The sequence below is a fragment of the Myxococcus sp. MH1 genome (assembly GCF_059738865.1).
The window spans coordinates 9,516,239-9,571,840 of sequence record NZ_AP026947.1; the positions used below are offsets into that span (position 1 = coordinate 9,516,239).

Sequence of the window (55,602 nt, forward strand, 5' to 3'; positions counted from 1 at the left end):
ACCATCGTCCCCATCATGTACCCCTCGGGCAGCGGCAGCTTCGCGCTGGAGCTGAACGACGCGGGGCAGGTGGTGGGCAACGTGCGCTCGACGGTCATCACCGGCACGCCGCCGCCGCTCATCGCCTACCGCTGGAGCGAGGAGAGCATCACCGAGCTCGGCATCCTCCCGGGCAGCAACAACTTCAGCCGTGCGTACGGCCTCAACGCGAGCGGCGTGGTGGTGGGCGAGAGCGACAACAACACGCCCCGCGCCTTCCGCTGGGAGAACGGCGTGATGACCGACCTGGGCACGCTCGGCGGCGCGTCCGCGGTGGCGACCGGCATCAACGACAGCGGCGTCATCGTCGGCGGCGCGTCCAACGGCACCACCAGCCGCGCGTTCCGCTGGGTGGACGGGACGATGACGGAGCTGGGCTCGCTGGATGGCCAGGGCAACACGCTGGCCCGCGCGTGGGACATCAACAACGCGGGTGACGTGGTGGGGTCCTCGAAGAACGCGCAGGGCGTCACGCGCGCCACGCTCTGGACGGCCCAGGGCCAGCTGGTCAACGTCGGCGCGCTGGACGTGAGCCTCGCGAGCCAGGCCTACGCGGTGAACGAGTCTCGGCAGGTGGTGGGCTCCGCCGTCATCGGCGCCACGTCGGGCGGCTCGCCCATCTACAACGCCTTCACCTGGAGCGACGGCACCGTCCGGAGCCTGGGCACCCTGTCGAGCCAGCCCACCGCCATCCACAGCGAGGCGAAGGCCATCAACGCGTCGGGCTGGATTGTCGGCTACGTGGGCCAGTACCACGGCAACGCGTCGCTGGGCACCGCCGCCGCCGTGCTCTGGGTCGACGAGCGCATCCACGACCTCAACACGCTGATTCCCGCGGACAGCGGCTGGACGCTCCTGTCCGCCGAGGGCATCAACACCCGCGGCGACATCGTCGGCTTCGGCCGCTTCAACGGCACCAGCACCGCCTTCAAGCTCGTGCGCCAGTAGCCCCCGACACAACACCGCGCCCCGTCCGACGACACACGCCGGGCGGGGCGCATGCGCGTCAGAGTTCCTCGGCCACCGGGGCGATGCGCGCGAGCACACCCGGCCAGCCGGGCTTCATCCCCTCGAAGGCGCGCCGTCCCATCGGCGAGTCCAGGTCGAAGCCCTCGTGCGTCAGCTCCAGCCGCGTCCCCGTGCCCTCCGACACCAGCGTCCAGGTGATGGTGGTGTTCAGCGCGAACTGGATGCGGAACAGCCGCTCGGGCTCCACGGCGAGCACCTCGCAGCGCTGCTTGCCCCACTGTCCCATGTCCATCTCGAAGCGGTGGCCCACCTCGGCGCGGATGTCTCCCGGGGCCCACCAGCGCGCCACGAGCGCGGGCTCGGTGAGCGCGCGCCACACCTTCGCCGGTGGCTGCGAATAGACATGGCTGACCCGAATCACTCCGGCGTCCTTCATGAAGCGTCCTCCTCGTCGAGAAGCTGTTCCAGGTCGCCGAGCCGCTGCTTCCAGTAGCGCTCGAACGTCTCCAGCCAGCCGCCGACCTCGGACAGCGGACGCGGGTCCAGGTGGTAGAAGCGCTCGCGCCCCCGAGGCTCCTCACGCACGAGGCTCGCCTTGCGCAAGACCTGAAGGTGCTCCGAGACCGCCGGCCGCCCCACGTCGAAGTGACTCGCCAGGTCCCCCACCTTGCGAGGCCCCTTGCGCAGCTGCACCAGAATCTCGCGCCTCACCGGATTGGCGAGCGCGGAGAAGACATCGACCTTCTGCATGCGCGAAGCAATACGTCGGAAACTTCCGACGCGTCAACTTCTTCCGACACATCGCCCTCGCAGGCCCGACGTGCGTCGGCTCAGGTCACCAGGGCGCGATTCGCCACAGGAGCGCCTCCTGGTTCCACGTCTCCCCTTCACCCTCGCGCAGCCAGCCCGAGGCGACCAGCCCCTGTCCCGGCATCGCCGCGAGCCCCGTCACCGCGAGCGTGCACTGGCCGCTCGGACACTCGCGCGCCCGCAGCACGCGCCGCGCCTGGTCCGAGCCGTCCATGGGATAGCGCGTGAGCACGTCGCCACAGGCCACGGAGACGGCGCCCGTCTCGTCCACCGCCGCGGCCACGCCCTCCTGGGCCTCCTCGCCGCACTCGGGCTGCTTCAGCCAGCGAACCTCGCCCTCCGCGCCCACGGCGAGCACGAACGGCCCCTGCGTCCCCAGCGACGTGCCGCCCCACACGAGCAGCCCCGCGAAGTCGCCCGCCACCGAGACGCCGCCCTGCGGCCCCACCGCCACCGCCGTCACCCGGCCCTTGGCCCCTGGCAGCTCTCGACCCCACACCAGCTTCCCCGCCTCATCGAACTCCAGCACCACGAAGCCGCGACGGCCCTTCGCGCCGAAGGACTCGCCGTCCACCTCCAGCGTGTCCTCGAGCTGCCCGGCGAGCACCACGCGCCCCGACGGCGCCAGCGCCACCGCGTGCAGCGCCGTCTCCTCGCCCGTCCCGGTGAAGCGCCGCGTCCAGCGCACCGAGCCGTCCGCCGCGTAGTGCGTCAGCACCGGGTCCTTCAGCGCCCCCACCCACTCCTCACCCGCCACCACCACGCCGCCGTCCGCGTCCGCCACCACCGACTGGGCCTTCTGCCCCACGCGCTGCTGCCACGTCGGCTCGCCGTCCTCGGAGAAGCGCACCAGGAAGCCGTCCTGCGCCGGGCCCAGCCCGAAGTTCGCCGGGTACAGGAACGCGTTGCCCGTGAGGAACACCGCGCCGTCCGGCCCCGGTGACGCCGCCACGCGCAAATCCGACAGGCGCTCGCGGGGGAACTCCCGCGTCCAGCGCGGCGTCCCATCCGCCGCGTACCGCCCCAGCACCACCCCCAGCCGCTCCCCGGCCACCGGCTCGCGGTCCGCGTCCTGCCGGGGCGTCTGCGACACCACCAGCACCACGTCCCCGTCGCGCCCCACGGCGACGCCGGTCCCCGAGTCGTCCTGGGGCCCACCCACCCGGGCCTCCCAGGGCACCTGCGCGCCCTCGCCCTCGGAGGGCGGCCGGGTGCCCGACTTCGGCGGCGTGCCCGAGCCCGAGTTGTCCCCGTCCGTGCCGGGCGCGGCCTCCTCCCCGGGGGGCTCCGGGCTGCCCGGCTCCGAGCCACACGCCAGCCCCACGCCCCACAGGAGGGCCAGCGGCGCGAGCCACCTCCAGCCCTGGAACCAACGCCCCGCTCGCTCTGACCGCATGCGTGCTCCCCGAGCCGCCGCCGTCCTTCGCGAGCCGGCTCTCCGGAGACGGTAAGCAGCGTGTCCGGGACGTGGCATTCCCCCTGCCCCTCGGGGGGAGACACCCGCCCGGGGGGCGTGCAGGCGACTGGGGGCCTCGGGGCCCCGTCCCCCGAGTGTGTGACAGCGGAATAGGCCCCCACTCCAACGGTTGCCACCGCACGACTCGGCCGCTCGGAAGGAGGAAACCGTTGGTCCGGGCGCCGCCCGCGAATTAAGAGACTCCTTCCATGGAAAGCGCCGCCCCCGCCCCACGTCCCGTGCCCGATGCCTCGAGCGACGACCTCCGCGCAGTCGAGGAGCTTGCCCAGGCCCGTAACGCCATCGTCGCTCAAATCGAGAAGCGCGTCGTCGGGCAGCGCGAGGTGGTGGAGCACCTGCTCATCTCGCTCTTCAGCCGGGGCCACTGCCTGTTCGTCGGCGTGCCGGGCCTGGCCAAGACGCTGCTCATCTCCACCCTGGCGGACGTGCTGAACCTGTCCTTCAACCGCATCCAGTTCACCCCGGACCTGATGCCCTCGGACATCACCGGCACGGACATCCTGGAGGAGGACCGCACCACCGGCCGGCGCAACTTCCGCTTCGTGCAGGGCCCCCTGTTCGCCAACATCATCCTGGCCGACGAGGTGAACCGCACGCCGCCCAAGACGCAGGCCGCGCTGCTGCAGGCCATGCAGGAGTACCGCATCACCGCCGGCGGCCGCACGTATCCGCTGGCCCCGCCCTTCCTCGTCTTCGCCACGCAGAACCCCATCGAGCAGGAGGGCACCTACCCCCTGCCCGAGGCGCAGCTGGATCGGTTCATGTTCCTGGTGGACGTGGGCTACCCCACCGCCGAGGAGGAGATTCAAATCGTCAAGAGCACCACCGGCGGCGAGCAGCCGACGCTCGAGAAGATTCTGTCGCCCGAGCGCATCGTCGCGCTCCAGGACCTGGTGCGGCGCGTGCCGGTGCCGGACCACGTGGTGCGCTTCGCGGTGGAGCTGGTGCGCAACACCCGGCCCAAGGAAGCAGGCGTGCCGGACTTCGTGGCGAAGAACGTGTCGTGGGGCGCGGGCCCTCGCGCCAGCCAGTACCTGGTGCTCGCGGCCAAGGCGCGCGCGATTCTCCACGGGCGCTTCGTGGCGACGGTGGAGGACGTGCGCGCGCTGGCGCGTCCCGTGCTGCGCCACCGCGTGCTGCCCAACTTCACCGCGGAGAGCGAGGGAATCACGTCCGTGAAGCTCGTGGACCAGCTCCTCACGGTGGTGAAGGGCTAGCGCCGCGTGCTGCTCGATGCCCAGACGCTGGCCCGCCTCAAGGGCGTGAAGCTGCGTGCCCGCGCGGTGATGGAGGGGGTGCTGTCCGGCCTCCACAAGAGCCCCCATCAGGGGCAGAGCGTGGAGTTCGCCGAGCACAAGGAGTACGCGCCCGGCGACGAGCTGCGCCACCTGGATTGGAAGGCGTACGGCAAGTTCGACAAGTACTACGTCAAGCGCTTCGAGCACGAGACGAACCTGCGCGCGGTGATGGTGGTGGATGCGTCCGCCTCCATGGGCTACCAGAGCGGCGCCCTGTCCAAGCTGGAGGTGGCGACGACGCTCGCGGGCGCGCTGTCGTACCTGCTGGTGCGTCAGCAGGACGCGGCGGGCCTGGCGCTGCTCACCGGCGGCAAGTGGAAGGACGTGCCCCCGCGCGCGTCCGCGGGCCACCTGAACGTGCTGCTCGACACGCTGGATGCGACGGCGGCCGGCGGCACCACGGATCTGGGCAGCGCGGCGGACCACCTGGCGGAGGTGCTGCCCCGGCGCTCCACCGTCATCGTCCTGTCGGATTTGCTCGACGAGAAGCAGGACGCGCTCAAGCGGGTGCTGGCGCTCAGGCAGCGCAAGAACGACGTGTCGCTGTTCCACGTCGTGGACCCGGCGGAGCTGACGTTCCCCTTCGATGACCCCACGCTCTTCATGGACATGGAGGGCGAGGGCCGCATCGAGGTGAACCCGCGTGAAATCAAGGAGAGCTACCTGGAGGAGTTCCACGCCTTCCTGGCGAACGTGAAGGCGTCGTGCGCGGAGGCGGACGTGGACTACGAGCTGGTGCGCACGGACGAGAAGCTGGACGACGTGCTGCTGCGGTACCTGGCGCGGCGCGGGAGGCGCGGGTGACGTTCGGCAATCCGTGGATGCTGCTGGGCGCGCTGGGCGCCCTCATCCCCCTGCTGGTGCACCTGTTCGACCGACGCAGGCCGCGTCCCCATCCGTTCGGTCCGCTGGCCTTCGTGTTGAGAAGCCAGAAGCGCACCGCCAGCCGCCTCAAGTTGAAGCGCCTGCTCCTGTACGTGCTGCGCACGCTCATCCTGCTGGCCATCCCCATCGCGCTCGCCAGGCCGGAGCTGACGCGCGACGCGCAGGCCGCGCAGGTGGTGAAGGGCCCGGCCGCGACGGCCATCATCCTGGACGCGTCCCTGTCCATGCGCTGGTCGGACGGCACGTCGCTCTTCGAGCGGGGCCGGGACGAGGCGCGCGACGCGCTGAGGGACCTGCTGCCCGAGGAGCCCGCCACGGTGGTGGTGTGCACGGGCTCGCCCGCGCCGCCGCCGCCTCCGGGGTTCGACCGGGCCCGGCTGCGCGCGCTCGTGGACGAGGCGAAGCCGACGTACGGCGGGGCGGACCTGTCGCGCTGCATGGACCTGGCGGCGCGCTCGCTGGAAGAGAACCCGATGCCGGCCAAGCGGCTGGTGGTGGTCTCCGACATGGCGGCCACGGCGTTCCGGCTGGAGGCCCCGCCGCCCACGGTGAAGGGGCCCACGGGCGCGCCGGTGAAGCCGGAGGTGGTGCTGCGCGACGTGGCCGAGGGCAAGGAGACGCTCGCCAACCACGCCATCGTCGACCTCAAGGTGGAGCCCGCGCTGCAGGCCGGCCCGCGCGCGTTCCAGTTCACCTTCACGGTGCGCAACTTCGGGACGGAGGCAGTCAAGGATTTGGAGGCCGCGGTGCGCACGGGCGAGACGACGCTGGCCAAGGGCTTCGTCGACGTGCCCGCCGGTGGCACCACGCAGAAGGCGCTCACGGTGCGCTTCCCGCAGGGCGGCACGGTGGTGGGCCAGGTGACGCTCGCGCCGGACGCGCTGGCGGAGGATGACCGACGGGCGTTCGTGCTGCCGGTGCCCCGCGCGCTCAAGGCGCTGGTGGTGAACGGCGCGCCGCACGCGACGCGCTACCGGGACGAAGCCTTCTTCGTGGACGCGGCGCTGACGGCGCCGGGCTCTCCGGTGGAGGTGGCCGTGCGCGACGCGGAGGTGGGGCTGCGCGAGGACTTCTCCACGTACGACCTGGTGCTGCTGCTCAACGTGGCGGCGCCGAACGCGGAGGAGGCGGCGCGGCTGTCCACCTTCGTGGAGAACGGCGGCGGCCTGTTCGTCAGCATGGGCGACCGGGTGAACACGGAGGACTACAACCAGAAGCTGGGCGCGGTGCTGCCCCGGCCGCTGCGCGTGCTGCGCACCAGCGCGGAGCGCGACACGGACCCGGAGGCGGAGACGAAGGCGGCGCGGCTGGCGCAGGTGAACCAGGAGCACGTGCTCTTCTCGCCCTTCACCGGGCGCGCCGAGGAGGGCCTCGTGGGCGCACGTTTCTACCGCTACATGCTGCTGGAGGCGGACAACCCCACGTCTCCTGGTGCGAGCCAGGTGCTGGCCACGTACGAGGACGGAGCTCCCGCGGTCGCGGTGATGCGCAAGGGCAAGGGCCGCGTGGCGCTGTTCACCAGCACGGTGGACCGCGACTGGAGCGACTTCGCCATCCGCACCAGCTTCCTGCCGCTGATGCAGCGCTTCGCGGCGTACCTCACCGGCTCGCTGGAGGAGCGCGAGGAGGTGCGCGTACGCGTGGGTGAGCTGGCGAGCTTGCGTCCGGAGGGCTCGCAGAAGGTGACGGCGGTGAAGGCGCCGGACGGCTCGGAGCTGCCGCTGAAGGAGCAGACGGAGGGCTCCGTCGTGGCGGGGCCGGTGCTGGAGCCGGGGGCGTACTCGGTGCTGGGCGCGGAGGGGAAGATGGTGCCCGCGCTGTCCTTCGCGGCGACGCTGGACCCGGCCGAGAGCGACTTGACGCGCGTGCCGCAGGAGACGCTCACCGCGTACTTCGGCGAGGAGACGGTGAAGGCGTCCAGCGGCGACGAGGACCGACCTTCGGTGCCGCTGTGGACGTGGCTCATCCTGGCCGCGTGCGTGGCGTTCTTCTTCGAGGGCACGCTGCTGCGCAAATAGACTTCGGGGCCATGATGCCCGGCCCCGACGTCGTCATCGCCTGTCCTCACTGTGGAGCGCCGCACCTGCTCCGCTCACTCGCCACCGGCAACACGCTGGGCATCGCGGGCTGGACGGATGGCTGGTGCGAGGAGCCGCCGATGGCGCTGCGCCCCCCGGTCTTCTCCCGCTGTGCTTCGTGTCACGCGCTGTTCCGGGCCGCCGGGTCACGTCGACTGGGAGAGCTCACGGAGCGCACCGTGCCTCACGAGGAGCCCGTCACCCGCGTCACGCTCGCCCACGCGGGCGGGCGCCGCGCCGAGGCGATGCACCTCTTGAGTCGTGAGCTGGGCAAGTCTCCGACCGAGGCCCGGCGGATGCTCGACAAGCTCCCAGCGCCGCTGGGGGCGTGGGCTGAGGACGTGGCGGGACGACTGGCCAGGCGCCTGGTGGAGCTGGGCGCGCGCGTCTCGCTGGAGTCCACGACAGCGCAGTCGACGCGCTCGTTGCTCCCGCGCGAGTGGAAGGAGGCGCCCAGGTTGGAGCACCCGTCCGAGGCGGAGCTCCAGTTCGTCCTGCGGGAGAACCTGCTGCGGCCCCCCGCGTGGGAGTGGGAGGCGCGCCAGCACCTGTGGTGGATGAGCAACGCGCCCCATCACCAGGGCGCATCCTGGCGAAGCCCCTGGAGGCGCACGCGGGCGGTGCTCAGCAACCTGCATGTACTGGCCCACCTCGTGACCTCGGACTCGGACGAGAATCGGCTGCTGCGGGTGGAGGCCTTTCGCGAGCTGGAGAAGCGGGACGAGGCCCTCGCGCTCCTGGACTCGGCGCCCTTCCCCGCGTACCTGGTGTACATCGCGGACTTCCTGCGGGGACAGCTGCGCGAGTTCGACTTCGAGGTGCGCAGGCTCCCGCCGCCTCCGGCTTGAGCGCCGTTACTTCACGCGCTCAATCTTGTGCTTGCGGCCCTTGATGCGGCCCTCGCTCAAGCGCTGGAAGGCGATGCGGGACACGCGCCGGGCGACGGCGACGTAGGCGATGTGGTCCTGGATCTCAATCTTGCCCACGTCCGTCGCGGCGAACCCGCCCGCCTCGCCCGTCAGCGCGCCGAGGATGTCGCCCGGCCGCATCTTGTCCTTGCGACCGGCAGAGATGTAGAGCGTCTCCCACTCGGAGCCGAGCGCGCCGGGCTTCATGAAGGTCTCCTCCAGCGCGGCCTGGTCGCCCGTCTCCAGCTTCACGCCGAGGGCCTGTTCGATCTCCTCCACCTTGCGCTCGTCGCGCGGCGTCACCAGCGCGATGGCGAGGCCCGTGCGGCCCGCGCGTCCGGTGCGGCCGATGCGGTGCACGTACGGCTCGGGCTGGAAGGGCATGTCGAAGTTGACGACGGCGTCGAGCGCCTCCACGTCGATGCCTCGCCCCGCCACGTCCGTGGCCACCAGCACGCGCGTGCTGAGGTTGCGGAACTTCGCCATGACGCGGTCTCTCTCGAACTGCTCCAGGTCGCCCTGCAGCCCGTCCACGCTGACGCCCGCGTCGGAGAGCGACTTCGTCAGCTCCACCACCGTCGCCTTGTGGTTGCAGAAGACGATGGCGGACGCCGGCATGTGGCGGTGGAGGACCTTGAGCAGCATCGCCGGCTTGTCCTCCGGCGCGGAGTTGTAGCGAAGCTGGCGGATGGGCGGCGCGGCCTCGGTGTCCTCCACCGTCACGCGCACCGGCTCCTTCTGGAACGCGCGGCTCAGGGCCGCGATGTCCGGCGGGAAGGTCGCGGAGAAGAGCACCGTCTGCCGGCGCGACGGCATGGCGCCGAGGATGCGCTCCATGTCCTCGCGGAAGCCCATGTCGAGCATCCGGTCCGCCTCGTCCAGCACCACCGTGGCCACCCCACGGGTGTCCAGCGCGTCGCGGTCCAGCACGTCGATGATTCGGCCAGGGGTGCCCACCGCGATGTGAGCGCCCTTCTCCAGCGCCTCCAGCTGCGGGCGGATGGGCTGGCCACCCGCGAGCACCAGCACCTGGAGCCCCGGGAGCCTGCGGCCCAGCTTGCGGATTTCGCCCGCCACCTGCGCGCACAGCTCGCGCGTGGGGCACAGCACCAGCGACTGGACCCGACGGTCCTGGAGCCGCACCTGACGCAAGAGGGGCAGCGCGAAGGCGGCGGTCTTGCCGCTGCCCGTGCGGGCCTGGCCGACCAGGTCCTTGCCCTGGAGCAGCACGGGGATGCTCTGCGCCTGGATGGGCGTGGCGGACTGGAAGCCGAGCTCCCCCAGGACCTGGAGCAGCGGAGGAGACAGCGCGAGCGTGGCGAAATCCATCAGGGCCTCGATTGAACGGAGGCGCGGAAGGTGCCTCGGAGCATCAGCGCGCCCTTGTAGCAGTCGCCCGGGGTGGAACAAGCCCCCCGCGTCAGTGCACCGTGGGACGACGGCGTGGGCGCCGCCTGGCCGGACGCCGCCGTTGCTTCTCCAGGTAGTCCTTCAGGACGACGGCGCTGTTGTGGTCCTCGTCGCGCGCGCTGTACAGCAGCGTCACGTCGCCCTGGCGGGCCGCCTCGAGGAGGGGCGCGAGCGCCTCGTCGTGAGAGGAGAGCTCCCGGGCATAGCGGCGCTGGAACTCCTTCCAGCGCGCCGGCTCATGGCCATACCACTTGCGCAGCTCCGTGCTCGGCGCCACGTCCTTGAGCCAGCCGTCGAGCTCGAGCCGGGTCTTCTTGATGCCCCGGGGCCACAGCCGCTCCACGAGGAAGCGAGCGCCGTCCGAGTCCCCGGGCTCCAGATGGTGATACACGCGCGCGAGCTGAATCATGGCCTGCCTGCCCCCTGGGTCGATGGGTGGCCCTGTCTCACGGGCCTCTTCGGGCAAGGTGGAGAGCCCGTGCGCGGACCGGTAGCGGAAGCCCTGGCGGCTCGCCCAGGGCATGACGTCCCATGTCATGGCCGTGGCCCCGAACGCACGCGCGTCCCCGGAGAACGCGCCAGACACCGGCTCGCGGTGCGGACACCGTGGCACACGAGCCGGGCAAGCCCTGGCTCGTCGCTTGCTCTGCCGTCCGGACAGGCCACGGCTCCACCTTCCGACCCGCACACCTCCGAGACCTTCCCCTTGGCTCCCCACATCCATGTCCGAGACCTTCGAGAAGATTCAGAGCGTGCACAGCCTCTACCAACTCGTCGACGAGGAGTCCGAGCAGGTACCCCTGGCCTGGGAGATCTACTCGGGAGCGAAGGCGGCCCTGGCGACACCGGACCAACTCGATGAGGGGGAGGCCGATACGCTGACGGATTGGCGTGGGCGCTACCTGAACATCCTCGCCCGGCTGCTGAATGACCGGAGCGTGCGCAGCATCTGCCAGACGATGCGGACGAAGGCGGGCCCGTTCCGGAAGATGCTGACGGTGAACCAGCCCTCGCGGGATATCGACAACGGGCTGGGGCCGAGCCGCCAGCGCACGCGGATGTTCGCCGAGTGGCAGGCGCGCCCCTTCCAGGTGTTCATCCGCGGAGGGCTCTTCTATCGACGTCACTCCAGCGGGAAGCTGTCCCTCTTCGACACGTCCCGCATGGAATCCCATGGCAAGGCGTGCTTCGGCGGATATGTGCTGGACCTGGAGCAGCGGCTGTATGTCTTCAACCACCTCGACAAGGAGGACCGTATCGCCCACTCGACCTTCGTTCGCGGCGCGCCGACACGGTCCGCCGGGGAGATTCGCGTCCTCAACGGCCGGTTGCAGATGCTCACCAACCACAGCGGCCACTATCGCCCCGACAAGAAGTCGCTCCACGACACGCTGGTGTACTTCCAGAGCCAGGGCGTCGTCCTGGCCGGAGCGCTGGTGGCCTTCGTCGTGGACCCCCAGCTCGCGTTGGTGCCGCTGACGCCCGAGCAGCTCCCCTGGGTGTTCCTGTCGGACGTCGGCACGCTCCAGGTCGTCAAGGAGCTCGTCGACGACGAGGTCTCGGGCATCCTGGACCTGCAGGCGAGGGAGCGCCGTCGCGTGGCGTTGCTCAAGCAGCGCAGCTTCGAGCAGAACATCTCCTCGCGGTTCGTCTACAAGGCCTCGGCCTTCGTGAACGCCGTGGCCCAGGAGGACGCGCTGGCCCAACAGGCCCTCGACGACCTCTTCCCCGACAGCTGAGTCGGCGGGCGGCGGGGAGGTGCTGGCCTCGAACGCCTCGGGAGTTGACGAGCAGACGACGCCCGGGGCGGCGCGTCGCATTCCGCTCCCCCAGCCCTCCCCGGGTAGTGCGACACTGCGCGGGTGACTGTCTCCGCCCTCTACCGCGACTGTGCCCGCCTGTTCATGGTGGGCTTTCCTGGAACCCGCGTCGACGCCGACCTGGCGTCGCTGATGGATGACGGCATCTACGGCGCCATCCTGTTCAAGCGCAACGTGGGCACGGCCCAGGAGACGGCGGCGCTGTGCCACGCGCTCAAGGTGCGCGCGGGCCGGCCGTTCATCCTCTCGGTGGACCAGGAGGGGGGACGCGTGGCCCGGCTGCGCGGCGCGCCGTTCACCACCCTGCCCCCGATGCGGGAGCTGGGCCAGCGCGGGGACGCGGACGTCGTGGAGCGCGTGGGACGGCTGCTCGCCCACGAGCTGCGCGCGGTGGGCTTCGACTGGGACTTCGCGCCGGTGCTGGACGTGGACACCAACCCGGCCAACCCCGTCATCGGCGACCGGAGCTTCAGCCGGGATGCGGAGGCGGTGGGGCGGCTGGGCGTGGCGCTCGCGCGCGGGCTCGAGGCGGGCGGCGTCGCGTCCTGCGGCAAGCACTTCCCCGGGCACGGCGACACGATGACGGACAGCCACCTGACGCTGCCCCGGCTGCCGCATGATCTGGAGCGGCTGCGGCGCGTGGAGCTGGTGCCCTTCCGGGCCTTCGCGCAGGCGCGGCTGGCGTCGTTGATGACGGCGCATGTCATGTTCGACGCGCTGGACAAGGAGATGCCCGCGACGATGAGCGAGCGCGTGCTGACGGGCGTGCTGCGCCAGGAGCTGGGGTTCGACGGGGTGCTCGTCAGCGACGATTTGGAGATGAAGGCCATCGCGGCGCACTACTCCGTGGAGGAGGCCGCCGTGCGCGGCACGCTCGCGGGGGTGGACCTGTTCCTCGTGTGCCATCAGGTGGACGTGCAGCGGCGCGCCATCGAGGCGGTGGTGAAGGCGGTGGAGTCCGGACGGATTCCGCGCGAGCGCATCACCGAGGCGCATCGCCGGCTGGATGTGCTCGCCGCGCGCTTCGCACACCCGGCGGAGGACCGGCTCGCCACGCTCGGCGGGGCCGAGCATCTGGCGCTCGCCCAGGGGCTCGACAGCGCCTTCGCGGGCAAGGACCCGACCGAGGTCATGCTCGCGTCGCGCTGAGGGCTCGCGGGTGGAGCCCGCTCGGCTCGCCCCCGCGGGCCGTCGCGCCACGCACGTGCCGACGAGGGCGCACGGGGAAGCCCCGTGAGGCCACGTCCAGCTCGTGCGGCCATTTCGCCCAGGGCGCTCGCGGACGAAGCCTTCTTGCGAGGCCACGCCCGAGGGGCGCTGTCCTTCGGATGAATGCTCACGGGCGGAGTGATGCGACCCTGCTCGCGCAGGGCGGCGACCGGGGGTGGACCCTGCTCCCGGATCCAGGGGGCGCCCGGGCCTGGAGGCAGCGGCTCAGTGTGTGTTGTCAGGAGGTGGAGTCTGGGCGGGCGCTCGCGCCGGAGCGGAGTCCTTCGCCTCCTCGCGGTCCTGCCGGGCCTCCTTCTCCTCCTCACGGCGGATGGCGTCCGGGTCGCCTTGGGCGATTCCGGGCTGCACGCGAGGCGGCACGTTGTTCACGGCGGTGGGCGGAAGATTCTCGCCCACGCGGTCCTGCACCGGGGCGATGTTCGGGCCCGAGCCCCCCGTACCGGGACCGAAGCTGCTCAAGGGCTGGGCCTCGTTGGAGTTGCCCTGGTACCAGGAGCCACCCCAATCCCCGCAGGCGGTGCCCAGCGAGGTGATGACGACCAGGGCCCCAGGCAGGAGCCAACGGCGCGCGGTTCGGTGGTTCATGTGCAATCCCTCCGGCGAGCCATCCCGAGGCTCCAGAGGGATGGATACGCATCCCCCAGCCCACGGCGGCGGGGGGATGGGCGAGGGCACGCCGGGCGCCTAGCGGCGCGAGTGGGCGTTGCGGTCCTGCCAGCCGAGCGGGCGGTAGCCCCAGGAGCGGTGGTGGTCCGTGACGGTCCCCGTCATGGCGCCGTCCTCGCCGCCCAGGCCCTGCGCCGTGGGGGAGTAGGTGGCGCTGCCGTAGCGGTCCTGCATCATCTTGCCCGAGTCATCCCAGAGGGACTTGTTCTGCTGACCGTCGAGCTTGGGCGTGCGCGGGTCGATGCTGGAGCCAATCTCCTTGATGGTGCCGTTGTGGCCCCGGTCCGCGGTCATCAACCACGGCGGAGACTTCTCGGGATGCACGTTGCCCTCCATGTCCAGCAGGGCGCTCGGCTGGATGCCACGCTGCGCGAACGCGCCGCCTCGCGGCTCGTCCGGCTGCTTGCCTCCCGTCTCGGGAAGCGCACCACAACCCACGGTCCACAGCGCGCCCATCGTCAGCGCCGCCACCTGGGTCCACCGTCGAAGATTCAGCTCGCGCATGTCCACTCCCTTTGAGGTTCCCGTTCATCGAAGGTGGACACTCGACGGCGTCCACCCACGAAACAGGTACATGGCGGCCCTCGGCCGCTTGCTCAATTAAACCCTCGTGAGCGCGTGCGAACAGTCCTCTTCATGACTTCGTCAGGCGAGGAGGTCCGCGTGACCATCCACGCTTCTTCCTGACAGAAGGTGTATTCGGGCGGATGCGAAGGGTTTGCGAGGGCGGGCCCGGAGCACGCAAGATTTGCGTGGATCGACGAGCCCGCCACTCAGCGAAGCGACTTCACTTCTTCTTCGCGCGAGCTGCCTTCTTCGCGGGAGCGCTCTTCTTCGCAGCCCCCTTCTTCACCGGAGCCGACTTCTTCGCGGCACCCTTCTTGGCGGGCACGGCCTTCTTCGCGGCCGACTTCTTCGCCGGAGCCCCCTTCTTCACGGGCGCGGTCTTCTTCGCCGGAGCCGCCTTCTTCGCGGCACTCTTCTTCACGGGCGCGGCCGACTTCTTCGCCGGAGCCGCCTTCTTCGCGGGCGCGGCCTTCGTCACGGGCGCGGCCTTCGCCGGGCGAGCCTCGGGAGCCTCCACCTGGGCCGTGGCACCCGTCCCCGTGTCACGCGGCGCCTTGCGCTTCGGCGCATCGAACCGCGTCACCGGCACTCGCGCCGGAGCGGGCACCGGAGCGCTCGCGACCGGAGCCTCGCGCGCGTCCTCGTCACCCGCGCTCGACTCCTCCACGCTCGGGCTCGAGCCCGGCGCCGGTAACTCCCCCGTGGGAAGGCTCGTGGGCTTCGCGCCCAGCGCGGCGAGCACCTCCACCACGTGCCCGGTCACCTTCACCTTCGGCCACACCTGCTTCACCTTGCCATCCGGCCCGATGAGGAACGTCGCGCGGGTGATGCCCAGGAACTTGCGCCCGTACAGCGACTTCTCTCCCCAGACGCCGTACGCCTCCGACATCTGGTGCTCGGTGTCCGCCAGCAGCGGGAAGGGCAGGCTGAACTTGGTCGCGAACTTCCGGTGGCTCGCGGTGCTGTCCGCGGACACGCCGAGCACCACGGCGCCCGCGGCCTCCAGCGTCGAGTGCTCGTCGCGGAAGCTGCACGCCTCCACGGTGCACCCGGGAGTGTCATCCTTCGGATAGAAATAGAGGACGACGTTCTTCCCCGCGAACCGCGAGAGCGTCACGGTGTTGCCGTCCTGGTCCTGCAGCTGGAAGTCGGGAGCCGCGTCACCTGCTTGGGGCATGGGCATGCGCGTTCCATAGCCACAAACAGGGCACGTTCTCAATCTCCCCCACGCGCGCTACTTCGTCGCGGGCGCCTCATGGCCGTGCTCGTGGCCATGCTCCCCCGGCGGGTGGCTGTGCGACTCGATGCGCACCAGCTCCTTCTGACACTGCGTCAACGCCGCCTGCAGCGGCTCGCGCGCGGCGTCATCCGCCACGCCCAGCTTCTTCGCCAGCGCCTCGCACGCGGCGCGCTTGGCGTCGGAGTCGTCGGTGCCGGGGCCCGTCGCGCCCGGGGTCGCCAGCGGACGCGGGGGCAGCTTGCCCCGCAGGCCCCGGATGGCCGCCAGCCGCTTGTCGGCTTCCGGACGGGAGCGCGAGTCCTTGGGCACCGCCTCCAGCGCCGCGACGACCTCGTCCCAGGCCGGGTCCGTGGGACGCACGCCCTGGTCCACCAGGGCCTGGTACTTCACGTCGGCCTCGCGCAGCTTCTCGGGGCCGGAGTCACACCCGGTGGAGAACACCAGGCACAGCAGGATTGAGAGCGCGGCGGCAGGCCGCTGGAAGGCAGTCCACATGCTGCGTAGGTACCTCCTGCTGGCCTCTGGAGGGAAGCGCGGCTAGGGTGACGGGCCGTGCCGCCCATCCTCCTCGCCTTCCTGCTCGGTCTGTTCCAGGGCCTGCTCCATGCCGTGGGGCCGGACCATTGCGCCGCCGTGGCGACGCTCGGAACCCTGAACGGCGGCCGGCGCAAGGCGGCCATCATCACCGCCTTCCGCTTCGCGCTGGGGCACGCGGCCATGCTGGGCGGCATCGCCGCGGTGTGCCTGCTGGCCGGCGTGGGCCTTTCGGAGACCTTCGAGCGCTGGGCCGAAATCTTCGGCGGCGCCGTGCTGGTGGCGCTCGCCGTCACCGCCCTGCTCTTCCCCAACAGCCTGGACCACGGCCACCCCCACCTGCCCGGCCACGCGAAGGAGCCCCACCAGCACGTGCACACCGTCAGCACCGCCGCCGGCGCGCTGATGGCCGTCAGCGGCGTGCGCTCGCTGCTGCTCGCCCTGCCCCCGCTGCTCGTCGGCGGCAGCATGAGCCTGGCCGCGTGGACCTACCTGCCCGGCTTCGCCCTGGGCATCCTCATCGGCATGGGCGCGGTGGGCCTGCTCTTCGCCGAGGGCCTCACCCGCCTCAACGCGCGCATCACCGCCTGGGTCCAGCGCGCGGTGGCGCTGGCCTCCGGCGCGCTCGGCCTGTTCTGGATCGGCTCCCGCCTGACGGGCGGCTGAGCACCTCCCGAAACTCCCTCGGGGCTCCACGGGCGTCCCCTCTCGTCGAGGACGACGCCCGGGCCCACGAGGCCTACGAGCGCTTCTCCAGGATGCCCAGCGACATCATCGCCACCAGGAACCCGTAGACGACGTGCTCGGGGCGGTTGGCGAACGCGAGCAGCTCCGCCACCGTGCGGATGCCGTCGATCTTCGGCAGCAGCTCCGCCTCCCACCGCTCCAGCTCCACCTCGTTGAACTGGTACGAGGGAGCCACCGCCGGGATGAGCCGGTCCTCGGGCTGCAACAGCCGACGCAGGCGCTCCGGCTTGTAGAGCTTCTTGATGCCGCGGACGATGAGGTTGCCGGGGTGCACGTCCAGCTTGATGGACTCCGCGCTGGCCTTCTCCCGGAAGCTCATCACGTACGTGGCTTCATCCCAGGCGAAGAGCGAGTAGATGACCGCCTTCACCTGCTGGCCCACGTAGTACAGCCGCTCGGTGTCCTTGAGCAGCCCGCGCTCCACCAGCACGTCGCCTGTGCGGCGGTTGGTCTGTCCCGCCACGGCGGAGGCGTCCTGGAGCTGCTCGGGCTTGATCTTCCCCACGCGGACCAGGAACTGGCCGAAGCGGTCCGCGAGCAGGTTGGAGAGGGCGAACACGGGCATGCCCTTCTCGAAGTAGACGACCTTCTTCACCTTGCCCTTCTGGATGCCCAGCTCGCCCGTCTCCCGGGACAGGTAGTAGGCGGTGAGCAGCGAGGGCAGGTTGTCCTTCAGCTCGCCCCGGCGGCTGCCCGGCGCGCCCGAGCCCGGGGGCGGCTGGTCCGGGGGACGGCCCGGCGTGGGCGGCCGCACCTGGGTGGCCGGCACCTTCTGCATGGGGCTGGCGGTGAGGTTGGCGCCGCGAATCTCCGCGGTGATGTTGCCGCCGCCCGTCACCTTGATGCGGCCCGTCAGCTCCATGACGTCCTGGGGGCCCTCCTCCTCCACGTCGATGTCCAGCTCCACCTCGAAGGCGTCCTGGAGCGAGCCCGCGGGTGGGGCCTTCTTCTCGGGGGCGAGGACCTTGGTGACGGCCTCCAGGAGCTTCTGCGCCTCGAAGGGTTTCTCGAAGTAGCCGGCCGCCTGGTACTTCTGGCGCGCCTCCAGCGCGTGCTTGCCGCCCTTGAAGACGCCGGTGATGAAGAGCAGCGGCAGCTGCGGGTTGTCCTTGCGCAGCGCGTCCGCCAGCGGATAGCCCATCATGTCCGGCAGCAGGATGTCCAAGACGGCCGCGCCGGGGGGATTCGCCTTGGCCACCTCGATGGCCTGCTTGCCGCGGCTGGCGCCGACGACCTCGTAGCCCGCGTCCTCGAAGAGCTGCGTGAGGAGGGAGAGAAGCTCCGGGTTGTCATCGACGACGAGGATTCTGGGGGCGGCCATCGCGGGCCGTACGCTACCAGATGCCAGCCAGGGGGTGGGACAATCTACCCCCGGCCTCCCCTTTCCACGGTGGATGCATCTGTGCCGCCGGGCGGTTAGGGTGACGACCCCGTCATGGCCTCTCTCCGTCACCTGTTCCGTGCCCGGACCCTCGGTCTGCTGGCGTGCCTGTCCCTCGTGTCCCCCGCGCTCGCGTGGGCCTGGTCCGCCGACGACGCGGGCGCCGACGGGGGCATCATCATCCCCCTGCCGGACGCCTCCTCCGGCGAGGGCGGGCCGGACCGCGACAACCCGGAGGGCGAGGACGGCACCGGGCGGGTGAACACCGTCTGCCGCCACAGCGGCGACTGTTCGGCGCGCTTCACCTGTGATGACGGGAAGTGCCGTTACACGGGTGTGCGCAAGGCGGAGCAGGTAGGCTGTCTGATGGGCGCGGAGGGTGCGCTGGTGCTGGTGGGTCTGGTCGGACTGGCCCGGCCCCGGCGCAACCGAGGATAGGGGACGCGTGCATGCGGCTGGGCCTCAAGGCGGACAACCTGCTGGAGCGCGTGGCGGACTGGCTCAACCTGGCCCCCAAGCCCCTGGCCCATGCCTTCTTCGGGATGATGGCCTCGCGCACGCTGATGGCGGGGGTGCGGCTGGGGGTGTACGGCGCGCTGGCGGACGGCGCGGCGACCTCCGAGGCGCTGGCCGCCCGGCTGAAGCTGTCCCCCGAGGGGATGCGCTCGCTGCTGGAGGCCCTCATCGCCTGTGAGGCGGTGGAGCGGCAGCGCGACGGCCGCTACCGGCTGGCGCCCCGCTCGAAGCGGTGGCTGGACCCGCGCTCGCCCCAGTACGTGGGGGCGTTCCTGGAGTTCAACTACGCGCAGTGGGACTGGTGGAGCCAGGTGGAGGGCGTGGTGCGCACGGGCGAGGCGGTGGACATCCACGGCTTCGCCCCCGAGGACCCGCGCTGGCGTGACTACATCCACGCCATGCACCAGCTCGCCCGGCTGGCGGCCCCCGAGGTGACGAGCGCCATCCCCCTGCCCCGGGGCGCGAAGACGCTCTTGGATTTGGGCGGGGCGCACGGCTGGTTCGCGGCGGAGATGTGCCGGCGCAACCGGGGCCTGAAGGCGACGGTGCTGGACCTGGAGGGCAGCGTGCGCGTGGGGCGGGACATCATCGCCTGCGCGGGGCTGAGCCACCTGGTCACCCACCAGGCCGGGGACATCCTCACCGCGGACCTGGGCGGCCCGTATGACGGGGTGCTGCTGTTCCAGGTGATGCACCACCTGACGCCCGCGCAGAACGTGGCGCTCCTGCGCCGCATCCGGGGGGCGCTGGCGCCGAAGGGGACGCTGGCGGTGCTCGAGTACCTGCGCGAGGACATCCAGGACCCCTCCAGCTCCGCGCCGCTCATCGGCCTGCACTACTTCGTGACGTCGGGCGCGGCGGCGTACACGCCCGCCGAGGTGGAGGGCTTCCTGGACGACGCGGGCTATCGCATCGAGAGCAGCCGGCCCATCCGCCACCTGCCCCTGCAGACGCTGCACGTGGCGCGGCTCGACTGAGTCTCGTCCGGGCGGGCACGTCCTTCCGCCCCCTGGAGACGGCGCCGATGGGCTACCCTGCGCCTCCCGTTGCCCATGGTTCCCGAGACTCCCCTCTCCGCTGATTCGCCAGACGTGGCGCTCGCCGTCGACCTCGACGGGACGCTGGTGCGTACCGACACGCTGCACGAGAACCTGCTCGTCCTCTTCAAGCGCGCGCCCTGGCTGGTGCTGCTCCTTCCCCTGTGGGTCCTCAAGGGCAAGGCGTACTTCAAGGCGGAGGTGGCCCGGCGCGCCGCGCTGGACGCCTCGCTGCTGCCCTATAACGAGGAGCTGCTCGGCTTCCTCCAGGAGGAGAAGGCGAAAGGGCGCAGGCTGGTGCTCGCCACCGCGGCGGACCAGCGCATCGCGCAGGCCGTGGCCTCGCACCTGGGGCTGTTCGCCGAGGTGCACGCGAGCGACGGCCGGGAGAACCTGTCCGGGGCGCGCAAGCTCGCGAAGCTGAAGGCGTCGCTCGGCACGTTCGACTACGCGGGCAACGACGCGGTGGACGTGCCCTTGTGGCGCGAGTCGCGGCAGGTGGTGGTGGTGCACGCGCCCTCGGGCGTGCTGAAGCAGGCGCACGGGCTGGGGCGCGCGGTGCACCGCGTCTTCGAGAAGCCGAGGACAAGCCCCCGCGTCTGGGTGAAGGCGCTGCGCGTGCACCAGTGGGCGAAGAACGCGCTGGTGTTCGTGCCGCTGCTCGCCGCGCACAAGGCCGCGTCGCCGGACCTGCTGCTCAAGGCGGTGTTGGGTTTCGTGGCGTTCAGCCTGTGCGCGTCCAGCGTGTACGTGCTCAATGACCTGTTGGACCTGGACTCCGACCGGCGGCACCCGACGAAGAAGAACCGTCCGTTCGCGGCGTGCACGCTGCCGGTGAGCGTGGGGGTGGTGATGGCGCCCCTCCTGCTGCTGGCGGGCGCGGCGGTGTGTCTGTTGTTGCCGCCCGCCTTCGCGGCGCTCCTGGCGACGTACTACGCGCTGACCCTGGCGTACTCGCTGAGGCTCAAGCAGGTGGTGATGCTGGACGTGCTGGTGCTGGCGGGCCTGTACACGGTGCGCATCTTCGGCGGCTCGCTGGCGGTGGGCGTGCCCACGTCGAGCTGGCTGTTGATGTTCAGCATGTTCCTGTTCCTGTCGCTGGCGCTGGTGAAGCGGCTTTCCGAGGTGCGCAGGCTCCGGCTGTCCAACGAGACCTCCGCGCACGGGCGAGGCTACCTGGCGCAGGACTACGAGCAGCTGGCCAGCCTGGGCGCGGCGGCGGGCCAGGTGTCGGTGCTGGTGCTGGCGCTGTACATCACCTCGAAGGAGGTGACGGTGTACTACGACCACCCCGAGCGGCTGTGGCTCTTGTGCCCGGTGATGCTGTACTGGGTGGGCCGCATCTGGGTGCTGGCGCATCGCGGGCAGGTGAACGAGGACCCGCTCGTCTTCGCGCTGAGGGACCGGGTGAGCTACGCGGTGGGGCTGGTCGCGGCCCTGGTGCTGTGGGCGGCCACGTGAGAGGGCTTGCGCGATGAAGGCACTGGAGTCCTGGGGACGCTATCCCCGAGTCGAGCAGCGCACGCACGCGCTGACGTGGCGCTCGGACGCGCTGCCCGAGGTGTCCGGCGCGGTGCTGCCGCACGGGCTGGGGCGCAGCTATGGCGACTCGTGTCTGAACGGGGGCGGCACGCTGCTGCTCACCTCCGGGCTGGACCGGCTCATCGCGTTCGACGCGGCGACGGGCGTGGTGCGCTGCGAGGCGGGCGTGTCGCTGGACACGCTGTTGCGTCTGGCGGTGCCGCGCGGCTGGTTCCTGCCGGTGACGCCGGGCACCAAGTACGTGACGGTGGGCGGCGCCATCGCCAACGACGTGCACGGCAAGAACCACCACCGTGGCGGGACGTTCGGCCGGTACGTGCGCCGCTTCGAGCTCTTGCGCTCGGATGGCAGCCGCCGGGTGTGCGCGCCGGACGAGAACCCGGATTGGTACGGGGCGACGATTGGGGGCCTGGGGCTCACCGGGCTCGTCACGTGGGCGGAGGTGCAGCTCAAGCCCATCAGCAACCCGTTCGTGTTGCAGGAGACGGTGCCCTTCGGGAACCTGGATGAGTTCCTGGTCGTGGCGCGCGAGTCCGAGGCGGACCACGAGTTCACCATGGCGTGGGTGGACTGCCTGGCGCGGGGCCGGAAGCTGGGGCGCGGGCTGCTCTACCGGGGCAACTTCGCGCCGCCGCAGTTCGACCGGCTGCCGTTGGCGAAGAGCCACCTGTCGCACGGCATGGGGCTGGCGGTGCCCATGGACATGCCGGCGTTCTGCCTCAACCGGCTGTCGGTGTCGGCGTTCAACTGGCTGTACTTCCACCGGCAGAACGGCAAGCCGAAGCAGCGGCTGACGCACTACGACCCGTTCTTCTATCCGCTGGATGCCATCTATGGCTGGAACCGCATCTACGGCCGGCGTGGCTTCCTCCAGTTCCAGTGCGTGGTGCCGTACGCGACGGCGCGCGACGCGCTGAAGGAAATCCTGGAGCGCAGCTCGCGCGGCGCGCTGCCCAGCTTCCTGTCGGTGTTGAAGACCTTCGGTGACATCCCCTCTCCAGGGTGGCTGTCCTTCCCGCGCCAGGGCGTGACGCTGGCCATGGACTTCGCCAACCGGGGGGAGAAGACGTACCGGTTGGTGGAGGACCTGGACAAGCTCACGCGCGAGGCGGGCGGCGCGGTGTATCCGGCGAAGGACGCGCGGATGAGCCCGGAGAGCTTCGCGGCGTACTTCCCGCTCCGCGCGCAGTTCGCGGGCTACATCGACCCGGCCTTCTCCTCGTCCTTCTGGCGGCGGATGAACCCGGTGGCCCTGCCCTTCTCGCTGGAGTCGGAGCGGAAGGGCGGAGCCGCCGCGCCGCAATCCCTGCTTGCGCTTCGCTGACCCCTCTTCGAGATTCCAAGCCCCATGAAGAAAGTGCTCGTCCTCGGCGCCACCAGCGCCATTGCCCAGGCGACGGTGAGACTGCTCGCCGCGCGCGGTGCCTCGCTGTACCTGGTGGGCCGCAACGTGGAGAACCTGGACGCGGTGGCGAAGGATGCCGCCACGCGGGGCGCCGCGAAGGTGGAGTCGAAGGCGCTCGACCTGAATGACTTCAGCGCGCACGAGGCGCTGGTGGACGGGGCGTTCCAGGCGCTGGGCGGGCTGGACGGCGTGGTGCTGGCGCACGGGGTGCTGGGAGACCAGACGGAGGCGCAGCGCTCGTGGGCGGCGACGGAGGCGGTGCTGCGCACCAACTTCCTGAGCGCGGTGTCGCTCCTGACGGCGCTGGCGAACCGCTTCGAGGCGCAGAAGGCGGGCACGCTGGTGGTGATTTCGTCGGTGGCGGGAGACCGCGGCCGGCAGAGCAACTACGTGTACGGCGCGTCGAAGGGCGCGCTGAACGTGTTCCTCCAGGGCCTGCGCAACCGGCTGGCGAAGTCCAACGTGGCGGTGGTGACGGTGAAGCCCGGCTTCGTGGACACGCCGATGACGGCGCACATCCCGAAGAACAAGCTGTTCGCCTCGCCGGAGAAGGTGGCGCGCGGACTCCTGAGCGCGGCGGACGGGCGCAAGAACGAGGTCTACGTCCCCGGCATCTGGGCGCTCATCATGCTCATCATCAAGAGCATCCCGGAATCCGTGTTCAAGAAGTTGAAGCTCTAGCTGTAAACGGACGCCGGGAGCGGCGCTGCTTGTCAGACGGCTTTGCTATCTCCACACTCGGGGCATGGCCTACGGCAAACGCGAAACAGAGGGTGTCGCGACCCTCGCCGACATCGAGGCTCTGCCCGAGGGCGTCGTGGGCGAGATCATCGAGGGAACGTTGTATGTGCATGCCCAGCCGCGTGCTGGGCATATGGACACGCTGGGCGGCCTGTTTGCCGCACTCCGAGGGCCCTTCCAGCAGGGGCGAGGTGGGCCTGGAGGTTGGTGGATTCAAGTGGAGCCCGGTATCCGACTGGAGGGCTCTCCTGAGTTCATTCCGGATGTCGCGGGGTGGAGGAAGGACCGGGTGGCGAGGATTCCGACGGGCTCGTGGCTCGTCGCGCCCGACTGGGCCTGTGAAGTCCTGTCGCCATCGACGCGCGCCTACGACCTGCGCATCAAGCGCCCCTTCTACGCGCGGATAGGCATCAAGCATCTGTGGTTCATCGACCTGGACGCACGCACCTTGCTGGTGAGCGAGCTGCGCGAGGGACAGTGGGTGGAGGTCGGGACCTACTGCGATGAGGACGTCATCCGAGTGCCTCCGTTCGAGGACCTCGAGTTGAGGCTCGGCGAGCTCTGGCCGCTCCTGGAGCCCACCTCCGGGACATAGCCTCCCACGTCGGCTTGTCAGACGACTCTGCTATCTCCACACTCGGGGCATGGCCTACGGCAAACGCGAAACAGAGGGGGTCGCGACCCTCGCCGACATTGAGGCTCTGCCCGAGGGCGTCGTGGGCGAGATCATCGATGGTGCGCTGTACACGCATGCCCGCCCCGGGGGCGGACATGTGTATCTGGGCTTGAGACTCTTCGGCGAGCTGGATGGTCCCTTCCAGCTCGGCAATCCCGGCCCGGGCGGCTGGTGGCTCATGGTCGAGCCCGGCATCCAGGCCGAGGGCTCTCCCGAGTTCATCCCCGACCTCGCCGGCTGGCGACGCGAGCGCGTCCCCACGCTCCCCGAGCGACAGTGGACCACCGTGCCCGACTGGGTCTGTGAAATCCTGTCGCTGTCCACCCGCTCGTACGACGTGCGCATCAAGCGTCCGTTCTACGCGAGGCTCGGAATCCGCCACCTGTGGCTCATCGACCTGGAGGCGCGCACGCTCACCGTGAGCGAGCTGCGCGAGGGCCACTGGAGCGAGGTGGCCGTCCATCACGAGCACGAGGACCTCATCCGCGTCCCGCCCTTCGAGGACCTGCCGCTGCGCTGGAGCTGGCTGTGGCGCTCGCTCCAGCGTCCCATGCCTTGAGGCTCAGCGCGCCGCCGGGCGGAACCACGTGGGCTCCGCTCGCACGGACGTGCCTCCCGTGAACATGCCGCTGGTGAAGAACTCGTTCTCGAAGAAGTGGTACGGGTGGACGAGCTCCGGACGGCTCGCCGCCTCCAGCTTCGCCGCCTGCGCCTCCGGAATCACCACGTCCAGCGCGCGCAGGTTCGCCTCCAGCTGCTCCGGCTTCGTCGCCCCGATGATGGTCGACGCCACGCCCGGCCGCCGCGTCACCCACGCCAGCGCCACCTGCGCCGGCGGCCTGTCCAGCTCCCGCGCCACCTCCAGCAGCGCCTCCACGATGCCCCAGTTGCGCTCCGTGAAGAGCTTCTCGAAGCCCGGGTTCCCTCCCCCCTGGATGGCCGCCACGCGCCCATCCCCCTTCACCACGCCGCGCTCCCGCGTGTACTTGCCCGACAACAACCCCGAGGCCAGCGGACTCCACGGCGTGATGCTCGCGCCCAGCTGCAACGCGGCCGGGATGTGCTCGCGCTCGATGTTGCGCTCCACCAGCGAGTACTCGAGCTGCAACGCGGCCACCCGCTCCCACCCCTCCTTCTCCGCCAGCGTCTGCGCCCGCGCGAAGTACCAGGCCGGCACGTCCGAGAGCCCGATGTAGCGGACCTTCCCCGAGCGCACGAGGTCCGTCATCGTGGACATCACCTCCTCGAGCGGCGTGATTCCGTCCCACGCGTGCAGCCAGTACAGGTCCACGTAGTCCGTCTTCAACCGACGCAGCGACGCCTCCAGCGAGCGCCGGAGGTTCTTGCGCCCATTGCCGCCCGCGTTCGGGTCCCCGGGAATCGTGTTCACCGTGAACTTCGTCGCGATGACGGCGCTGTCCCGTCCGCCGTGCTCCGCGAAGTAGTCCCCGATGAACGCCTCGCTCGTGCCGCCCGTGTACCCATCCGCCGTGTCGATGAAGTTGCCGCCCGCCTCCAGGTAGCGGGCCAGCAGCCGGTGCGCCGTGTCCTTGGGGCTGCCCCAACCCCACTCCGTGCCGAATGTCATGGCCCCCAGCGCGAGCGGGCTCACCCGCAGGCCCGAGCGGCCCAGCAGGTGGTACCTCGACAGCGTGTCGATGCGGTTCGTCGTCGTCATGCGTGCCTCCGTGGCTGACCTCAAACTGCCGCCCACGGGCTTTTTCGAGAAGAGACTGGAATCGCAAACACTGTTTAGGATGGCTTCACAATGGCCCTGACACCCCTGAACGAGCTCGCCGTGTTCGTCGCCGTCGCCCGGCACAAGAGCTTCACGCGCGCGGGCAAGGAGCTTCGCGTCTCCACGTCCGCGGTGAGCCAGACGGTGCGCATGCTGGAGGAGCGCGTGGGCGGCGCCCTGCTCTCCCGCACCACGCGCAGCGTGTCGCTCACGGACATGGGGCAGCGCCTGCTGGAGCGCGCGGGGCCAGGACTGGAGTCGGCGCTGGGCGCGCTGGAGCACCTGTCCGCGGACGTGTCCGAAATCAGCGGCACGCTCCGGCTCACGGTGCCCGTGATGGGGCTCGCCACCGTCATCGAGCCTGTCATCCCCCGCTTCATCCAGGAGCACCCCCATGTCCGCGTCGACGTCCGGGTCACGGACCGGTTCGTGAACATCGTGACGGAGGGGCTCGACGCGGGACTGCGGCTGACGGAGTCCGTGGAGCGCGACATGGTGCAGCTGCGCCTGTCGCCCTCCTTCCGCTTCCTCATCGTCGGCTCGCCGGCCTACCTGAAGAAGCATGGGACGCCGACGCGCCCCGCGGACCTGGCGCAGCACGAGTGCATCGGCTACCGCGCCCCCACCACGGGCCTGCCGTACCACTGGGAGCTGGAGCGCGGGCGCAAGCAGCTGCGCATCGCGGTGAAGGGGCCGCTCGTCACGGACGACTCGCAGTTCACGCGGCGCATGGCCGTGGCGGGCGTGGGCCTGGCGTACCTCGCCGAGCCGGAGCTCACCCCGGCGTTGCGCGAGGGGACGCTGCGGGCCGTGCTGGAAGACTGGGCACCCTCCGTCCCGGGCCTCTTCCTGTACTACCCCCACCGGGCTCGCGCCTCACCCGCGCTGAAGGCCTTCGTCGCGCTCGCGCGGAAGATGCTTCCCACGCCCACACGCGCCTGAGGCTCACCCCGTGGGCGTCGGCCCCGAAAGGAACGCCAGCGCCGTGCGGACGAAGACCTCACGCCACGCCCCGAAGAGCGGGACATGGCCTTCACCGGGGACGACCCACAAGCGGGACTCCGGAATGGAGCGGTGCAGCTCCACCGTCAGCTCCACCGGATAGAGCGGGTCCTGGTCTCCCTGGACGAGCAGCGTCGGCGCGCGCACCGTTCCCAGGTGCGGCGGCGTGAAGCTCATGTCATCGAAGCTGTCCGCGAAGCCTCGGACATGTCGCCACAGGGCTCGAATCTGCGCGTCTCCGTGTACGTGCTTCGAGCGCAGGTCCGCCCACTCCGCCTCCGAGCGCGACGCCTCCGTGTAGGTCGCCATGATGCGGCGGGCCGACGCGGGGTAGTACGGCGTGCTGGAGACCAGCACCATCCGCTCCACGCGCGCGGGTGCTCGCGTGGCGACGTGAAGCAGCGTGTTGCCACCCAGGCTCATCCCGATGGCTCGGCACCGCTCGATGCCCAGCGCGTCCAGGAGCGCGAGGACATCCGTCGCGCACTGGCGCGTGGTGAAGTCCTCCGAGGGATTGTGGCTCCGGCCGTGGCCTCGCAGGTCGGGGATGACGAGCCGGTACTCACGGGCCAGCGCGTCCAGGTCGAACACGTGGCCCCAGTCCTCGCCCGCACCGGTGAAGCCGTGAAGGAGGAGCAACGGAGGCCCCTCGCCCAGCAGCGTGCAGTGCAGCCGCAGGTCCTCCAGCGTGACTGTGCGCGTCTCTCGCGTCGCGTTCATCCCATGCCCCCGTGCGTGACCGGAGACATTCCGGTCGCGCGGGGACGTACGGGAACGCGGCGCGACTTGATAGCTTCGTTCTTTCGCGCAAAACTGCTTCACGGCATCACGGGCCGCGCACGGCCATGCTCAGTCGAGCGACCCGTCGATGATCTTCTTCGCAATCCCGAACGAGAAGCCCGCGCGCGCCAGGGAGGCCAAATCCCTCTGACGGTTCTCCTCGCGCGTCGCCAGGTTCTTGCGAAAGGGGCCCAGGCGCTTCTTCCGGGCCCAGATGCGCGCGGCGTCCTCGTCGGAGACCTCCGCGGTGGCCTGCGCCAGCTTGCGCTGCACCAGGTCCGCGGCCACGCCCTTCATCCGCAGCTTCTGCGCAATCACCCGCGTGCTGCGCCCGGCCGCGCGCAGCGACTGCGCCTTCATGCCCGCGTAGGCATCATCGTTGATGAGGCCGTTGCGGATGAGCTTCTGCGTGAGCGCGTCAATCCACCCGAGCGCCTCCGCGCGGTCCCCGCCGTGCTCCTTCACCGAGCGGTCCACGCGGCGCACCAGCACGCGCTTGAGCTGGCTCACCGTGGAGGCGTAGCGCTTCAAGTAGTGCAGCGCCGCGTTCTCCAGGTAGCGAGCGGACACCTTCCGGGGTCGCTTCTGCTTCCTCGGGGGCCTGCTGTCCTGTCCGGTTCGGTCGTCTTCCACGCCGCCCTATCTATCAGGGCGGTCCGACGAAGACGCCGCTCGGGTGATACCCCGACGAAACGAGGGCGGACGGACGAGCAGGCGCCTCGTCCGCCTCCCCCACTGCCGAGGACGCGCGGATGACAGCGCCGCCCGGACGACGGGGTCCACGCCCCAGCGAGCCATCGCCTCGCAGGGAGGTCGGGCCACCGAGCGGACCCGCGAAGTCACTGCCCCTCGCGCACCACCGCACGCCCTCTTTCCTTCACTTGCGCGGAGCATCAGCGGGAGAGCAGGACTGCGGGGTCACAGGGCCTGGAGCACTGCCGCGAACACTCCCCGCATCACGGTATGGCCGCGCGCTACGAACATGAAGCAGGCGTGCCGATTCGTGGGGGCAGCGCCTCACGGTGGCTTCAGCATCACCGCGAGCCCCTCGCATCACCGTGAAGCTGCGCGCTCCGAGCACGAGGCGTGCGTGCCTGTTCATAGGGCAGCACCTCACGGAGCCGCGAGCCCCTCGCATCACCGTGTAGCCGCAGGCTCCGAGCACGAAGCGGGCGTGCCTGCGCGTGGGGGCAGCGCCTCACAGAGCGGCAGCCCCGAGGCCTCCGGCAGCGTCACGCCCAGCCAGGAGGCCAGCGTGGGCGCCAGGTCCAGTGGCGTCACGGCGCGCCCATGTCGCACGGCGGGCAGCCCCTGGCCGTAGAGGATGAGCGGCACGTGCGTGTCGTACTCGTAGGGCGTCCCGTGCGTGCTCGCATGGTCGTCATCCGGCGCGAGCAGCACATGCGGGTCCGCGATGAGCACCAGCTCTCCCGAGCGCGCGGGCACGTACTCCTGCCGCACCCTCCGGGCAAAACCCTCCGCCCGGTCCGCGCTCACCTCCGCGGCGGACACCACCTCCGCGATTCCCGGCACGGCCCGCGCCGCCGTCTTCGCCACCTCGACCGCCTGCTCCAGCGACACACCCCGCGCCTTCAACCGCGCCTGTCGCAGATACAGGTGCGGCGCGATGAACGCCTCCACCCAGTCCTCCGCGCCGAAGGCCCCATCCATCGCCGCGTCCACCGCGCGCGTCACCGTCTCCGCCGGCAACCGCTGCTCGGCTCGCGCCGGCGCGGGTGCCATCCCGTGGTCCGCGCTCATCGCGACCAACACCTTCGACAACCCCACCTCGCGGTCCATCGCCTCCAGGAACACGGCCAGCGCCCGGTCCAACCGAAGGAGCATGTCCACCGTCTCGTGGCTCTCCGGCCCGAAGCTGTGGCTCACCACGTCCACGCTCGACATGCCGATGGCCAGCAAGTCCCTCGCACCGGGGCGCTTGCCCAGCTGCTCCGCCTTCACTCCCGCGAGCGCGAGCTCGAACAACGTCTCCGCCCCCCGCGGCGTGTACAGGAACGCCTCCTCCGTGGTCAGCGGATGGGGGAACGTCCGCCCCAGTCCCTCGGGCGGGCGCTCGCGCGCGTCATCATCCGGGCCCAGCGAGCCATACACGGACGCCTCCGCACTCCGTGCCCACGCGCCTCCCCTCCGCGAGCCCAGGGCCTGATTGAACTCGGACACCCAGGTCGGCAGCTCGCGCGCATGGTGACGGCTCGTGGTGAAGCCCTTCGCGCCCCACCAGTACGCCTGCCCGCGCTGCCCGCCCAGCATGATGGCCGCGCGGTCCTTCAGTGACACCGACACCACGCGCGAGGAGCCACCGTGCGTCTCCAGCAAGCGGTCTCCCAACGTCGCCACCCGCAGCCGCCAGGGCGACACCCCCTTCCCCTTCGGGTCATCGAGCGGCGGGCTGGCCGGGTCCCGAACACAGCTCACGTCCGCGCCCGTCTCCCGCTCGTACCACTCGTTCGAGATGATGCCGTGCGCTCCGGGGAGCGCCCCTGTCGCGAGCGTCGCGTGCCCCGGACACGTCTTCGTCGTCGCGTACGGATAGCGCGCGGCATCGAAGACGGTGCCACCCTCCAGGAGCCGACGGAAACCGCCCGGCCCCATGCGGTGACGCCAGCGCTCCAGGTCGTCGTAGCGAAGTCCATCGAACACCAGGAACACCACCAGCGACGGCCTCGCCCCCACCTCCTCGCCCGGCGACACCACCGGCCGCGAGCCACCCCGCGGCGGCGCCACCTGCCGCCTCCCCACCCTGCCCGAGGACAGCTCCGACTCCCGCGCCTGCCCCGCTCCGGAGCCCAGCGCCCCCAGCAGACAGCCGACCGACATGAGCACCCGACTCAACGAAGCCGCCATGGTTCCGCCTCCACCACCGCGAGCACCGCGGCGTGGAAGGCATCCTGCGAGCCACGGCCCTCATCCATCCAATGGATAGACTGGATGAATCCCATAGAATGGTTGGATGGACCTGGACCCTCGCTATCTCCAGACCTTCTTCGTCGTGAGCCGGGAGCGCGGCTTCAGTCGCGCGGCGACTGTGCTCCACCGTACCCAGCCCGCGGTGAGCTACCAGGTGCGTCAGCTCGAGGAGCAGCTCGGCACCGTGCTCTTCGACCGCACCACGCGCACGCTCACCCTCACCGACGCGGGCGCGAAGCTGCATGCCCTGTGCGAGCGCTTCTTCGACGAGTTCGGCCGACTCGCGCGCGGACTGCGGACCGGTGACGTACCCGCCGAGCCCCTGCGCATCGCCTCCGTGAGCGGCTTCGGTCGCTACGTGCTCTATCCCCTGCTCGCCCGTCAGCGACTCGCGGCCCCATACTCCCTGCGCTTCCCCACGGCCGAACAGGTCTTCGAGTCCCTGGAGGACGGCGCCTGTGACGTGGGTTTCGTCTACCTGCCCCATGTGTCCAGCCGCCTGCTCACCGCGCCCGTGTGGCGAGAACAGCTCGTGCTCGTCGGGCCCCCTGGCGCCAAGGGGAAGACCTTCCCGCGGCTCGAGGCCTTCGAGGACCTGACCTTCGTCACCTATGACGAGTGCGAGTACGTCTTCGGCAAGTGGTTCGAGGGACACTACGGACGACAGCCCCGCTCGATGCGCGGCACGTACCACTTCGAGGAGCTGGAGGAGGTGGTGGGCACGGTGGCCGCCGGCCACGGCTGGTCCATCCTCCCCGACCACTGCGTCGCCCAGGCCGCGCGCCAGGGCACTGTCGTCATCGCCCCCGCGCCCGGCCGCAAGCAGGTCACCAACCTCATCTACTCCGTGCAACGGGCGAACGCGCCCGAGAACCCCTCGGCGCTCCGGCTCATCGACGCCCTGCGCACCGAGGGCGAGAAGCCCCTGACCGCCGCGCCTCGAAGCCAGCCGCGTCGCCGCCCCACACGACGCTCCGCTCGCTGAAGGGGTCCGACCGAGCAGGGACGGCGGTCTCTGGCGAGACGCCCCGCCGCATCGCGCCAACGCACCGCTCGCTCTCGACGACGAAGCCTCACGCGCGGGGTTCACAAGGCACCTCGGACAAGCCGCGTCGATGCCACACCGTCGATGCAACCCCTCGTGAGCGCCGACGTCCTCCACCACTCCGAACCCACGTGACCGCCGACGCCCCAGCCCCCGCAACCGCTCGTTCACCACGCGTCGCGTCACCCCACCGGACAACCACCTTTTGAGTCCGCGCGACGCCCCTGGCTACGCTCGGCGGCCCGAGGCCGCCATGACCACCGCCGCCCCCGTCCCTTCCGCGCCCGAGCCCGTCGCGCCCGTGACGCCCACCGTCGCGCCCGAGCCGTCCCTTCCTCCGTGGAGCCTGGCGAAGCGGCTCGGCTTCCGCTTCGTCTGCGCCTACGTCCTCCTCTACGCCTTCCCCTTCCCGGTGTACGTCGTCCCCGTCATCGGCGAGCCCATCTCCGAGGCCATCTCCGACTTCTGGAACCTCGTGGTCCCCTGGGTCACCCGCAACGTGGCCGGCTACCAGGGCGAGCTCTCTCTCGCGCAGACGGGCAGCGGCGACAAGGCCATCGACTATGCCCAGACCGCCGTCTTCCTCGCGCTCGCCCTCGTCGCGACCGGCGTGTGGTCCCTCGTCGACCGGCGGCGTCCGCGCTACGAGAAGGCCCACGCCCTGCTGCACCTCTACGTGCGCTACCTGCTGGCCGTCCCCATGCTGGGCTACGGCTTCTCCAAGGTCTTCAAGTCGCAGTTCCCCATGGCGTCCGTCGAGCGGCTCACCCAGTCCCTCGGCGACTTCTCCCCCATGGGCCTGTTGTGGACCTTCATGGGCCACTCCCCCGGCTACAACCTCTTCACCGGAGGCGCCGAGGTGCTGGGCGGCCTGCTGCTGCTCGCCCGTCGCACCACCACGCTCGGAGCGCTGGTGGTCATCGGCGTCATGTCCAACGTCGTCGCGCTGAACTTCTTCTACGACGTCCCCGTCAAGCTCTACTCCACCCAGCTCCTGCTCTTCGCCGTCTTCCTCACGCTGCCGGACCTGCGCCGGCTCGCCAACGTCTTCGTCCTCAACCGCGCCACCCAGCCCGCGTCCCTCGAGCTCCCCTTCACCCTCTCCCCGCGCGTCCTCTGGGCCTCCCGAGCCGTGAAGGTCCTCTTCATCGGCTGGCTGCTCCACAACAACATCACCAGGGGCCACGAGCGCTACACCCAGTGGGGTGACGGCGCGCCCCCGCCACCCTTCGGAGGCCTCTACAAGGTCGAGTCCTTCACCCGGGACGGCCAGGAGCTCCCGCCCCTGCTGACGGACCCGCATCGCTGGCGCGCCGTGTCCGTCGGCCGCAATGTGGTGGCCGCCCGGCTGATGAATGACGTGCGCCGCTACTTCCCCGTGAAGGAGGGCGAGGCCGGCAAGTCCATCCTCCTCATGTCGGGACGGGGCGACGACGCCAAGCCCGTGGCCACCCTCCAGCGCGAGACGCCGGATGCGGAGCACTTCGTGCTCGAGGGCGAGGTCGACGGCGCGAAGGTCCACGTTCGACTCAAGCAGGTGGACATCTCGAACTTCGAGCTGCGCGGACGCGGCTTCCACTGGGTGCAGGAGAAGCCCTACAACCGCTGACGCCTACCGCTCCGCCGGGCACACGCTCGCCACCGCGGCGGGCGTCCGGGGCAGGGGCTCCACGAAGCGCCCCTCGCCGAAGCCCAGCGCCCAGAAGCGCGGGCGCACCTCCTCGCGCGCGAGCAGCCGCAACAGCAGGAACTTCGCCTCGTCCTGCCCGTCGAAGGCCATGGGGAAGGTGTTGTGGTGCATGGCCACGGACGTGGAGGAGCCGAGCACCTTGTGCGCATCCAGCGCCTCGCGCGGCCCCATGTGCACCGTGTGGAGCACGCGCGGCCGGTAGGCCCCGATCGGCAACACCGACAGCCGCATGGGCCCGAAGCGCGCGGCCATCATCGCGAAGTGCGGACCGAAGCCCGTGTCCCCCGCGAAGAACGCCGGCCCGCCCGTGGTCGACACCACGTACCCGGCCCACAGCGTCTCCGCCTGGTCCGTGAGCCCCCGGTTCGAGCGGTGCTGCGCGGGCACCGCCGTCACCGACACCTCCGGCGTCACCCGCGTGGCCTGCCACCAGTCCAGCTCCTCCACGTGCCGGAACCCCTCGTCATCCAGGAGCGCCTTGTTGCCCAGCCCGACGATGAAGCGCGGCTGGTGCGCCGCCTCCAGCCTGCGCAGCGTGGGCAGGTCCATGTGGTCGTAGTGGTTGTGGCTCACCACCACCACGTCGATGGGCGGCAGGTCCTCGAAGCGGATGCCCGGCGGGTGCACCCGCTTGGGCCCCACCCACGGCACCGGGCTGGGCCGCTCCGAGTAGATGGGGTCCGTCAGCACATTCACCCCGTCCGCCTGGATGAGCACGGTGGCGTGGTTGATGAGCGTGACCTTGAGCTTGCCCGGGCCCACGCGCTCGGGCGGGGGCCTGCCGGGGGGAAGGTCCTCGTACTCGCGCCACGCGCCGCGAGGCTCCTTCAGCGCCGCGCCAATCAGCTCGGACGCCGACAGCATCGGCGCGTCACCGATGTTCTGGAACTTCTCCCCGTCGAAATGCGCCATCGGCGGCCCCCGGTGGCTGGGGCCCGCGAAGAGGCAGCCGCCCACGAGCGGCGCGCAGGCGAGCAGGCCCCACAGGGCGGTCGACGAGGGAAACCAACGGGCCAGGGACGCCTGGGGCATGGGGGCGACGCTCCATCGAAGCCAACGGCCACGCCCTCCGGTCAGGGCGAGGGCGGGTCTCCATCGTAATGGCGGGCACGCGGCCGCGCAGGACTCTTCAGGAGGACGTGGCCACCCGAGGACGCTTCGCGGCGGACGCCATCTGGGGCTTGTGCTCACGCAGCCAGTCCACCGTGTCGCGCAGCGTCTGCTCCAGCGGGCGGAAGCGCACCCCCAGCTCCCGCTTCGCCTTGGACGAGTCCACCCGCAGCTTCGCGCGCATGACGCGCACCCCCTCCACCGTCAGCGCCGTCTCGCCCCCCGTCAGCCGGGCCCACGTCTGCCCCAGCGCGCCCAACATCAGCGCCAGCGCGTGGGGCAGCACCCTGCGCGGCGCGGGGATGCCCGACACCGCCTCAATCGTCCGTGTCAGCGTGCCCAGGTCCACGAACTCGCCGCCCACCAGGTAGCGCTCCCCCGAGCGTCCCTTCTGGGCCGCCACCACGGTGGCCTCGGCCACGTCGCGCGCGTCCACCAGGCACGAGCCCCCCTCGAGCAGGGCCGGCATCTTCCCCGCGGCCAGGTCCAGGATGAGCTGCCCCGCGGCGGTGGGCCCCGCGTCCCCGGGACCGAACATCCACCCCGGCAGGATGTAGACCACGTCCATGCCCGTGCGCGCGCTGAAGGCGTTGAGCTCCCGCTCCGACTCCACCTTGCTCTTGAAGTAGAGGTTGCCGGCGAGCAGCGCCGCGGGCGGCGTCGACTCGTCCCCGGGCGAGCCGTCCGCCTTGGCGCCCACCGTGCCCGAGGAGCTGATGTCCACGAAGCGCTTCACCCCGCGCTGCTGGGCCTCCTCCGCCAGCGCCACCGTGGCCGTCACGTTGATGGCATACAGCTTCGGCCAGTGGTCTCCCGCCGCGTAGTATTCGCGGAAGTACGCCGCCGTGTGGATGACCACGTCACAACCCTCCAGCGCGGCCGCGAAGCCCTTCACGTCCAACATGTCCCCTTCCACCACCTCCACACCGGACAGCCCACCGAGCACCTGGCGCGCCTTCGCCGGCGAGCGCGCCAGCGCCCGCACCGTGTGCCCCCCCGCCACCAACGCCCGCACCACGTTGTTGCCCAACAGCCCCGTGCTGCCCGTGACGAATGCGCGCATCCAGCGGCTCCCCGTTAATGTGAACGATGTTCAAATAAAGGCCGGTCTGAACACTGTCAAGATGAACGGGCGGGCAAGGAGGCTGGGGCGATGACGACCCGGACGAAGAAGGCGGCGGCGCCCAAGCGGCGCACGTACCACCACGGGGATTTGCGGCAGGCGCTGGTGGACGCGACGTTGAAGCTCATCGCGACGGAGGACGTGGGCGCGGTGTCGCTGCGGGAGGTGGCGCGGCGCGCGGGCGTCACGGCGGCGGCGCCGTATCACCACTTCCGGGACAAGGACGCGCTGCTGGCGGCGGTGGCGGAGGAGGGGTATCGGGCGCTCAACGCGCGGATGGACGAGGCGATGACGAAGGCCCGGGCGCCGCGCATCGACGGCCAGCTCAAGGCGCTCGCGCGGTGCTACGTGCGCTTCGCGGTGGAGCACCCGGCGCACTACCGGGTGATGTTCCGGCAGGAGTGGAGCGACGTGGAGAAGTACGCGGGCATCCACACCGAAGGCATGCGCGCCTACGCGCGGCTGCAGGAGCTGGCGCAGGAGGTCCGCGTGGCCTCGGGGGGCAAGGTGGAGATGGACATCCTGGCCTTCACCATCTGGTCCTGGGTGCACGGGCTCGCGGCGCTGTGGAACGAGGGGCCGCTGCGCAAGAAGAGCCAGAGTGACTCCATCGAGCCGCTGCTGGAGCGCTCGTCGGAGATGTTCGTCGGATGGGTGGTGGGCAAGGGGCCGTGAGGCTCGGCTCACCCGACGACGGAGTGGAGGATGCGCTCGAAGAGCCACGGGCTGTGGCCGAGCATCCGGACGATGGGGCGTCGCAGCCAGGGACGGCGCGCCAGCATCAGGAGTGAGCGCGTGGCCCAGGCGTACTTGCGGAACACCTGCTGGAAGCGCGCCTCGTAGGGCTGGAGCACGTCGCGCGTCGCTCCCCTCGCGAGCGCGTCCGGCAGGAGCTCGCCCAGTGACTCCGCGCAGGAGAAGGCGAGGGAGAGTCCTTCTCCGGTGAGCGCGTCCACGTAGCCCGCGGCGTCGCCCACCAGGGCGAAGCGGTCCGCCACGCGCACGCGGGCCACGCGCGCCAGCGGACCCGCGCCTCGCACCTGCGAGTCCGGTGTCGCGGTGGACAGTCTCGCCTCGAGCTTCGGGAAGCGCGACAGCAGCGTCTCGAAGCCCACGCGCCCCTCCACGCCTCCGTCCTCCCAGAGGAAGGCGAGCCCCACGCGCCGGGCGCCCGCGGGCGTGACGTAGGCCTCCACGCCGTTCGCGAAGTGCACCTCGACGTAGGGAGTCCAGGGTTCGAGCTGGAAGTGGCGGCGCAGGCCGAAGCGCCGAGGCCCCTCCGCGTCCAGCTCGAGTCCCTCCGCGCGCCGCAGGGGTGAGGCGAGCCCGTCCGCGGCCACCAGCATCCGCGCCTGGACCTCTCCGTCGACCAGCTCCAGCGTCACGCCGTCGCCGACGCGGCGATGCGACACCACGTGGGTGCGCTCGCGGAGCTCGGCGCCCGCTTCGCGCGCGCGGGTGACGAGCGCCTCGGCGAGCGCCACCCGACGCACGCCGAGCCCTCCTGGCGCGGGGAGGAGCCCCTCCGCCGTGCTGCCATCCTCCTGCACGTAGCGGATGCCCACGAACGGCGCGCTCTGCGAGCGGTCCAGGTGCGTGAGCGCGCCCAGCCGCTCCAGGGCCGCGAGCCCCGCGGGCATGAGCCCCTCGCCGCAGGCCTTGTCGGCCGGGAAGGAGGCGCGCTCCAGCACCACGGTGTTCAGCCCCCGCGTCGCGGCGTGGATGGCCACGGCGAGCCCGGCCGGGCCTCCTCCCACCACCGCGACGTCATACCGACTCATGGCGCGGACTCCGCCAGAGACCTCGCCTCCGCGCAATGGCGCCACATCCGGGAGCCGCGCGGTGCTCGGCCCCGCGTGGCGCTCGGCCCCTCGCCACCTGTCGCGCAGGGGACGTCTCCCGCCAGGACCCGCGCGGCGCGGCGTCTCACGAACGAAGCTCCTTGCCCACCCTCTCCGGAGTGTCGACGGCTCACGTGTCGTGCTCCACCCGCGCCATGGCGAGCACGCCGTGCGCCATCTCCGCCGCAATTCCCGCCTGCCTCGGCGGCGACGGCGCTCCGGAGAGTCGACGGCTCACGTGTCGTGCTCCGCCCGCGCCATGGCGAGCGCGCTGCGCGCCATCTCCACCGCCATGCCCACCATGCCCACCTTCTTCGGCGGCGACAGCTCTCCGGAGAGGTGCCGCCGCAGCGCCTCCATCCGACGCAGCTTCCCGCTCGACGTGCGCGGCAGCGTCCCCGGCTCCAGCAGCTTCACCGTGTGAGGACGCACGCCCGTGGCCTCCACCACCGCCGCGCGGATGCGCTCCTCCACGGCCTCGTCGGCGTCCGTCCCACCCCGCTCCGCGAGGATGAGCAGCGCCTCGTCCTGTCCACCCTCGGGCGTGAAGCCGAGCGCCACCGCGCACCCCGTGCGCACGCCCTCCACCGACTGGAGCGGCTCCTCGAAGGACTGCGGCGCGTGGTTCGCCCCGCGGATGATGACCACGTCCTTCGCGCGCCCCGTCAGGTACAGCTCCCCCTCCGCGATGAAGCCCAGGTCTCCCGTGTCCAGCCACCCGTCCAGCGTCAGCGCGCGCCGCGTGGACAGCGCATCCCCGAAGTAGCTGCTCATCAGCGACGGCCCACGCGTGAAGACCTTCCCCACGCGCTTGTCCGGCAACACCCCGCCCTGCTCGTCGCGAACCTCCACCTCGAAGCCCGCCACCGGCGAGCCCACGCTCACCAGCCTCCGCGCCCCCTCCTCCACCCGGCCCTCGCTCGCGAGCAGCCCCGGGTCCACGCCCAGCGAACGGGGACCCCGGCCCTCCGGAGGGAACGTCACTGCCAGCGACGCCTCGGACAGTCCGTACACCGGGCGCAGCGCGCGCGCGGAGAAGCCCCACCGCTCGAAGCGCTCCACGAAGCGCTGCAGCGTCTCCGCGGACACCGGCTCCGCGCCGTTGAGCGCGTGCTTCCACGACGACAGGTCCACGCCCTCCAGCTCCGCGTCCTTCACCCGCTTCAAACACAGGCCATACGCGAAGTTCGGCGCCGGCGAGATGAAGCCCCGGTGCCTGGACACCGCGCGAAGCCACAGCGCGGGGCGCGCCAGGAAGGCCTCGGGCGGAATCAGCACCAGGTTCCCCGGATAGTGCAGCGCCGAGAGCAGACAGCCGATGAGCCCCATGTCGTGGTACAGCGGCAGCCAGCTCACGCCCACCCGGGGACTGTCGGGCGGCACCGGCATCGCCACCTCCAGCGCCCTCAGCTGCGCCAGCAGCGCCCCATGCGTCAGCGCCACCGGCTTGGGGTCCACCGTGGAGCCGGAGGAGAACTGGACGAGGCCCAGCGCGTTGGCGCCCACCTCCACCTCGCGCCCCTCGTCGTCGCGCGAGACGTCCTCCACCGTGTGGCAGCCCAGGCGGGGACGGGACTTCTCCACGCTCGGGCCCAACAGCAGCCGCACCCGCGAGTCCGTCAGCACCAGGCACGCCTCCGTCACCTGGAGCATCCGCGCCGTCGTCCGGTGGTACTCCTCCAGTCGCCCCAGCCGCACCGGCGGATACAGGGGCACCGGCACCGCGCCCGCGAGCAACGCGCCGAAGTAGGCATCCATGAAGGCCGGCGAGGTGGGCAAGAGCAGCGCCACCCGCTCGCCCTCGCGCACGCCCAGGCGCGACAGCCCCGCCGCCGTGCGCCGCGCGCGTCGGTACACCTCCGCCCAGGACAGCGAGGTCTCCTTCTCGGCCGCGTCCACGAACGTCAGCCGGAAGTCCGTTTCGGCCGTCGACGCGAGCATCGCGTTCACCGTGGGGAACCGCACCGCGGGCAGCGTGGGTCCCCTCACGAACGGACCTCCGTCGCCACGCGCGCGGTGGACAGCACGCGCCGCTCCACCAGCTTCGTCAGGTCTCCCACCGTGCGTACCCCCTGCGCGTCCTCCTCCGACAAGCGGATGCGGAAGCGGTTCTCCAGCCCCACCGCCAGCACCGTCAGCCCCAGGCTGTCGAGCTGCAGGTCCTTGAGGAGGTCGAGCCCGGGCTCCACCTCGCCCTTCCACTCCAGCTCCTCGGCGGCGATGCGACGAATCTCCGCCAGGACCTCCAGTTCGAGCTCAGCCACGGGGCACCTCCGGAAGGAAACGGGGACGATGGGAGAACGCCTTCGCGTACACGTCCCCCAGGGCCGCCTCCTCCGCGCGGATGCGCACGAAGAGCAACCCCAGGTTCCCCACCGAGAAGCACACGGCCGTCCACCACGCGCCATGGATGAGCGGCACACACGCCAGCTCCAGCACCACCGCGACGTAGTTGGGGTGGCGCAGGAAGCGGTACGGCCCCCCCTCCACGGGGGGCAGGCCCGGCACGACGATGATGCGCGAGTTCCACCGCGAGCCCAGCGTGGAGATGGCCCAGTAGCGAAGCCCCTGCGCCACGAGCGCGCCGCCGAGCGCCGCCCAGCCCAGCACGCCCGGGAAGGACCGGTGCAGGAGGAACACCTCCGCCACGCACGCGACGAGGAACAGCGTGTGGAACACCACCATGAAGCGGTAGTGACGCTGCCCCGTCTCCACCCCTCCCCGCGCGAAGGCCCACGCCGCGTTGCGCTTGGAGAGCACCAGCTCCACGAGCCGCTCCAGCACGAGCGCGCCCATGTACCCCAAGAACACCCCTTGCGTGAGCGTCACCATCGCAAGAGCACCATCTCCGCGCAGAAGCCCGGCCCCATCGCCATCATCAGGCCCCAGTCCCCCGGCTTCGCGTCCGCCTTCTCCAGCGTCTCACCCAGCACGAAGAGCACCGACGAGGAGGACAGGTTGCCCACCTCGCGCAGCGACGCCCACGAGCGCGTGAGCGCCTCCTGCGGCAGCTCCAGCGCCTGCTCGAAGGACTCGAGCACCTTGGGCCCGCCGGTATGCGCCACCCAGTGACGGATGTCATCGCGCTTCAAGCCGTGGCTCGCGAGGAAGGCGTCCACGTTGCCGCGGATGTGGTCCTTGACCAGGTGGGGCACCTTCGCGGACAGCACGACCTTGAAGCCCGAGTCCACCACGTCCCAGCCCATGGTGCGCTCGGTGTCCGGGTAGAAGACGGAGCGCGAGGCCACCACGCGGGGACCTCGGGCGCCGGGGGCCTGGGCACCCCGGAGCACCGCGCACGCGGCGCCGTCGCCGAAGAGGCCGGAGGCGATGATGTTGGGGATGGACAGGTCCTCGCGCTGCAGCGTCAGCGAGCACAGCTCCGCGGACACCAGCAGGGCGGTGTGCGTGGGGAAGGCGCGCAGGTAGTCGGCGGCGCGTGCCATGCCGGCCGCGCCCGCGACGCAGCCGAGCCCGAAGATGGGCGTGCGCTTGAAGTCCTCGCGGAAGCGCAGCCGGTTGGCGAGCCGCGCCTCGACGCTGGGGGTGGAGATGCCCGTCACGGTGACGAAGAAGACGTGGTCCACGTCCGTGGGCGTCAGCTCCGCCTGCTCGAGTGTCTTGCGCACCACCGACTCGCTGAGGGCGGTGGCCTCGCGAATCCAGGCGTCGTTGCGTTGCTGGAAGGTGACGAGCTCGCGGTACGCGTCGATGGGGAGCGCCAGGTAGCGGCCTCCGACCTGGACGGCGCGGTGCAGGTCCTCCAGGCGCTCCAGGTTGAAGTGGCGCGTGGCCCACAGCTCGCGGAAGGCGGCGATGAGCTGTTCCTGCGAGGCGTAGTGAGGCGGAAGTGCTCTTCCCACGGAGCGGATGAAGGGCGAGCTGCTGTCCTGGCCGGTTGCGCTGTGCATGAAGGTCTCGGGTCCGTGCGGCGCTCAGGGGTACGCTTAGTCGGAAACGCGTGGAGGACGCGACACCTGTCCCCCCGACTGAACGAGTCCCGACGCCGCGGCGCCTTTCAGTGTCACACGGTAGACGGCGGGCTCGCGCGCGTGAAGGCACCGGGCTCCCCGTGTCTCGCGGAGGACAGCGGACCGCGTGTGCCGGGACGACCTTCGACACGCCTTGGGCACACCTTCCTGCGTGAGGGCGGGACACGCTAGCGTGCGGCGCGATGAGATTCGCAACCGTCGTCCTGGGCGCCGTGCTGTCGGGGCTCTGCGCGTGCAGTCACTCCCGGCTGGGTCCCACTCTGCCCGCGAGCCACGGCCATCTGTCCCGGACCATGGCCCAGTACCTGGATCCGAAGACGGAAGGCCTGGAGGTCCAGGCCGCGCTGGGGGTTCCCTCGCACAGCGTCGAGACGAGCGTCGTGGTGGAGCCCGCCGAGGCACCGGCCATCTTCGCCGAGGCCATGCAGGTGCTTTCGGGCAAGCCCACGGAGGAGCATGTGCGGCAGGCCTCCGCGGACCTGTCCGCTGCGTGCGACGCGGCGCTGACACAAGCGTGTGACTACCTGCGCACGAACTTCCAGCCGCCCAGGCGAATCGCGGGTGAGCCGCCAGGGTTCCCCGAGGAGGCGATGCGGGAGCGGGCCATGGCGGTGGTCATTGTCACCTTCCAGCTGGGCGTGGACGGCCTCCCCCGCCATGTGCAGGTGCTGGAGTCGGCGCCGTATGGGCTCACCGAGGCGATGCTGACGTCGGTGAAGGGGATGCGGTTCCAGCCCGCGATGCTGGCGGGGCATCCCATCGAGATTCCGTATCAACTCCAGATGAACACGCGGTTCCCCGGGGCGAAGCTCACGCCCCAGGAGGAGCTGGAATGGGGGCGCACGCGGGCGGCGCACTTCCCGACCAGCCCGGCGGCCTGGGCACATGTGGCGCGCGCCTACGCACGCGACCTGCCCGAGGACCCGCAATACGAGCGCGCCTTGAGGAAGCTCACCGTCCTGGCCCCCAATTACTGGTGGGCCGCGACGGAGCTCGCGTGGTTGCATGCGCGCGCGGGCCGTTACGACGAGGCCGCGCCGCTGGCGCGCGTGGGTCGGAAGATGTCGTCCCACAATCCCTACGCGCTGGAGACGAGCGCCCTCGTCGCCTTCCACCAGGGCCGCTGCCAGCAGGCCGTCCAGGAGCAGCAGCAGGCCGTCGCGAAGCTGCCCGCCAAGTGGCCTCGCGAGGAGCAGGAGCGCTTCCAGCGCGTGCTCACCGACTACCAGCGCCAGTGCGAGACCGCACCCACGCCCGCGAGCCACTGACGCGGCCGCCCATCGCATTCGAGAGGCGCCCCACGAGGAGGCGCCTCACCGCCGCTACGACCGCCGTCGCCGTCCCACCCCTACGAACACCAGCGCCGCCCAGCCCAGCGCACCGGGCGCGGCCGCACAGCCACTGTCGTCGTCATCGTCGGGAGTCTGGGGCACCTCGGGCTCAGGCTCGGGCTCCGGTGTCACCTCGACACACGGCGCGCCGGACGTCTCACCCGTGAGGCACAGCGTGCCGTAGCGGCCCGTGCCCTCGTGGCGACCGTCCACCACCGCGATGATGACCCGGCTCGCATCTGACGCCGTCACGTTCGCGGTCAGCGGCCCCGGCCCATCCACGCGCGTCACCCGCAGGACCGCGGTGTCCGTCACCGCCGCCACCAGCAGGTGCTGCTGCGACGAGTTCGCGACGTCCCGAGGCACATACCGAGCCCACACCCGCTCCGAGCCACCCGGCACCTCGAAGTAGCGCGCCGACGCCGTCGTCAGCCGGACGCCCTCCTCCTGATAGGGCAGCGTCTTGGCCATGGGCTTGAGCCCGACATACCCCCCGCCCCGCGCGTAGCCCTGTGACGCATTCGCCCGCGCGCCCGTGGACAGGTTCCACGTCGAGAACTCCGTGAACGCAGCGTCGAAGCTCAAGCTCCAGTCGCGCCCCAGGAGGCGGTCCACCACCACCGGCCAGCGCGCCTCCGGCGACGTGACGCTCTCCTCCCACAAGCGCAGGATGGCCGCGTCACCCACGCGCTCGCCCAGGTACTGGAAGAACAGGCTCGCGCCATAGCTGAAGGACGCCGCCGGCCCCGTGGGGTCCTGCACCAGGCTGGAGTCCGTGCGCGACAGGTACGACGCGGAGAAGTGCTCCAGGTCCTCCAGCGACGCGTCGAACCGCTCGCTCGCCCACACCGCCGTGCCCTCCGTCACCACGCCGCCCATGCCCGTCCTGTACGCGGACTGCACCGCATGGAAGAACTCGTGGCTGGCGAGGATGTCCACCGCCGTCTCGTACGAGGGGTAGTCGTACCCCGCGAAGTCGTTCTCCTGGAGCATGTGCCCCACGCACCGCAGGCCCGACTCCGTCTCGCAGTCGTCCAGCCGGAACGCCCCGTCCGCGACGCCGGCGAAGTCCACCAGGTACACGTCGAACAGGCCGTCCCCGCCGTTGTCCGCCACCGCCGCGTCGCTGCCCGGCAACACGAAGCCCAGGCTCACGTAGAAGTCCGCGACGCGCTCATACGCGCGCCCGACGACCTCGACGGCGTCGGGCACGCCACTGCCATCGGCGTCCCCCGCCGGCACCGCGTTGAGCCCGACGCGGGAGAAGTGGATGCGGAAGCGCCCCTTCGGGGACACCACCGACTCCACCTGCTCACCCGCGCCGAAGCTCGGCGGCACCGCCAGGGGCGAGGTGGGGCGCGCTCCCGCCTGCTGCCCCTGTCGCCCCGCGGTCAACGTCTCCGGACGCTCGTGCGGCGCCCGCGTCGACTCCACGGGGCCACATCCCAGGGCAAGCAGCAGAAGCCACGCCCCGAGCCTCACGGCAGGAACGCCCACTTGATGCGGATGGAACCCGAGCCGCTCGGCGTCGGCGCCGCGCCCGTCTCGTTGCACGTCTGCTGCGCGGCGGGCTCGTAGTAGCCCATCACCTCCAGCTTCACGTGACGACCATCCGCCAGGCGCACCGCGAACACCTGCCCCGTCATCTGCACGCAGCGCACCGGGTACTCCCAGAACGCGCCCAGCGCCGTCTTCGGACCGTTCAGGCCCGAGTCATCCGGGATGAGCGTGCAGGTGCCCGAGGAGTCGTCCCACCACTTCTCCGTCTCGAACGTCCAGGAGGAATCCACCGCCGCCACCTGCGCGAACGTGGTGCCCTCGGCGACCTTCGCCACCGACACGCACGACGGCCCCGACGTGCCGCTGTTGACGCGCATCGTGTAGCGACGCACCGCGATGTCCCAGTCCTGCGACACCAGCGCCTGGTGGTCGTGAATCTGGACCTGCTCGGCGCCCGTCGCCGTGAACCGCAGGTACGTATAGGACATCGTCGGGTTGAGACCGCCCGCGGTGGAGTCCACGAACGTCAGGAACTCGCCCGACGTCGTCCCCTCCTCACGCACCACGCCCGTGTTCACCACCGTGCGCAGCGACAGCGTGTCGATGGTCTGCTCGGCGCAGTTCACCGTCGTCGGGCCACACACCTGCGGCCCCGCGTCCGGCGTCCCTGAATCCGGCGTGCCCGAGTCCGGCGTGCCCGCGTCGTCCTGCTGGCCCGCGTCCGGCGTGGGGTTGGGCGTGGGGTCCTTGTCGTCATCTCCGCAGCTCGCCAGCAACGCCAACGACATGACCACGGCGACCAGGACCCACAGGCCCTGCTGTCCGGCGCGCCTCGGCAACGCCTGCTCGGTATGACTCATCTTCGTATCCCTCTTCCCTGAACGGACTGCGTGACGTGCCCACCGGAGCGGGGGCCCCGGCCTTCCTCGTCGAGGGCCCCCCTTCACGCGCGCGCACACCGCACGCCCCGAGGGCTCCACCTCACTCGACAGGGCGGCACCCTACTTGATAACGATTCTCATATTCAATATTGGATTTTGGACCCCGGAAACCCGGATGAAGACAGGACAAGCCCCGCGAAGGCCTCGGGAGGCCTCCTGGGAGGACGGGGAGCGGAGGCGGCGGGGGCTACTCGAAGCGGTAGCCCTTGGGCACCACGACGATGCCGCTCTCGGTGACGGTGAAGCCCCGGGCGCGGTCGGCGTCCAGGTCGTAGCCCACCTTCGCGTTGGGCGGCACGCGCACGCCCTTGTCGATGATGGCGTTCTTCACCTGGGCATGCCGGCCGATGTCGACCTCGTCGAAGATGACGGAGCGCTGCACGCTGGCGTAGCTGTTCACGCGCGCGCGGCGGAAGAGGATGCTCTCGCGCACCACGCCGCCGGAGATGATGCAGCCGCCGGCCACCATGGAGTTGAGCGCGCGGCCCACGCGGTCACCGGATTCGTGGACGAACTTGGCGGGCGGGCTGTACTCGCTGGCGGTGCGCAGCGGCCACTCGGCGTTGAAGATGTCAAACTCCGGGTTCACCGACACCAGGTCCATGGACGCCTCGTGGTACGCGTCCAGCGTGCCCACGTCGCGCCAGTAGGTGTTGGGCCCCGTCTGGCCGGGGATGGGGTTCCTGGCGAAGTCGTACGCGTGGATGTGATAGCCGTCCTTGAGCGCGCGCGGCAGCACGTCCTTGCCGAAGTCGTGCTGCGAGCCCTCCGACTTCGCGTCGATCTCCAGCAACTCCGCGAGCACCTTGCTGCGGAAGATGTAGTTGCCCATGCTGGCGAGCGCGGTGTCGGGCCGGCCGGGGATGGGCTTGGGGTTCTTGGGCTTCTCCTGGAACTCCGTCACGCGGCCGCGCTCGTCCACCTGCATGACGCCGAAGCGGTGCGCGTCGGCGAGCGGCGTGGGGTACGCGGCGATGGTGATGTCGGCGCGCTGGGCCTCGTGCTGCTCCAGCATGTGCGCCACGTTCATCTTGTAGATGTGGTCGCCGGAGAAGATGGCCAGGTGCTCGGGGCGGTGGTTCTCCACCAGGTGCATGTTCTGGTAGATGGCGTCCGCGGTGCCCCGGTACCAGACGGGCCCCAGCTCCTCGTACAGGTACATCTGCGCGGGGACCAGGGTGATGAAGTAGTCCGACAACAACACCGAGCCGAAGCGCCAGCCGCGCTGGATGTGCTCCGTCAACGACTGCGCCTTGAACTGCGTCAGGACGTAGATGGAGTAGATGCCGGAGTTGATGAAGTTGTTGAGCGCGAAGTCGATGATGCGGAACTTCGAGCCGAAGGGCACCGCCGGCTTCGAGCGTCGCAGCGTCAGCGGCGCCAGCCGGGTTCCCTGGCCTCCGGCCAGCACCATGCCCAGGATTCGCGTGCCCATGTCGAGGTGTTGCCTCCCTGGCGCCGTAGTATAGGGGGCCCAGGGAGGTTGTCCGTTTTCGCGGCGCGCGGGCTCGGGATGTCCGCGTGCGTCAACGGGGCCGGACTCCCGCCTGGAGCGACGCCTGGAGGGCCGTCCATCGACGGACACTCGGTCCAAGGCGGATGGCTCACTGTCGAGCAGCCGGCCACGAGGAAGTGGAGCAGGTCCGCGTCGCGCCCTATCTCTTGAGCGAGGCCCAGGTGTCTTCGTGGAGTCGAGCGTGAGCGGGACATGGAGTCAGGAGTCGAGTCGATTGCCCATCATGGCGCGCGAGGCCGCGGAGGCTCCCGGGGTCGCCCGGCTCCAGCTGGCACGGAGCGAGGACATGTTCGTGGCGCTGGGGGAGCGGCTGCGGCGCCAGCCTCCTCGCTTCGTCGTCACCTGCGCGCGGGGTAGCTCGGACCACGCGGCGGTCTACGGGAAGTACCTCATCGAGACGACGCTCGGCCGCGCGGTGGCCTCGGTGGGCCCCAGCGTGGCGTCCATCTACGGCGCGCACGCGCTGGACCTGCGCGACTCGCTCTTCATCGCCGTCTCGCAGTCCGGGCAGAGCCCCGACCTGCTGCGGCTGACGGAGGCGGCGAAGGCCTCGGGCGCGCTCGTCGTGGGGTTCGTCAATGACGCCTCCGCGCCGCTCGGCGCCTTGTGTGACGTGAGCATCCCCCTGGACGCGGGCCCCGAGCGCGCCGTCGCCGCGACCAAGTCGTATCTGCTCTCCGGCCTCGCGTTCCTGCGGCTGGCGGCGCACTGGTCCGCAAGCCCCGAGCTGCACGAGGCCGTCGCCGCGCTCCCAGACGCCCTCGCGTCGGCGTGCGCGCTCGATTGGTGGCCCGCGCTGGAGACGCTCGTGGATGCACAGAGTCTGTATGTCGTCGGCCGGGGCAGCGGCCTGGGGGCGGCGCTCGAGCTGGCGCTGAAGCTCAAGGAGACCTGCCGCCTGCACGCCGAAGCCTTCAGCGCGGCCGAGGTGGCCCACGGCCCGCTCGGCCTGGTGCAGCCGGGCTTCCCCGTCATCGCGCTGGGACAGGAGGACGGCTCCGCCGAGGGCACGCGCGCGGTGGTGCGCCGGATGATGGAGCTGGGCGCGGAGGTGCGCACGGTGCTCCCCGTCCCCGGCGCCGCGACGCTGCCCACCGTTCCTGGTGTTCCCCTGGCGATTGCGCCACTGTGCCAGGTGCAGAGCTTCTACCTGGCGGTCCACCGGCTCGCCACGGCGCGTGGAATGGACCCGGATGCCCCCGCGAACCTTCGCAAGGTGACGGAGACGGTGTGACCAGACACATCCTCACGGGCTCGCGCGTGTTCACCGGCGAGCGCATCCTCGAGGGCCACTCGGTGGTGCTCGACGCCGGACGCGTCGCCGCCGTGGTGCCGCGCCACGAGGCGCCCGTGGGGCTCTCCACCCGCGAGCTGCCCGCAGACACCCTGCTCGCCCCCGGCTTCATCGACCTCCAGGTGAACGGCGCGGGCGGGGTGCTGTTCAACGACTCACCCACGGTCGACGCGGCGCTCACCATCGCGTCCACGCTGCGCCGCTCGGGCACCACGAGCCTGCTGCCCACGTTCATCACCGATGCACCCGAGCGCACCCGGCTCGCCTGTGACGCCGCGGCGCGCGCGCTGGAGCAGCCCGGGAGCGGCGTGCTCGGCGTCCACCTGGAAGGCCCGTTCATCAGCCCCGAGCGCCCGGGTGTCCATGAGCCGCACCACATCCGTCAGCCCGGAGCCGAGGACCTCGTGTCCCTCGTCGCGCTCAGCGGGCGACTGGTTCGGGCTGGGGGCAGGTTGTTGATGACGCTCGCGCCGGAGCGCGTGGAGGACCTGTTCCTCCAGAAGCTCAGCGCCTCGGGCGCGGTGTTGTTCGCGGGCCACACGGCGGCGAGCTACGAGCGGACCGTGCAATCACTTGCGTCGGGTGTGCGCGGCTTCACGCACCTGTTCAACGCGATGCCTCCGGTGCAGGGGCGACAGCCCGGCCCCGTGGTCGCGGGCTTCGAGTCCGATGACGCGTGGTGCGGCGTCATCGTGGACGGCGTCCACGTGCACCCGGCGAACCTGCGCCAGCTCCTGAAGGCCAAGCCTCGCGGCAAGGTCTTCCTCGTCACGGACGCGATGCCTCCCGTGGGCACGCAGGAGACGACCTTCACGCTGTATGGACACACCATCCTGCGGCGCGATGGACGACTGGTGACCGAGGACGGCACGCTGGCCGGCGCGGACATCGACCTGGCGTCGACGGTGCGCAACACCGTTCGACTCCTGGGCGTGCCTCTCGAGGAGGCGCTGCGCATGGCCTCGCTCTACCCCGCCCGGTTGCTCGGTCTGGAGTCGCAGCTGGGCGGGCTCGCGCCTGGCCAACGCGCGAACCTCGCGCTGCTGCGTGACGACGTCAGCGTGCTCGCCACCTGGGTGGATGGAAACGAACAGTGGCACTGAGCAGGTGACGCTCGCGTCACTTCCGGTGGCTGCGTGTTCTTCCACTCACACCATTCATTGCGTGAGGCTTTGACCCGGAAAATCCGGTCCACGCCTCCTTCCTGGAAACGAGTTCCCGAGCGGTTCCGGACTCGCGTCCAACGAAGCGAGGAGAGCAAGCATGCGTCGCAGCAAGTGGTTCATTGGACTGATGGTCTCGGCCCTGTCCGCGAGCGGGTGCGGAGAGGTCTCCCCGTCACACGGCGAGGGCCAGGGCAGTGTGATGCGCGCGCCGCTCGTCGCCGAGTGGGCGGCGGGCGTCGCCTACGCGACGGGCGCGCAGGTCACCTACGGTGGACGGCTCTATCAATGCCGTCAGGCGCACACCTCGCAGGCGGACTGGACGCCCGTGGCGGTGGCCGCGCTGTGGCTGGATTTGGGACCCGCGGGCGGCGGGGACACCACCGCGCCCACCGTCACGCTGAACGCCAGCTCGACGAACGTCACCGCGCCGGGGACGCTGACCCTCACCGCCACGGCGACGGACAACGTGGGCGTGGACCGCGTGGAGATTCTCGAGAACGGCACCGTGGTCTCCACGAGCCTGAGCTACTCGCGCAACTTCTCCGGCTCCGCGCAGAACGGCTCGTACACGTACACCTTCCGCGCCTTCGACCAGGCCGGCAACGTGGGCACGCGGCAGGTCACCGTGCAGGTGGCCATCTCCGTCCCCGGTGACACCACCGCGCCCACCGTCACGCTGAACGCCAGCTCGACGAACATCACCGCGGCGGGGACGCTGACCCTCAGCGCCACCGCGACGGACAACGTGGGCGTGGACCGGGTGGAGATTTTGGAGAACGGCGCCGTGGTGTCCACGGCGCTGAGCTACTCGCGGACCTTCTCCGGCCCGGCGCAGAACGGCTCGTACTCGTACACGCTGCGGGCGTACGACCAGGCCGGCAACGTGGGCACGAAGCAGGTCACCGTGCAGGTCGCGATTCCGGGACAGCCGGGTGGCGGCAAGCGCATCGTGGGCTACTTCACCCAGTGGGGCATCTACTCGCGCAATTACCAGGTCGCGAACATCCCCGCGGCGAAGCTGACGCACATCAACTACGCCTTCTCGAACATCTCGGCGGACGGGCGGTGCGTCCTCGGTGACTCGTTCGCGGACATCGACAAGGGCGGCGGCTGGCCGGGCGAGTGGAACCCGGGTGCGCTGCGCGGCAACTTCCGCGCGTTCCAGGAGCTGAAGAAGACGCAGTCGCACCTGAAGGTGCTCATCTCGGTGGGCGGCTGGACGTGGTCGACGTACTTCTCGCAGGTGGCGGCGACGCAGGCCTCGCGGGCCGCGTTCGTGAAGTCCTGCATCGACCTGTTCATCAAGGGCCAGTACCCCGGCGTGGACCCGGCGAACGGCGTGGGTGTGTTCGACGGCATCGACATCGACTGGGAGTACCCGGTGGGTGGCGGCCTGCCGGGCAACACCAACAGCCCCGCGGACAAGCAGAACTACACGCTGCTGATGGCCGAGTTCCGCAACCAGCTCAACGCGGTGACGGCGCAGACGGGCAAGCCGTACCTGCTCACCATCGCCACGGGCGCGTCGCCGGACCTGCTGACGAACAAGCAGGAGACGAAGAACCTGTCCAACATCCTCGATTGGATCAACGTGATGAGCTACGACTACCACGGCTCATTCGAGAGCACGGTGAACTTCCACTCGGCGCTCTACCGCGTGACGGGCGACCCGGCGGCGGGGACGGGCTTCTACACGGACGGCTCGGTGGCGAAGATGCTCGAGCTGGGCGTGGCGCCGGACAAGATTGTCGTGGGCGTCCCGTTCTACGGCCGAGGCTGGGGCGGCGTGCCGAACGTGAACAACGGCCTGTTCCAGAGCGGCGTGCCCACCAAGGGCACGTGGGATGACGGCCAGTCGGGCCTGACGGGCGTGTTCGACTACAAGGACATCAAGGCCAACTACGAGCGCGCGGGCTCGGGCTACACCAAGTTCACCCACCCCGAGGCGAAGGAGGCCTACGTCTACAGCCCGACGACGAAGGTGTGGATTGCGTACGACGACCCGTCCACGCTGAACGCGAAGTCGGACTACATCCTGAACAAGAACCTGGGCGGCGCGATGTTCTGGGAGCTGAGCGGCGACGACGGCACGCTGCTCGACACGCTGTACCAGCGACTGCGCTGAAACCGGTGAAGCACGGGGGGGCGGAGCCTGGGTCTCGGCTCCGCCTCCGCGTGCAACCGCGCCCATGCGGGCGGTCTGGCTTCGCGGGAGCTCTCCCTCGACCCGCTTGCTCCGCGCCACCACGCCTCGTGTTAGATGGCGCCTGCGAGAAGGCGTCTCGCCAGACAAAGGGGCGTATGAAAAGCAGAGCGATGCCGAGGGGGCTCGTGGTCGCAGTCGTGAGTGGTTGGCTGCTGGCTGCTTGTGGGGGAAGTGGGAACGGAACACCTGATGGCTCGACGCAGCCGGACTCCGGGACGGATTCCGGTACGCCGGTGCCAGACTCGGGCACTCCGGACGCGGGCGCACCCGACGCGGGCCTCGCGGACGCGGGGACACCCGACGCGGGGACACCCGACTCGGGGACACCCGACTCGGGGACACCCGACGCGGGGACCCCGGATGCTGGGACTCCGGAGGACACCACGCCTCCCGACGCGCCGACGCTCCTGGGGACCACGCCCGGCTCCCCCGCCAATGACAACGCTCCTCGCATCCTGGCCAGGACCGAGCCCGGCGCGCGCGTGCGCCTCTACACCGTCGCGGGCTGCTCCGGCGCCATCGCCGGCGAGGGCACCTCGGACGCCACGGGACAGGTCTCCATCCCCGTGACGGTGTCCGACGACGCGTGGGTCTCCTTCCATGCGCTGGCCATCGACCTGGCCGGGAACGTCTCCGCGTGCTCGTCCCAGGGAGTGAACTACCGCGAGGACAGCACGCCGCCGACACTCTCGAACCTCCGGCTGTCGCCCTCGGCGGTCGCCAACGACAACGCCCCGCGCCTCATCGGCAGCACGGAGTCGGCGGCCACCGCCCGGCTCTACCTGGACGAGACCTGCTCCGGGACACCGGTCGACACCCAGGTGGCGGACGCAGCCGGCACGTTCTCCCTGCGCATGTCCGTCACGGACGACAGCGTCACGGGCACGTACGTGTCCACCACCGATGCGGCGGGCAACACCTCGGCCTGCACCGTGGGCCCCGTATATCGCGAGGACAGCACGCCGCCCGCGACGCCAGCCCTCGCCACCACCCCCGTCAGCCCCGCCAACCACAACGCGCCAGTCCTCCACGTCACCACCGAGCCGGGAGCCCAGGTGCGCGTCTTCGCGGGCGCGACGTGTGTGGGAGGAGCGCTCGCCTCTCGGACCGCCGACCATCAGGGTCTGGCCACCCTGCCACTCGCCGTGGGCGACAACAGCACGTCGAGCTACGTGGCCCAGGCGACGGACTCGGTCGGGAACGTCTCGGCCTGCTCCGCGGCGCTGACCTTCGTGGAGGACAGCACGGCACCCTCGGAGCTGGCCGCCACGGTGATGGATGGTCTCACCGGACCGGAGCTCGCCTATCAGAACAGCACCACGCGCGCGGCGGCGCGCTGGTCCGGCTTCAGCGACGCGGTGGGCATCCAGCGCTACGAGCTCGCCGTGACGTCCACCCCGGCGTGCCCCGGCAACGCGAGCAGCATCCAGGATGTCGGCGCCACGTCGTCCGCGGAGCTCACGGTGCTCACCCTGGCCGAGCAGCGCTATTACAGCTGCGTGCGCGCGGTGGACGCGGCCGGGAACACGTCGGGCTGGAAGAGGTCGGATGGGTTCATCGTGGACGTCACGCCGCCGCGCGTGGTGTCCGCCACGCCCGCCGCGTCCTCGGCCACGGCCGCTCCCTGGACCGTCATCGAGGTGTCGTTCAGCGAGACGACGCTCGACACCACCAGCGTGACACCGGCCTCGTTCCAGCTCACGGCGGACGGCAAGGCGTTGACCGGAAGCGCGGTGACCTGCGCGGCGGGCAAGTGCACGCTCACGCTGAAGCCGGGGCCGGCGTTCGGCGCGCAGGTGGGCGTGGTCCTCGACGGGGTGAAGGACCTCGCTGGCAACGCGATGACCTCTTCACACAGCTGGGGCTACTCGGTCCGCGCGGCCCAGTGGAGCGCCCCCCAGGTCCTCTCGAGCAACCCGAGCGACCACGCGACCGCCGCGGTGCTCACGATGGACGCCTCTGGTGTGGCGACGTCCCTGTACGTCAACGACGGGCTCCGCGCGCGACGACACAAGCCAGGCGCGGCCTGGGAGACGGACCAGGCCGTGGGCGCGGGGAGCCTCTCCACGTCACTTCCCAACCCGGCCGCGCTCACGACCCTGTCCGACGGCACCCCGCTCGCCGTCGTGGAGGCGTGGCCGGAGGGGAGCTCCAGCATCCGCAGGGCCTACAGTGTCCTCGCCTCGGGCGCCGACAGCAGCGTCCAGAGCTGGAGCGTGCCGCAGGTGCTCGGCGAGAACACGGGGCGCAATGCGGTGGCCACCCGCCTGGTGGCGGCGCCCAACCAGGCGGCCCTCGCCTCCTGGGTCGAGGAGAGCTCCACGCAGACCTTCCTGTGGGTACAGCCGTACGCCGGGAGCTCGGGCTGGGGAACGCCAGTCCTCGTGCGCACCATGGACAACGCGACCTGGTCCTATCTGTGGGACGGACATGATGTCGGAGTGGACTCGCGTGGCAACGGGGTGCTGGTCTGGTCCGAGCCCACCGGCCCGCTCCAGTACTCGCGCCAGGGCTTCTGGAGCTGGAGCGCGCCGACGCGTGGCGCAAGCATCGGAGGCCGCTATCCGCAAATCGCCCTGAGCGCGGATGGGACGGGCTTCGCCGTCTGGATTCGCACGTACCTCGGCGTGAACCAGCTGTACGCGAACTCCTTCCATGTCAACTCCGGCTTCGACGACCAGTCGGTAACCCTCCACACGCAGGGAACGTCCCTTGGAGAGCCAACGGTGGCCGCGGATGCGGCCGGCAATACATTCGTCGTCTGGAGTCAGTCGGACGCCAACTCCGACGCGGGGCTGTGGTGTGCTCGTTACGTGAAGGGCTCTGGCTGGCAGCCGGCCCAACTGCTCGCATCGGACTACGGCGGGGGCAATGACCTCCACGTCTCCCCCTCGGGCTCGGCCATGGTCGTCTATGGCGTCGACGAGGGAGCGGCCACGGCCGTCTGGGCTCGACGCTTCGTGCCGGGTACGGGCTGGACCGCCCCCCAGCGGCTCGATTTCGCCACCGTGAAGGGCTACCTCGGCTCTCTCGAGGTGGCCACCAGTCCACTCGGAGGCGCGGCCGTCATCTGGACGCGGCGGGACACGGGCGCGGGCATCAACTCCCTGGTCTCGGCCGTCTTCGAGTAGGCGGCGTCCGTGGATTGCCTCCGGCCCCTGGGACTGCTGGGGCCGGAGGTGAAGAGCGAGCGGCTCACCGCAGACGGCGGCACGCCGCGGTCTTCACCGCGAGGTACACACGGGCGCCCGTGCTCACGCCCAGCTCGCGCACGGAGGCCTCGGTGAGCCGCACCACCCAGCGCACGCCTTCGACGTCCACGGTGGCCGCGGCCTCTCCTGCTCCCGCGCTCTCCACACCCACCACCGTGCCCGCGAGCACGTTGCGAGCGGACACTCCGGACAGCACGCCCATGGAGAGCAGGATGTCGCTCGCCGGCACCGCGTAGGCCGCTCGCGCGCCCACCGCCAGCTCCGGCGCGTCCGGCACCCAGAGCCCCAAGCCCTGCGTCACCCGCAGGCGCGTGCCGCCCTCGTCGGGACGCTCCAACACGCCCTCGAGGATGTTCTCCTCACCCTCCGCCTCCGACGCCAGCAGCCCCCGCGCCGACGCTCCCAACACCTGGGACGCCGGCCCCGCCGCACGCACGCGCCCTTCGTCCAGGAGCACCGCCTCCTTCGCCAATACCCGCGCCTCACCCAGTTGGTGCGTCACGTACAACATCGGCACCCGCGCCTCGTCGCGAACGCGCAGCAGATACGGCAGCACCCGCTCCTTCAGCGTCACGTCCAGCGCGGCCAACGGCTCATCGAGCAGCAACAACGCCGGGTCCGTCGCCAACGCTCGCGCCAAGGCCACGCGTTGCTTCTCGCCTCCCGACAGCGTCGCCGGATAGCGATGCAGCAACGGCCCCAGCTCGAGCAACCCCACCGCCTCGTCGAAGCGCGACGGCCTCCCCTTCCGCGCGCCGTAACGCACGTTCTCTTCCGCCGTGAGGTGCGGGAACAACAGCGCGTCCTGCGGCACGTAGCCCATGCGCCGCGCCTCCGGCGGCACCTCCACGCGCGCCCCACTGTCCAACAGCACGCGCCCACCCACGACGACGCGCCCTCGCGCACCGGACCGCAGCCCCGCCAGCACCTCCAACAACGACGTCTTCCCCGAACCCGAGCGCCCCAGCACCGCCACCGACGCGCCCTCCAGCCGCGCGTCCACCTCCAACACGAAGCGCGCCAGCGGCAATCGAACCGAGAGGTCCAGGCTCACGCGCGCACCCGCCGTCCCCGCCACCGCGTCAGCCCTTCCGTGGCGTACACCGCGACGAACGCCAGCAGCGCCGCGATGCCCGCCAGTCGCAGAGCTTCCGCGTCCTGCCCCAGCTGCGTGTACTGGAAGATGGCCAGCGACAACGTCTGCGTGCGCC

The 55,602-nt window shown here is 70.7% G+C and carries 52 protein-coding genes (2 of these 52 only partly in view); 24 read left to right on the forward strand and 28 right to left on the reverse strand.

The genetic code is table 11. The annotated features are described in order from the left end of the window. A protein-coding gene (locus AC6JA9_RS37545) for a DUF3466 family protein (protein ID WP_223782705.1) crosses the window boundary here: on the forward strand, positions 1-987 show its 3' portion. 621 nt of this gene lie to the left of the window's left edge; only the last 987 of its 1,608 coding nucleotides appear in the window; its start codon lies off the left edge, out of view; it ends in the stop codon at positions 985-987. Between the two features lie 58 nt (positions 988-1,045). Here the strand turns inward: AC6JA9_RS37545 and AC6JA9_RS37550 are convergent, their stop codons facing one another. From AC6JA9_RS37550 to AC6JA9_RS37560, 3 genes are all read right to left on the reverse strand, one after another. Next, positions 1,046-1,444: an SRPBCC family protein gene (locus tag AC6JA9_RS37550; protein WP_223782706.1), complete on the reverse strand. Its 399-nt coding sequence runs from the start codon at positions 1,442-1,444 to the stop codon at positions 1,046-1,048. Continuing rightward, positions 1,441-1,758, reverse strand: coding sequence for an ArsR/SmtB family transcription factor (locus tag AC6JA9_RS37555; protein ID WP_223782707.1), 318 nt, complete (start codon positions 1,756-1,758; stop codon positions 1,441-1,443). The genes AC6JA9_RS37550 and AC6JA9_RS37555 overlap by 4 nt, the downstream gene beginning before the upstream one ends. An 85-nt stretch (positions 1,759-1,843) precedes the next feature. Then, on the reverse strand, positions 1,844-3,214 hold the full coding sequence (locus AC6JA9_RS37560; protein WP_223750776.1) for a hypothetical protein: 1,371 nt from the start codon (positions 3,212-3,214) through the stop codon (positions 1,844-1,846). Between the two features lie 269 nt (positions 3,215-3,483). Here AC6JA9_RS37560 and AC6JA9_RS37565 point away from each other — a divergent pair, with 269 nt between their 5' ends. Genes AC6JA9_RS37565 through AC6JA9_RS37580 form a run of 4 tightly spaced genes read left to right on the forward strand, consistent with a single transcriptional unit; the run spans position 3,484 to position 8,404 of the window. Then, positions 3,484-4,512 (forward strand): AAA family ATPase, encoded by a 1,029-nt coding sequence (locus AC6JA9_RS37565; RefSeq protein ID WP_223750775.1) that lies wholly within the window; start codon positions 3,484-3,486, stop codon positions 4,510-4,512. A gap of 6 nt (positions 4,513-4,518) precedes the next feature. Then, on the forward strand, positions 4,519-5,397 hold the full coding sequence (locus AC6JA9_RS37570; RefSeq protein ID WP_046716420.1) for a DUF58 domain-containing protein: 879 nt from the start codon (positions 4,519-4,521) through the stop codon (positions 5,395-5,397). Next, positions 5,394-7,496, forward strand: a complete 2,103-nt coding sequence (locus tag AC6JA9_RS37575; RefSeq protein ID WP_497958585.1) for a BatA domain-containing protein — start codon at positions 5,394-5,396, stop codon at positions 7,494-7,496. Before AC6JA9_RS37570 ends, AC6JA9_RS37575 begins: the two co-directional genes overlap by 4 nt. 11 nt (positions 7,497-7,507) lie before the next feature. Beyond that, the gene (locus AC6JA9_RS37580) at positions 7,508-8,404 is read left to right on the forward strand and encodes a hypothetical protein (RefSeq protein ID WP_223782709.1); all 897 of its coding nucleotides are present in this window, start codon (positions 7,508-7,510) and stop codon (positions 8,402-8,404) included. Positions 8,405-8,410: 6 nt separating this feature from the next. Here AC6JA9_RS37580 and dbpA read toward each other — a convergent pair whose 3' ends face one another. Continuing rightward, positions 8,411-9,793 (reverse strand): ATP-dependent RNA helicase DbpA, encoded by a 1,383-nt coding sequence (dbpA, locus tag AC6JA9_RS37585; RefSeq protein ID WP_223782710.1) that lies wholly within the window; start codon positions 9,791-9,793, stop codon positions 8,411-8,413. Between the two features lie 91 nt (positions 9,794-9,884). Then, positions 9,885-10,283, reverse strand: coding sequence for a DUF488 domain-containing protein (locus tag AC6JA9_RS37590; RefSeq protein ID WP_223782711.1), 399 nt, complete (start codon positions 10,281-10,283; stop codon positions 9,885-9,887). 313 nt (positions 10,284-10,596) lie between these two features. Between AC6JA9_RS37590 and AC6JA9_RS37595 the strand changes: the two genes are divergently transcribed. Then, positions 10,597-11,613, forward strand: coding sequence for an IQM protein middle domain-containing protein (locus AC6JA9_RS37595; RefSeq protein ID WP_223782712.1), 1,017 nt, complete (start codon positions 10,597-10,599; stop codon positions 11,611-11,613). Positions 11,614-11,778: 165 nt separating this feature from the next. Next, entirely contained in the window at positions 11,779-12,843 is a 1,065-nt protein-coding gene (gene nagZ / locus AC6JA9_RS37600; RefSeq protein ID WP_223750789.1) for a beta-N-acetylhexosaminidase, read from the forward strand. Positions 12,844-13,128: 285 nt separating this feature from the next. Here nagZ and AC6JA9_RS37605 read toward each other — a convergent pair whose 3' ends face one another. The 4 genes from AC6JA9_RS37605 to AC6JA9_RS37620 all read right to left on the reverse strand — a co-directional run bounded on the left by AC6JA9_RS37605 (position 13,129) and on the right by AC6JA9_RS37620 (position 15,892). Continuing rightward, positions 13,129-13,509 (reverse strand): hypothetical protein, encoded by a 381-nt coding sequence (locus AC6JA9_RS37605; protein ID WP_223782714.1) that lies wholly within the window; start codon positions 13,507-13,509, stop codon positions 13,129-13,131. Positions 13,510-13,608: 99 nt separating this feature from the next. Next, positions 13,609-14,094: a hypothetical protein gene (locus tag AC6JA9_RS37610; protein ID WP_223750769.1), complete on the reverse strand. Its 486-nt coding sequence runs from the start codon at positions 14,092-14,094 to the stop codon at positions 13,609-13,611. 283 nt (positions 14,095-14,377) lie between these two features. Beyond that, the gene (bcp, locus tag AC6JA9_RS37615) at positions 14,378-15,334 is read right to left on the reverse strand and encodes a thioredoxin-dependent thiol peroxidase (protein WP_267699285.1); all 957 of its coding nucleotides are present in this window, start codon (positions 15,332-15,334) and stop codon (positions 14,378-14,380) included. A 57-nt stretch (positions 15,335-15,391) separates the two neighbouring features. Continuing rightward, entirely contained in the window at positions 15,392-15,892 is a 501-nt protein-coding gene (locus AC6JA9_RS37620) for a hypothetical protein (protein ID WP_223750767.1), read from the reverse strand. A 57-nt stretch (positions 15,893-15,949) separates the two neighbouring features. Here AC6JA9_RS37620 and AC6JA9_RS37625 point away from each other — a divergent pair, with 57 nt between their 5' ends. Continuing rightward, positions 15,950-16,597, forward strand: coding sequence for a hypothetical protein (locus AC6JA9_RS37625; RefSeq protein ID WP_223750766.1), 648 nt, complete (start codon positions 15,950-15,952; stop codon positions 16,595-16,597). Positions 16,598-16,670: 73 nt separating this feature from the next. Here the strand turns inward: AC6JA9_RS37625 and AC6JA9_RS37630 are convergent, their stop codons facing one another. Next, positions 16,671-17,999, reverse strand: coding sequence for a response regulator (locus AC6JA9_RS37630; protein WP_223750765.1), 1,329 nt, complete (start codon positions 17,997-17,999; stop codon positions 16,671-16,673). Between the two features lie 114 nt (positions 18,000-18,113). On the opposite strand from AC6JA9_RS37630, the gene AC6JA9_RS37635 reads away from it, so the two are divergent. The 7 genes from AC6JA9_RS37635 (at position 18,114) to AC6JA9_RS37665 (ending at position 24,535) form a co-directional block, all read left to right on the forward strand. Further along, complete coding sequence (locus AC6JA9_RS37635; protein ID WP_141326516.1) at positions 18,114-18,497, forward strand: MXAN_6627.5 family MYXO-CTERM protein; 384 nt, start codon at positions 18,114-18,116, stop codon at positions 18,495-18,497. Between the two features lie 11 nt (positions 18,498-18,508). After that, positions 18,509-19,552, forward strand: a complete 1,044-nt coding sequence (locus tag AC6JA9_RS37640; RefSeq protein WP_046716431.1) for a class I SAM-dependent methyltransferase — start codon at positions 18,509-18,511, stop codon at positions 19,550-19,552. A gap of 75 nt (positions 19,553-19,627) precedes the next feature. Continuing rightward, entirely contained in the window at positions 19,628-21,073 is a 1,446-nt protein-coding gene (locus AC6JA9_RS37645) for a UbiA family prenyltransferase (RefSeq protein WP_223750763.1), read from the forward strand. Between the two features lie 13 nt (positions 21,074-21,086). After that, entirely contained in the window at positions 21,087-22,478 is a 1,392-nt protein-coding gene (locus tag AC6JA9_RS37650; protein WP_497958586.1) for an FAD-binding oxidoreductase, read from the forward strand. Between the two features lie 24 nt (positions 22,479-22,502). Next, a complete protein-coding gene (locus AC6JA9_RS37655) occupies positions 22,503-23,240 on the forward strand; it encodes an SDR family oxidoreductase (RefSeq protein ID WP_046716433.1) in 738 nt (245 codons plus the stop codon). Between the two features lie 64 nt (positions 23,241-23,304). Next, on the forward strand, positions 23,305-23,895 hold the full coding sequence (locus AC6JA9_RS37660; protein ID WP_223750761.1) for a Uma2 family endonuclease: 591 nt from the start codon (positions 23,305-23,307) through the stop codon (positions 23,893-23,895). Positions 23,896-24,016: 121 nt separating this feature from the next. Continuing rightward, on the forward strand, positions 24,017-24,535 hold the full coding sequence (locus AC6JA9_RS37665) for a Uma2 family endonuclease (RefSeq protein ID WP_408889008.1): 519 nt from the start codon (positions 24,017-24,019) through the stop codon (positions 24,533-24,535). Between the two features lie 3 nt (positions 24,536-24,538). On the opposite strand, the gene AC6JA9_RS37670 is transcribed toward AC6JA9_RS37665, so the two are convergent. Then, positions 24,539-25,654 (reverse strand): aldo/keto reductase, encoded by a 1,116-nt coding sequence (locus AC6JA9_RS37670; protein WP_223750759.1) that lies wholly within the window; start codon positions 25,652-25,654, stop codon positions 24,539-24,541. A gap of 90 nt (positions 25,655-25,744) precedes the next feature. On the opposite strand from AC6JA9_RS37670, the gene AC6JA9_RS37675 reads away from it, so the two are divergent. Then, entirely contained in the window at positions 25,745-26,656 is a 912-nt protein-coding gene (locus tag AC6JA9_RS37675; RefSeq protein ID WP_141326527.1) for a LysR family transcriptional regulator, read from the forward strand. Positions 26,657-26,659: 3 nt separating this feature from the next. Here AC6JA9_RS37675 and AC6JA9_RS37680 read toward each other — a convergent pair whose 3' ends face one another. From AC6JA9_RS37680 to AC6JA9_RS37690, 3 genes are all read right to left on the reverse strand, one after another. After that, entirely contained in the window at positions 26,660-27,436 is a 777-nt protein-coding gene (locus tag AC6JA9_RS37680) for an alpha/beta fold hydrolase (protein ID WP_223782720.1), read from the reverse strand. A gap of 129 nt (positions 27,437-27,565) precedes the next feature. Then, positions 27,566-28,129, reverse strand: coding sequence for a regulatory protein RecX (locus tag AC6JA9_RS37685; protein WP_046716438.1), 564 nt, complete (start codon positions 28,127-28,129; stop codon positions 27,566-27,568). 504 nt (positions 28,130-28,633) lie between these two features. Continuing rightward, complete coding sequence (locus tag AC6JA9_RS37690) at positions 28,634-30,361, reverse strand: alkaline phosphatase family protein (protein WP_497958587.1); 1,728 nt, start codon at positions 30,359-30,361, stop codon at positions 28,634-28,636. A 106-nt stretch (positions 30,362-30,467) separates the two neighbouring features. Here AC6JA9_RS37690 and AC6JA9_RS37695 point away from each other — a divergent pair, with 106 nt between their 5' ends. Beyond that, a complete protein-coding gene (locus tag AC6JA9_RS37695) occupies positions 30,468-31,409 on the forward strand; it encodes a LysR family transcriptional regulator (protein WP_497958588.1) in 942 nt (313 codons plus the stop codon). A 313-nt stretch (positions 31,410-31,722) separates the two neighbouring features. Then, positions 31,723-33,078: a DoxX family membrane protein gene (locus AC6JA9_RS37700; protein ID WP_223750754.1), complete on the forward strand. Its 1,356-nt coding sequence runs from the start codon at positions 31,723-31,725 to the stop codon at positions 33,076-33,078. A gap of 3 nt (positions 33,079-33,081) precedes the next feature. On the opposite strand, the gene AC6JA9_RS37705 is transcribed toward AC6JA9_RS37700, so the two are convergent. Continuing rightward, positions 33,082-34,191 carry an MBL fold metallo-hydrolase gene (locus AC6JA9_RS37705; protein ID WP_223750753.1) on the reverse strand — a complete coding sequence of 370 codons (1,110 nt, stop codon included), beginning with the start codon at positions 34,189-34,191 and terminating at the stop codon, positions 33,082-33,084. 97 nt (positions 34,192-34,288) lie between these two features. Further along, the gene (locus AC6JA9_RS37710) at positions 34,289-35,332 is read right to left on the reverse strand and encodes an SDR family oxidoreductase (RefSeq protein WP_223782724.1); all 1,044 of its coding nucleotides are present in this window, start codon (positions 35,330-35,332) and stop codon (positions 34,289-34,291) included. A gap of 90 nt (positions 35,333-35,422) precedes the next feature. On the opposite strand from AC6JA9_RS37710, the gene AC6JA9_RS37715 reads away from it, so the two are divergent. Continuing rightward, positions 35,423-36,067 carry a TetR/AcrR family transcriptional regulator gene (locus tag AC6JA9_RS37715; protein ID WP_497958589.1) on the forward strand — a complete coding sequence of 215 codons (645 nt, stop codon included), beginning with the start codon at positions 35,423-35,425 and terminating at the stop codon, positions 36,065-36,067. Positions 36,068-36,075: 8 nt separating this feature from the next. On the opposite strand, the gene AC6JA9_RS37720 is transcribed toward AC6JA9_RS37715, so the two are convergent. The 5 genes from AC6JA9_RS37720 to AC6JA9_RS37740 form a co-directional block, all read right to left on the reverse strand. Then, positions 36,076-37,173: an NAD(P)/FAD-dependent oxidoreductase gene (locus tag AC6JA9_RS37720; protein WP_223750750.1), complete on the reverse strand. Its 1,098-nt coding sequence runs from the start codon at positions 37,171-37,173 to the stop codon at positions 36,076-36,078. Between the two features lie 294 nt (positions 37,174-37,467). After that, complete coding sequence (locus AC6JA9_RS37725) at positions 37,468-39,174, reverse strand: fatty acyl-AMP ligase (protein ID WP_473568810.1); 1,707 nt, start codon at positions 39,172-39,174, stop codon at positions 37,468-37,470. Between the two features lie 44 nt (positions 39,175-39,218). Then, positions 39,219-39,497: a phosphopantetheine-binding protein gene (locus tag AC6JA9_RS37730; RefSeq protein WP_141332129.1), complete on the reverse strand. Its 279-nt coding sequence runs from the start codon at positions 39,495-39,497 to the stop codon at positions 39,219-39,221. Further along, positions 39,490-40,065 carry an isoprenylcysteine carboxyl methyltransferase family protein gene (locus AC6JA9_RS37735; RefSeq protein ID WP_223750748.1) on the reverse strand — a complete coding sequence of 192 codons (576 nt, stop codon included), beginning with the start codon at positions 40,063-40,065 and terminating at the stop codon, positions 39,490-39,492. The genes AC6JA9_RS37730 and AC6JA9_RS37735 overlap by 8 nt, the downstream gene beginning before the upstream one ends. Beyond that, positions 40,059-41,144 (reverse strand): type III polyketide synthase, encoded by a 1,086-nt coding sequence (locus AC6JA9_RS37740; protein ID WP_223750747.1) that lies wholly within the window; start codon positions 41,142-41,144, stop codon positions 40,059-40,061. The genes AC6JA9_RS37735 and AC6JA9_RS37740 overlap by 7 nt, the downstream gene beginning before the upstream one ends. A 263-nt stretch (positions 41,145-41,407) precedes the next feature. Between AC6JA9_RS37740 and AC6JA9_RS37745 the strand changes: the two genes are divergently transcribed. Continuing rightward, positions 41,408-42,493 carry an energy transducer TonB gene (locus AC6JA9_RS37745; protein ID WP_497958590.1) on the forward strand — a complete coding sequence of 362 codons (1,086 nt, stop codon included), beginning with the start codon at positions 41,408-41,410 and terminating at the stop codon, positions 42,491-42,493. A 54-nt stretch (positions 42,494-42,547) separates the two neighbouring features. On the opposite strand, the gene AC6JA9_RS37750 is transcribed toward AC6JA9_RS37745, so the two are convergent. The 3 genes from AC6JA9_RS37750 to glgC all read right to left on the reverse strand — a co-directional run bounded on the left by AC6JA9_RS37750 (position 42,548) and on the right by glgC (position 46,432). Continuing rightward, a complete protein-coding gene (locus tag AC6JA9_RS37750) occupies positions 42,548-43,990 on the reverse strand; it encodes an MXAN_6640 family putative metalloprotease (RefSeq protein WP_497958591.1) in 1,443 nt (480 codons plus the stop codon). Between the two features lie 44 nt (positions 43,991-44,034). Beyond that, complete coding sequence (locus tag AC6JA9_RS37755) at positions 44,035-44,916, reverse strand: HmuY family protein (RefSeq protein ID WP_223750744.1); 882 nt, start codon at positions 44,914-44,916, stop codon at positions 44,035-44,037. A 268-nt stretch (positions 44,917-45,184) separates the two neighbouring features. Continuing rightward, the gene (gene glgC, locus AC6JA9_RS37760) at positions 45,185-46,432 is read right to left on the reverse strand and encodes a glucose-1-phosphate adenylyltransferase (protein WP_223750743.1); all 1,248 of its coding nucleotides are present in this window, start codon (positions 46,430-46,432) and stop codon (positions 45,185-45,187) included. A gap of 262 nt (positions 46,433-46,694) precedes the next feature. Here glgC and AC6JA9_RS37765 point away from each other — a divergent pair, with 262 nt between their 5' ends. The 3 genes from AC6JA9_RS37765 to AC6JA9_RS37775 all read left to right on the forward strand — a co-directional run bounded on the left by AC6JA9_RS37765 (position 46,695) and on the right by AC6JA9_RS37775 (position 51,098). Further along, positions 46,695-47,747 carry an SIS domain-containing protein gene (locus AC6JA9_RS37765; RefSeq protein ID WP_473568499.1) on the forward strand — a complete coding sequence of 351 codons (1,053 nt, stop codon included), beginning with the start codon at positions 46,695-46,697 and terminating at the stop codon, positions 47,745-47,747. Continuing rightward, the gene (gene nagA, locus AC6JA9_RS37770) at positions 47,744-48,910 is read left to right on the forward strand and encodes an N-acetylglucosamine-6-phosphate deacetylase (RefSeq protein WP_497958592.1); all 1,167 of its coding nucleotides are present in this window, start codon (positions 47,744-47,746) and stop codon (positions 48,908-48,910) included. Before AC6JA9_RS37765 ends, nagA begins: the two co-directional genes overlap by 4 nt. A gap of 160 nt (positions 48,911-49,070) precedes the next feature. Continuing rightward, positions 49,071-51,098: a glycosyl hydrolase family 18 protein gene (locus AC6JA9_RS37775; protein ID WP_473568497.1), complete on the forward strand. Its 2,028-nt coding sequence runs from the start codon at positions 49,071-49,073 to the stop codon at positions 51,096-51,098. A 571-nt stretch (positions 51,099-51,669) separates the two neighbouring features. On the opposite strand, the gene AC6JA9_RS37780 is transcribed toward AC6JA9_RS37775, so the two are convergent. Then, a complete protein-coding gene (locus tag AC6JA9_RS37780; RefSeq protein WP_497958593.1) occupies positions 51,670-51,792 on the reverse strand; it encodes a hypothetical protein in 123 nt (40 codons plus the stop codon). Between the two features lie 165 nt (positions 51,793-51,957). Further along, the gene (locus tag AC6JA9_RS37785; protein WP_497958594.1) at positions 51,958-52,140 is read right to left on the reverse strand and encodes a hypothetical protein; all 183 of its coding nucleotides are present in this window, start codon (positions 52,138-52,140) and stop codon (positions 51,958-51,960) included. Between AC6JA9_RS37785 and AC6JA9_RS37790 the strand changes: the two genes are divergently transcribed. Further along, positions 52,112-54,310 (forward strand): Ig-like domain-containing domain, encoded by a 2,199-nt coding sequence (locus AC6JA9_RS37790; protein ID WP_497958595.1) that lies wholly within the window; start codon positions 52,112-52,114, stop codon positions 54,308-54,310. The genes AC6JA9_RS37785 and AC6JA9_RS37790 overlap by 29 nt on opposite strands. A 64-nt stretch (positions 54,311-54,374) precedes the next feature. Here AC6JA9_RS37790 and modC read toward each other — a convergent pair whose 3' ends face one another. Together modC and modB are read right to left on the reverse strand one after the other, a co-directional pair. Continuing rightward, positions 54,375-55,445, reverse strand: coding sequence for a molybdenum ABC transporter ATP-binding protein (gene modC / locus AC6JA9_RS37795; protein ID WP_267699268.1), 1,071 nt, complete (start codon positions 55,443-55,445; stop codon positions 54,375-54,377). Continuing rightward, positions 55,442-55,602, reverse strand: the 3' end of a protein-coding gene (modB, locus tag AC6JA9_RS37800; protein WP_223750738.1) for a molybdate ABC transporter permease subunit. Its footprint extends 517 nt past the window's final position; only the last 161 of its 678 coding nucleotides appear in the window; its start codon lies off the right edge, out of view — the gene reads right to left on this strand; it ends in the stop codon at positions 55,442-55,444. The genes modC and modB overlap by 4 nt, the downstream gene beginning before the upstream one ends.

Bases quoted from the DNA above. Each gene is read 5' to 3' on its own strand.
- AC6JA9_RS37550 (WP_223782706.1), bottom strand. From the start codon at position 1,444: ATGAAGGACGCCGGAGTGATTCGGGTCAGCCATGTCTATTCGCAGCCA.
- AC6JA9_RS37555 (WP_223782707.1), bottom strand. From the start codon at position 1,758: ATGCAGAAGGTCGATGTCTTCTCCGCGCTCGCCAATCCGGTGAGGCGC.
- AC6JA9_RS37560 (WP_223750776.1), bottom strand. From the start codon at position 3,214: ATGCGGTCAGAGCGAGCGGGGCGTTGGTTCCAGGGCTGGAGGTGGCTC.
- AC6JA9_RS37565 (WP_223750775.1), top strand. From the start codon at position 3,484: ATGGAAAGCGCCGCCCCCGCCCCACGTCCCGTGCCCGATGCCTCGAGC.
- AC6JA9_RS37580 (WP_223782709.1), top strand. From the start codon at position 7,508: ATGATGCCCGGCCCCGACGTCGTCATCGCCTGTCCTCACTGTGGAGCG.
- dbpA (WP_223782710.1), bottom strand. From the start codon at position 9,793: ATGGATTTCGCCACGCTCGCGCTGTCTCCTCCGCTGCTCCAGGTCCTG.
- AC6JA9_RS37590 (WP_223782711.1), bottom strand. From the start codon at position 10,283: ATGATTCAGCTCGCGCGCGTGTATCACCATCTGGAGCCCGGGGACTCG.
- AC6JA9_RS37595 (WP_223782712.1), top strand. From the start codon at position 10,597: ATGTCCGAGACCTTCGAGAAGATTCAGAGCGTGCACAGCCTCTACCAA.
- nagZ (WP_223750789.1), top strand. From the start codon at position 11,779: ATGGTGGGCTTTCCTGGAACCCGCGTCGACGCCGACCTGGCGTCGCTG.
- AC6JA9_RS37605 (WP_223782714.1), bottom strand. From the start codon at position 13,509: ATGAACCACCGAACCGCGCGCCGTTGGCTCCTGCCTGGGGCCCTGGTC.
- AC6JA9_RS37610 (WP_223750769.1), bottom strand. From the start codon at position 14,094: ATGCGCGAGCTGAATCTTCGACGGTGGACCCAGGTGGCGGCGCTGACG.
- bcp (WP_267699285.1), bottom strand. From the start codon at position 15,334: ATGCCCCAAGCAGGTGACGCGGCTCCCGACTTCCAGCTGCAGGACCAG.
- AC6JA9_RS37620 (WP_223750767.1), bottom strand. From the start codon at position 15,892: ATGTGGACTGCCTTCCAGCGGCCTGCCGCCGCGCTCTCAATCCTGCTG.
- AC6JA9_RS37630 (WP_223750765.1), bottom strand. From the start codon at position 17,999: ATGGCCGCCCCCAGAATCCTCGTCGTCGATGACAACCCGGAGCTTCTC.
- AC6JA9_RS37635 (WP_141326516.1), top strand. From the start codon at position 18,114: ATGGCCTCTCTCCGTCACCTGTTCCGTGCCCGGACCCTCGGTCTGCTG.
- AC6JA9_RS37640 (WP_046716431.1), top strand. From the start codon at position 18,509: ATGCGGCTGGGCCTCAAGGCGGACAACCTGCTGGAGCGCGTGGCGGAC.
- AC6JA9_RS37645 (WP_223750763.1), top strand. From the start codon at position 19,628: ATGGTTCCCGAGACTCCCCTCTCCGCTGATTCGCCAGACGTGGCGCTC.
- AC6JA9_RS37650 (WP_497958586.1), top strand. From the start codon at position 21,087: ATGAAGGCACTGGAGTCCTGGGGACGCTATCCCCGAGTCGAGCAGCGC.
- AC6JA9_RS37655 (WP_046716433.1), top strand. From the start codon at position 22,503: ATGAAGAAAGTGCTCGTCCTCGGCGCCACCAGCGCCATTGCCCAGGCG.
- AC6JA9_RS37660 (WP_223750761.1), top strand. From the start codon at position 23,305: ATGGCCTACGGCAAACGCGAAACAGAGGGTGTCGCGACCCTCGCCGAC.
- AC6JA9_RS37670 (WP_223750759.1), bottom strand. From the start codon at position 25,654: ATGACGACGACGAACCGCATCGACACGCTGTCGAGGTACCACCTGCTG.
- AC6JA9_RS37675 (WP_141326527.1), top strand. From the start codon at position 25,745: ATGGCCCTGACACCCCTGAACGAGCTCGCCGTGTTCGTCGCCGTCGCC.
- AC6JA9_RS37680 (WP_223782720.1), bottom strand. From the start codon at position 27,436: ATGAACGCGACGCGAGAGACGCGCACAGTCACGCTGGAGGACCTGCGG.
- AC6JA9_RS37690 (WP_497958587.1), bottom strand. From the start codon at position 30,361: ATGGCGGCTTCGTTGAGTCGGGTGCTCATGTCGGTCGGCTGTCTGCTG.
- AC6JA9_RS37695 (WP_497958588.1), top strand. From the start codon at position 30,468: ATGGACCTGGACCCTCGCTATCTCCAGACCTTCTTCGTCGTGAGCCGG.
- AC6JA9_RS37700 (WP_223750754.1), top strand. From the start codon at position 31,723: ATGACCACCGCCGCCCCCGTCCCTTCCGCGCCCGAGCCCGTCGCGCCC.
- AC6JA9_RS37705 (WP_223750753.1), bottom strand. From the start codon at position 34,191: ATGCCCCAGGCGTCCCTGGCCCGTTGGTTTCCCTCGTCGACCGCCCTG.
- AC6JA9_RS37710 (WP_223782724.1), bottom strand. From the start codon at position 35,332: ATGCGCGCATTCGTCACGGGCAGCACGGGGCTGTTGGGCAACAACGTG.
- AC6JA9_RS37715 (WP_497958589.1), top strand. From the start codon at position 35,423: ATGACGACCCGGACGAAGAAGGCGGCGGCGCCCAAGCGGCGCACGTAC.
- AC6JA9_RS37720 (WP_223750750.1), bottom strand. From the start codon at position 37,173: ATGAGTCGGTATGACGTCGCGGTGGTGGGAGGAGGCCCGGCCGGGCTC.
- AC6JA9_RS37725 (WP_473568810.1), bottom strand. From the start codon at position 39,174: ATGCTCGCGTCGACGGCCGAAACGGACTTCCGGCTGACGTTCGTGGAC.
- AC6JA9_RS37735 (WP_223750748.1), bottom strand. From the start codon at position 40,065: ATGGTGACGCTCACGCAAGGGGTGTTCTTGGGGTACATGGGCGCGCTC.
- AC6JA9_RS37740 (WP_223750747.1), bottom strand. From the start codon at position 41,144: ATGCACAGCGCAACCGGCCAGGACAGCAGCTCGCCCTTCATCCGCTCC.
- AC6JA9_RS37745 (WP_497958590.1), top strand. From the start codon at position 41,408: ATGAGATTCGCAACCGTCGTCCTGGGCGCCGTGCTGTCGGGGCTCTGC.
- AC6JA9_RS37755 (WP_223750744.1), bottom strand. From the start codon at position 44,916: ATGAGTCATACCGAGCAGGCGTTGCCGAGGCGCGCCGGACAGCAGGGC.
- glgC (WP_223750743.1), bottom strand. From the start codon at position 46,432: ATGGGCACGCGAATCCTGGGCATGGTGCTGGCCGGAGGCCAGGGAACC.
- AC6JA9_RS37775 (WP_473568497.1), top strand. From the start codon at position 49,071: ATGCGTCGCAGCAAGTGGTTCATTGGACTGATGGTCTCGGCCCTGTCC.
- AC6JA9_RS37780 (WP_497958593.1), bottom strand. From the start codon at position 51,792: ATGGCCAGCGCATGGAAGGAGACCCACGCGTCGTCGGACACCGTCACG.